Raw genomic sequence first — 57,671 nt, forward strand, 5'->3', positions numbered from 1 at the left:
CCGCTCGACCTGGAAGCTTTTCGCGAAGGCCATCTGACCCCGGTCTATTTCGGCTCGGCGCTGCGCAATTACGGCGTGCGCGACCTGATCGAGGCGCTCGGCGCCTATGGGCCGCCGCCGCGCGCGCAGGAGGCCGACAGCCGCAAGGTCGAGGCGACCGAGGACAAGATGACCTCCTTCGTCTTCAAGATCCAGGCCAATATGGACCCCAACCACCGCGATCGCATCGCCTTCGTCCGCGTCTGCTCCGGCAAGCTCGAGCGCGGCATGAAGGCCAAGCTGGTGCGCACGGGAAAGCCGATGAGCCTGTCGGCGCCGCAATTTTTCTTCGCCCGCACCCGCGTTACTGCCGACGAGGCATTCGCCGGCGATGTCGTCGGCATCCCCAACCACGGCACGCTGCGCATCGGCGACACGCTGACCGAGGGCGAGGAGATCCTGTTTCGCGGCGTGCCGAATTTCGCGCCTGAAATCCTGCGCCGCGTTCGCCTCGGCGATGCCATGAAAGCCAAGAAGCTCAAGGAAGCGCTGCACCAGATGGCCGAGGAAGGCGTCGTGCAATTGTTCTCGCCGGAGGACGGTTCACCGGCCATCGTCGGTGTCGTCGGCGCCCTGCAGCTCGATGTCCTGAAAGAGCGGCTGAACTTCGAATACACACTGCCGGTCGATTTCGAGATGTCGCGCTTTTCCGTCTGCCGCTGGATATCGGCCGACGACAGGGCAGAGCTCCAGCGCTTCATCGAGGCGCATCGCGGCGACATCGCCCGCGACCTCGACAACGATCCAGTGTTCCTCGCCCAGCACACCTTCTCGCTCAACTACGAGGCCGAGCGCTGGAAGGCGATCCGCTTCGCCGCAGTCAAGGATTACCAGGTCCGCGACAGAGCGGCCTGATGCGCCCCTTCCATTCTCCCCTTGTTGTGAGAGAAGGTGTCGCCGAAGGCGACGGATGAGGGGTGTTCCAGGAAACACCAACGTCTCATTCCGTCCAGCACCCCTCAACCGTCTCGGCGCTTCGCGCCGATCCACCTTCTCCCACAGGGGGAGAAGGAAAGATCGCGTTCGTTCACCCCTTGGCTGCCTCTTCGATCTTGGCGATGTCGATCTTGCTCATCTGCATCATCGCCTGCATCACGCGGCCGGCCTTTTCCTTGTCGGGGTCCAGCAGCAGCCTGGGCAGCTGCTCGGGAACGACCTGCCAGGAGAGGCCGAATTTGTCCTTCAGCCAGCTGCACCGGCTGGGCTCGCCACCGCCAGCGATGAGCCTGTCCCAGAAATAGTCGACCTCCTCCTGCGTCTTGCAGTCGATGGAGAGCGAGACAGCCTGGGTGAACTTGAATTGCGGCCCGCCGTTGAGCGCCTGGAATTGAACGCCGTCGAGCTCGAATGAGACCATCAGCACCTTGCCCTCATTATCGCCGCTGCCCTTGGGCCAGCGCATCACGCTCAGCACCTTCGAATTCTTGAAGATGGAGATGTAATGGTTCATGGCCTCCTCGGCCTGGTCGTCGAACCACAGGCAGGGGGTGATCTTTTGCATTCTCTTGCTCCTCGGGCTGGTTTTGGCTTTGTTTTCACTCGCAAAACGGCTGGCTGACGATTGACGCCCGGTCCCGCCGTCTGCCCAAGGACGCTCGAGCAAAACACGATCCGACAGCGCCTCTGACTTTTTTGCGATCTGGGCCGGCTGCGTCTTTGGCTGGCCGCTCGTTCCGGTCCCTGGCGCAGCGCAAAATTGTGGCCAGACCAGAGCGTGGCGTCTATAAGGCCTGCGGCTCATTCCGGTTTTCCGCGCCTGTCCGGCGCGACGCAGACAGCAAGGACAGTTCAATGCCCGCCTACCGTTCCCGCACCACCACCCATGGCCGCAACATGGCCGGCGCCCGTGGCCTTTGGCGCGCCACCGGGATGAAGGATTCGGATTTCGGCAAGCCGATCATCGCCGTGGTCAATTCCTTCACGCAGTTCGTGCCGGGCCATGTCCATCTGAAAGACCTCGGCCAGCTGGTTGCCCGCGAGATCGAAAAGGCCGGCGGCGTCGCCAAGGAATTCAACACCATAGCCGTCGATGACGGTATCGCCATGGGCCATGACGGCATGCTCTATTCGCTGCCGTCGCGCGAATTGATCGCCGACTCGGTCGAATACATGGTCAACGCGCATTGCGCCGACGCGATGGTCTGCATCTCGAATTGCGACAAAATCACGCCCGGCATGCTGATGGCGTCGCTGCGCCTCAACATCCCCACTGTCTTCGTCTCCGGCGGGCCGATGGAGGCCGGCAAGGTGGTGCTCGCCGGCAAGAGCCAGGCGCTTGATCTGGTCGACGCCATGGTGGCGGCCGCTGACGACAAGATCTCCGACGAGGACGTCAAGATCATCGAGCGATCGGCCTGTCCAACCTGCGGCTCGTGCTCGGGCATGTTCACCGCCAATTCGATGAACTGCCTGACCGAGGCGCTTGGCCTGTCGCTGCCCGGCAACGGCTCGACGCTGGCCACGCATGCCGACCGCAAGCGCCTGTTCGTCGAGGCCGGCCACCTGATCGTCGATCTTGCCCAGCGCTATTACGAGCAGGACGACGACACCGCGCTGCCGCGCAACATCGCCTCGAAGGGCGCCTTCGAGAACGCCATGACGCTCGACATCGCCATGGGCGGCTCGACCAACACCGTGCTGCACATCCTTGCCGCAGCACATGAGGGCGAGGTCGACTTCACCATGGAGGACATCGACCGGCTGTCACGGCGGGTTCCGGTGCTGTGCAAGGTGGCGCCGGCCAAGGCGGACGTTCATATGGAGGATGTCCACCGCGCTGGCGGCATCATGGCGATCCTCGGCCAGCTGGATAGCGCCGGGTTGGTCAATCGCGACCTGCCGACAGTGCACACCGCAAGCCTCGGCGAAGCGCTGGACCATTGGGATATTTCGCGCACCACCAGCAAGAATGTCCGCGATTTCTTCCTGGCGGCACCCGGCGGCGTGCCGACGCAGGTCGCCTTCAGCCAGGACCGCCGCTGGGACGATCTCGACACGAACCGCGAAACCGGCGTTATCCGCTCGGCCGAACATCCTTTCTCCAGGGATGGCGGCCTTGCCGTGCTGAAAGGCAATCTGGCGCTCGACGGCTGCATCGTAAAGACCGCGGGTGTCGATGAATCGATCCTGAAATTCACCGGCCCGGCAAGGGTGTTTGAAAGCCAGGACGCCAGTGTCAAGGCGATCCTGTCGAACGAGATCAAGGCCGGCGATGTCGTCGTCATCCGCTATGAAGGGCCACGCGGCGGCCCCGGCATGCAGGAAATGCTCTACCCGACCAGCTATTTGAAGTCGAAAGGCCTCGGCAAAGCCTGCGCGCTGATCACCGACGGTCGTTTTTCCGGCGGCACCTCCGGCCTGTCGATCGGCCATGTCTCGCCGGAAGCGGCGGAAGGCGGGCTGATCGGGCTGGTCAGGGAAGGCGACACGATCGAGATCGATATCCCCAAGCGCACCATCAGGCTTGCTGTCGACGACGCGGAGCTCGCCGCCCGCCGCGCGGCGATGGAGGCCAAGGGAACGGCTGCCTGGAAGCCCGAGGAAAAGCGCAAGCGCAAGGTGACGACGGCCTTGCGCGCCTATGCGGCGATGGCGACAAGTGCTGCAAAGGGGGCGGTGCGGTACGTGCCGGAATAGCGCCTTTTCCTTCTCCCCTTGGGGGAGAAGGTGGATCGGCGCGCAGCGCCGAGACGGTTGAGGGGTGCTGGACGGAGTGCAGGGGATGCCAAGCTGGAACACCCCTCATCCGACCGAGCTTCGCTCGGCCACCTTCTCCCACAAGGGGAGAAGGGAAGGCCGCGCCTGAAGGTTCCGCCTTGCGGCAGCACGCTGAATGGAAAGAAACGGCTTTTTTGAACGAGGTGGCGCTAGATGGATTTTGACCTTGTGGTGCGCGGCGGCACGCTGCCCGACGGCAGGATCGCCGATATCGGCATCGTCGGCGAAACGATCGCAGCGATAGAACCCGAGCTGAACGTCAGCGCCGGCACGGCGATCGATGCCCATGGCAATCTGGTCTCGCCGCCCTTCGTCGATCCGCATTTCCATATGGACGCCACGCTTTCGCTCGGCATTCCGCGCATCAATGTCTCGGGCACGTTGCTCGAAGGCATCTCGCTGTGGGGCGAGCTGAAGCCGCTTCTGACCCACGAGGCAGTGCGCGACCGCGCGCTTGCCTATTGCGACTGGGCGGTGTCGATGGGCCTGCTCGCCATCCGTACCCATGTCGATGTCTGCGATGACCGCCTGCTGGCGGTCGAAGCGCTGCTCGACGTGAAGAAGACGGTCGCGCCGTATATCGACCTGCAACTGGTCGCCTTCCCGCAGGACGGGTTTTACCGCTCGCCGACGGCGCGCGACAACATCATCCGGGCGCTCGACATGGGTGTCGATGTGGTCGGCGGCATTCCGCATTTCGAGCGCACAATGGCCGACGGCACGCGCTCCGTCACCGAGCTCTGCGAGATCGCGGCCGAGCGCGGCCTGATGGTCGACCTGCATTGCGACGAGACCGACGATCCGCTGTCGCGCCACATCGAGCAGCTTGCCTATGAGACGCAGCGGCTTGGATTGCAGGGCAGAGTGGCCGGCTCGCACCTGACATCGATGCATTCGATGGATAATTACTACGTCTCGAAGCTATTGCCGCTGATTGCCGAGGCCGGCATTTCGGCGATCCCCAACCCGCTGATCAACATCATGCTGCAGGGCCGCCACGACACCTTTCCCAAGCGCCGCGGCCTGACGCGGGTCAAGGAAATGCTGGCGCACGGGATCCGCGTCGGCTGGGGCCAGGATTGCGTGCTCGATCCCTGGTATTCGCTGGGCACGGCAGACATGCTCGATGTCGCCTTCATGGGCCTGCATGTCGCGCAGATGTCGAGCCCGGCCGAGATGGCGCGCTGTTTCGACATGGTCACCAACGTCAATGCGGCCATCATGGGTCTCGACCACCTCGGCCTGGCCGTCGGCAAGCGCGCCAGCCTGGTCGTTCTCGATGCCGGCAACCCGGTCGAGGCGCTGCGGCTGCGCCCAGAGCGTCTCTGCGTCATCGCCAAAGGCAAGGTAGTGGCCGAGCGCAGCCGGCAGGACACCCGGCTTTCGATCGCCGGAAGGCCGGGCACGGTGAACCGGCGCCACGCTTAAAGCGCGTCGCGCTCGACCGGCCTCATGCGACGCGCTTTAAGTTCCTGTTTTGATGCATGTCGTTGTCGCAAAACCGCTGCACACTTTTGCGCGACATGCATTAGTCCAGCCGATTTCCGGCGCTGGTCTTACCGAATTCTCGATTTTCGCCTCGTCATGGCCGCAGCTTGCGACTACGACGCGGGTCACCGTAGCCACGGTGAGGAACCGGTAACGGAATGGCGCAGCCCGCGACCCAGAATTCGACGATCAGGAATGTGCTGCTGGCCGGCATCCTGCTGATGCTCGCCGGCGATTTCCTGTTTGCGTTGAACGACGCGATGGGCAAGTGGCTGGTTGCCAGTTTTTCCGTCGGCCAGGTCGTGCTGATCCGCTCGATCGGCGCTTTTTTCATACTCGGGCCGATGATCGCACATCAGGGTGCGGCCAAGCTGTTTCGCATGGAGCGGCCCGAGCTGCAGCTGCTTCGCGTGGTGATGACGACGCTCGACACGGCGCTGTTCTACGCGGCGGTCGTCTATCTGCCGCTCGCCGACGTGATGAGCTTCTACATGGCCGGGCCGATCTATGTGGCGGCGCTGTCGCACTTTTTGCTCGGCGAAAGGGTCGGCTGGCGCCGCTGGGCGGCGATCCTGGTCGGGTTCTGCGGCGTGCTGATCATGCTGAAGCCGTCCTCGGCCGCGTTCTCGCTATCCTCGATGTTCGCGCTCGCCGGCAGCATTTCCTTTGCCTTCGCCATCATCCTCAATCGGCGGCTGCGCGGCACCAGCGACACGTCGCTTGTCACCTGGCAAACCATCGGCACGCTGCTGGTCGGCGCTGCCTTGACGCTCGGCACCTGGAGGACGCCGTCCTCGCTCGATTTCGGCGCCATGCTGCTGCTCGGCATCGTCTCCTGCGGCGCGCATCTGATGATCACCCGGGCGTTGAAGCTGGCGCCTGCCTCGACCTTGGCGCCGCTGCATTACAGCCTGCTGTTGTGGGCAGTGGTCTTCGGCCTCGCCTTCTTCGGCGATGTGCCTGGGCCGCGCATCCTGATCGGCTCGGCAATCGTCGTGCTGGCCGGCCTGTTCATCTTCCATCGCCAAAAGGTGGTCGACACCGTGCCACCAGAAAACGTGCCGAAGGGCGTGAATTAACCCCGGCGCACCACTTTGAGATGCCGCGAAAACTCCGGCGTCTCCATCAGTGCCTTGCAGCGTGCAAACCGGCCGTCGGCATAGGCGCGAAAGTCGTCGGCCGGATTTTTGTTGGCAAGCTGGATCAAGCCCCACAGCGTCCACAACAGGTCGCACATCGCCTTGTAAATGACGATGCGGCCGCGCTCCGCCGGTCTTGGCTCGCCGCCGAAATAGGCCAGCATCATTTCCTCCTCCTGCGCGGCGTCGAATTGTCCTTCGACGCTGAGGTCGCCGAGATCCCAGAGCGGATCGTTCATGCCGGAATATTCCCAGTCGACGATCCACATCCTGTCGCCAGTATCGAGAAAGTTTTCGCAGAGCGGGTCGCAGTGGCAGGCGACGATCGGCAGAGGATGAGCCGCAAGTGCCGAGCGCACGGTTTCCGCCTCGCGGACCACATCGTGATAGCCGGCAGGCAGGGCGACGTCCTTGGTCGACAGCACTTTCAGATAATCGTCGATCATCGCAAACAGCTCGAAGCGGAAGGGGAACACCGCGCCGGATGTGTGCAGCTTGCGAAAGGCCTTGCCGGCGCGTGCCGGGCTGCCGGGTCGGGTCTTGAACTTTTCCGGCGACATCGTCTCGGCGCCGGCGATGAAGCGGGTCACCAGCACGCCGGTCTCGGCATCGACATGCAGCACTTCCGGGCTGACGCCTGCCTTCGCCGCTTCCCGCGCCGCCACTGCCTCGTTCGCGCGGTTGATATATTCCTCGGTGCCCTTGCCGGGGATACGCAGGCAGAAATCTTTCCCCCTGAAGACGAGGTTGGTGAGGCCGCCGAGCCGTTCCAGCGGGCCGTCATAGCCGGCCAGCATCGGAATGGCCGCAAGCGCGGCGCGTGCCTGGTCGTCCGCCATGGCTTTCGCTCCTTTCCCCGTGTTATTGCGACGACGACGGTTCCACAGTTTTCGCCGTTTGGCTATGATCGCGTTGCGGATCGATACCAGGCGACGGAAAGCGATGACGGACAGCAAACAGCAGAGCGCACTCGCCGCAGCCTATGCGGCGAAGCGGCCGGAAGACGTCGCGGCGCTCTACGACAGTTGGGCAGGCACCTATGACGCCGACATGTCGGCGGCCGGCTATCGCCATCCGACCATCTGCCTTGCCTTGCTGGCCCGCCATCTGCCGCGCGGCGCCGCTCCTCTCCTAGACGCAGGCGCCGGCACCGGGCTCATCGGCGAATGGCTTGCCATCACTGGTTATCCGCAGGTCGAAGCGCTCGACATTTCGGAAGGCATGCTGGTGCAAGCTGCGCGCAAAGGCGTCTATTCGGTGCTGCACTGCCTGGCGCTGGGCGGACCGCTGCCCTTCGTCGACGATGCCTATGCCGGGATCATCTCCGCCGGCGTCTTCACGTCGGGCCATGTCGGAGCCGAGGGGCTGGACGAGCTGATCCGCATCTGCCGTCCGGGCGGGGTGATCGTGCTGACGGTGAAGAACACGCTGTGGGACACGGGTTTTGCCGCGCGGATTGCCGAGCTCGAAGCGCAAGGCACCGTCACCCGCGCCGAAGAGACGCCGCCCTACATTTCGATGCCAGGCGAGGCCGATACCGTGCCGAGCCGGGGGCTGGTGCTCATCGTGAACTGAGGCTGAAACCGGAAGGCTCTACGCCTTCACCTTTGCTCCCGTCGGATCGTAAAGCGGCTCGAGATGGATCTTAGCCGGCGTCCGTTCCATTGCGACCACGAGCTCGTAGTCGCCGGAGGCTAGGAAATCATCGCTGACGCCATCGGCATTGCGCACATAGCCGTAGCCGATGTTCTTGCCGATGGTGTAGCCATAGCCGCCGCTGGTGAGATAACCGACGGCGTCGCCGTTGCGCAGGATGGTCTCGCGCCCGAGCAGCACGACATCCGAATCGTCGACAGTGAAGCCGGCAAAGCGTTTCCTGAGCGTCGAGCCATCGAGCTTTTCAAGCGCCCGCCGGCCGAGGAAATCGGTGTTCTTCCTGAGCTTCACCGCCCAGCCGAGGCCGGCCTCCTGCGGCGTGTCGTTGGGTGTGATGTCGGCGCCCCAGGCGCGGTAGCCTTTTTCCAGCCGCAGCGATTCCAGCGCCCGATAGCCGACCGGGCGAATGTCGTGGACAGCGCCCGCCGTCATCAGCGCGTCGAAAACCTCGCCCGTCGCCGCGATCGGCGCATGCAGTTCCCAGCCGAGTTCGCCCACATAGGTGACGCGCAGTGCCCGGACGGCGTGGCCGGCAATGACGATCTCGCGAACGTGGCCGAACGGAAAGGCGGCGTTCGAGACGTCGGCATCGGTCACCGCTGACAGCACGTCACGGGCGCGCGGCCCCATCAGCGACAATGTGCCGAAATCCTCGGTGACGTCGGTCAGCGTCACGTCGAACTCCCTGCCGATATGATCGGCAATCCAGGAGAAATCATGCGTGCGGAAACCGGTACCGGTGACGATGTAGAATTTCTCCTCACCGAGCCTCGCCACGGTCAAATCGGCCTCGATGCCGCCGCGCGTGTTGAGGAGTTGCGTGTAGGTCAGCCTGCCGACCGGCTTGGCAACGTCATTGGCGCAGATCCAGTCCAGCGCCTTCAGCGCGTCGGCTCCGGTCATTTCGTATTTGGCAAACGACGACTGGTCGAAAATGCCGATCTTTTCGCGCACATGGCGATGTTCGTCACCGACGGGTGAAAACCAGTTCTGCCGGCCCATCGAATAGACGTCTTTCGGCTCGACGCCTTCCGGCGCGAACCAGTTCGGCCGCTCCCAGCCGAGTTTCGAGCCGAACACGGCGCGATGTTTTTGCAGCCGCTCGTATAAAGGTGAGACGATGCGCGGCCGGCCGCTGACATATTCCTCATGCGGGAAGCCGATCGTGTAGTGCTTGCCGTAGGCTTCCAGCGTGCGGTCACGGACCCATTGCCTGTCGCGGTGCAGATCGGAGAAGCGGCGGATGTCGACCACCCACAAATCGAGCGGCGCCTCGCCGTCGACGACCCATTGCGCCAGCACCCAGCCGGCGCCGCCGCCGGACGCGATGCCGAAGGCATTGAAGCCGGCGCCGACGAACATATTGGGGCATTCCGGCGCCACGCCGAGGATGAAATTGCCGTCCGGCGTAAAGCTCTCCGGCCCGTTGATCATCTGCTTGACGCCGACATTGGCGAGCGCCGGGACACGCTCGATCGCCTGGCTCATATGCTGCTCGAAATGATCGTAATCATCGTCGAACAGCCGGAACTCCCAATCGTCCGGCACATCGCCGCCCGGCAGACCGGTCGTCCAGGCCTGCGGGTTCGGCTCGTAGCCGCCCATCACCAGGCCGCCGACCTCCTCCTTGAAATAGGTGCGGCGATCGGGGTCGCGAATTGTCGGCGCGTCGGTCGCCAAGCCGTCGATCCTCTCGGTGATGATGTACTGGTGCTTCACCGGCTGCAGCGGCACGTTTATGCCGGCGAGCGCACCCACCTGCCGCGCCCATTGCCCGGCGCAGTTCACCACCTTGTCGCAGGCGATATCGCCCTTGCTGGTCTTTACCGCGGTGATGCGGCCGTCTCTCATTTCGAAGCCGGTGACCCGCACCTCCTCGAACAATCTTGCGCCATGCATGCGCGCGCCCTTGGCCAGCGACTGGGTGATGTCGGAAGGGCTTGCCTGACCGTCAGTCGGCAGCCAGGAGGCGCCGACGAGGTCGCCGGTTTCGAGCAGCGGCCACATTTCCTTGACCTCTGCCGGCGATAGCAGATGCATGTCCATGCCGAAGCTCTTGGCCGTCGTTGCCAGCCGCTTATACTCGGTCCAGCGGTCGGCATTGGTGGCGAGGCGCAGGCAGCCAGTCATCTTCCAGCCGGTGGCGAGGCCGGTTTCGGCTTCCAGCCCCTTGTAGAGATCGACCGAATATTTGAGCACGCGAGTGATCGATGCCGACGAGCGCAGCTGGCCGACCAGCCCGGCAGCATGCCAGGTCGAGCCCGAGGTCAGCTTGCCCTGTTCGAGCAGCACGATTTCGGCCTTGTGGTCGCGCGCCAGATGATAGGCCGTCGAACAGCCGATGATGCCACCGCCGATGACGACGATCCCGGCCTGGGCGGGCAAGGTCATGTCCGCGTCCCGTATTTTGTCCTGTAGTTTTCCAGGGCGGCTTCGAGCCGCGCCAGGTTTTCGTCAGCGTAGGCGGCGTAGTCGACACCGGGCGCGTCGAGGTAAAGCTCGGAAACCATGCCCCACATCGCCTCACGCAGCAGCGACGCGCATTGCATGGCGGCGTGCGAGCGCCGTATCGCTGGGTCCGGCTCCTTCATGAAATAGGCGGTCAGGAAGGCGAAGGACTCCTCGTCGCTCATGCCGGCATTCGACGCGGCGCCGGCAAGGTCGAACATCGCGGTGTTGAAGCCTGCATATTCGAAATCGATGAGCCACAGCCTGTGACCGTCGTCGATTATGTTAGCCGGCAGAAGATCGTTGTGGCCGAAGACGATTGGCAGCAGTTTTTGCGCGCGCTCGAGCTCGTCCGCCAGCGTCAGCAGGCGCGGCAGTTCGCCCAGCTTGCGGCTGCGGCCTTCCTCCAGCGTGCGCGCATAGTCGCGAATGACGTGAAACACCCAGAACATGAAGCCGGCGCCGGAGACATGACCGGGCATCTCCCGGTGGAAACCGCGCAGCAACGCGGCAACGCGGCCGAGATCGGCGCGCACGTCTTGCGCGACATAGGCCTTGGCGCCGAGATACTCCGTCACCATGACGCCGGGTCCGGTGTAGCGGACGGCCGGAGCGAAGCCTGCCGCGTGCGCTGCCCGCGCAGTCATCATCTCGCGCTCGCGAAAGACATGGTGGAACGGATAATCCTGGCCGATCCGCACGACGTGCTGCCCGGCCGCGTCCTTGACCAGATAATTGGCATTGCTCAACCCGCCCGGCAGCGGCGCGATGTCGATGCTGCCGGTCCAGCAAGGCAGCGCACGGATGCGGTCTTCGACAGTCACGATCTCGTCCAACATTGGGTCAATTTTCCACGCATGCCACGGCTGGCCAGCAATGACAATCGGACGGAGGAATGGCGGCAACGCGAAGATCTCGTCGGTGCAGATCTCGGGATCGGTATCCCGCACCGCACCGACGAGCCCCTTTGTGCCGGGTTCTTCGACGCCGGCATCCGCCCCCGCGGATCCTGAATTTCGGCACCCTTGCACCCGACGATCTCCCGGGCGTTCGGGCAGGCGATTTTTCGTGCGGCTCAGCCGTCGTCCTCCGTTCCGAGCCTGTCACAGCGATAATGTCGCGCCACGCTGGAGACGTTGTCAACGCGAAATTGTGGTGTTTTCTGGTTTTTTGCCCGAATTTTGCTAAATTCCTTGGAGTTAGTGGCATTTATGCCGTAGAAACGGTCAGCGGTGCAACAATCCGGCCGGATGGAACCGATGGTCCACTCGAAGCGGCATGGCGAAATCCTGCGCCTCCTCAAGGAGGAAGGCACTGTTACCATTGCCAGCCTGGCCGACCGGCTGGGCGTCTCGCTGGAGACGGTACGCCGCGACGTCAAGCCACTGACCAGCGACGGTTCCATCCTCAAGATGCACGGCGCCGTCGGCCTGCCGTCGATTGCCGGTGAAGCGCCGTTCGAGCGGCGCATGCGCGAGAACGCCGATGCCAAGCGGGCAATTGCCCGCATGGTCGCCGCCACCATCCGCGACGGCGAATCGATCATGCTCGACACCGGCACCACCACCTCATTCCTGGCCCGGGAACTGCTCGGCCACCGGCGGCTGACGGTCGTCACCAACTCCTCCGACATCGCCCGCACACTGGCCACCGTCAACGGCAACAAGGTCTATATGGCCGGCGGCGAGCTGCGCAGCGATTCCGGTGCTGCCTTCGGCGTCTCGGCCATCGAATTCGTCAGCCGCTTTTCGGTCAGCCATGCGGTGATATCGACCGGTGCGGTGGATGCCGTCACCGGCGTCATGGACTATGATTTGGAAGAGGCCGAATTCGCCCGCATGGTGCTGTCGCGCGGCCAGCGCTCGCTTGTCGTCACCGACCACAGCAAATTCGGCCGCCAGGGCCTTGTTCAGGTCTGCGGCTTCGGCGGCTTTTCCGAACTCGCGACCGACCGGCCGCCGCCGCACGACATCGCCGCCGTCCTCGCCCAGGCCGGCGCGCGGCTCAGCATTGCGGACGGCGGAAGCGAGGGCTGAGCTCTATCGGGAGATCGGCACCAGCATCCCACTTCCCAGCGCCGCCTCTGCCGTGTTTAGTCCAGCCATGGCTTTCACCATCCGCCAATTGCAGTTCTTCGTCGCCGTCGCCGAGCAAGGCACGGTGTCGGGCGCCGCCCAGAACCTGTCGATCTCGCAATCCTCGGTCACCGAAGCGATCAAGGAGTTGGAGCACGATCTCGGCGTCGAGCTGTTCGAACGTCACCCGCGCGGCTTGAACATCACCCACAAGGGTCACCAGTTCCTGCGCCATGCGAGAAAGATCCTGGCCGACGTTTCCGATGCGCGCCGCGCCTTCTTCGGCGAACAGACCGCGGCAAGCGGGCGGCTGCAACTTGGCGTTACCTCGCTGGTCGCCGGCTATGTGCTGTCCGATCTTCTTGCCCGCTATCGCCGCGCCTATCCGGGTGTCGAGGTCTCGGCGATCGAGGACAATGGCGACTATCTCGAGCACCTGTTGATTGGCGGCAAGCTCGACATTGCCGTCATGGTCACCTCGAACCTGCGCGACCGCACGGCACTGCAGTCCGAAATCCTCGAAGTCTCGGCCTACCGGCTGTGGCTGCCGCTCGGCCATCCCTTGGCAGGTGCCGACATCATCGGCATCGGCGACATCGCCTCGGAACCGCTGATCATGCTGACCGTCGACGAGATCGAGGAGAATACCGGAAAGCTGCTGACGGCGATCGGCGCCAAGCCGCACGTCGCCTTCCGCACCCGCTCGGTCGAAGCGGTGCGCAGCCTCGTCGCCACCGGCGCCGGCGTGGCGCTGCTGCCCGACCTTGTCTACCGGCCATGGTCGCTGGAAGGCGACCGCATCGAATCGCGCGATATTTCGGGGTCGTTGCCGGTCGTCCAGGTCGGCATGGTCTGGCGGCGCGGCTCCGGCCTGCCGCAGGCGGCGCGCGACTTCATCGGACTTGCCCAGTCGCAGCGCATGGTGCGCCAACGGCCCGAGAAGATCGGCCGCTAATGTATCGGAAAAACCGATATCGGCTTTCTGATAAATGAATTTGCGAAACCGGAAATTTCGCAGCACTTTTCGGTCAGGGAACAAAGCTGCCGGAGCACGGCTCTTCAGAGCCGCGCATCCAACGTTAAACGGGCGCATGACTTTTTCCGAAAGCCGAAACCGGTTTCGGCTCACGCAAAAATGGGAGATCGACGATGAATTCATTGCTGAAATCATGCACTGCCTTGACGGTCGCGCTGAGCTTCTCCGGCCAGGCCATCGCCCAGGTCAAGGAGCTCGGCAAGGGCGAAGGCGAGGTCAATATCGTCGCCTGGCCGGGCTATATCGAGCGCGGCGAAACCGACAAGGGCTATGATTGGGTCACTTCGTTCGAAAAGGAAACCGGCTGCAAGGTCAACGTCAAGACCGCCAACACTTCCGACGAGATGGTCTCGCTGATGAACGAAGGCGGCTTCGACCTGGTCACCGCCTCGGGCGATGCCTCGCTGCGCCTGGTCGCCGGCAAGCGCGTCCAGCCGATCAACACCGACCTCATACCGAGCTGGAAGACGGTCGACGACCGGCTGAAGGATGCGCCCTGGTTCACCGTCGGCGGCGTTCATTACGGCGTCCCCTATCAGTGGGGGCCGAACGTGCTGATGTACAACACCGAAGTGTTCAAGGAGGCGCCGAAGAGCTGGAACGTGGTCTTCGAGGAAATGAAGCTGCCCGACGGCAAGTCGAACAAGGGCCGCGTCCAGGCCTATGACGGTCCGATCCACATCGCCGACGCCGCCAATTACCTGATGGCTCACAAGCCGGAGCTCGGCATCAAGGATCCGTACGAACTGACCGAGGACCAGTACAAGGCCGCGCTCGACCTGCTGCGGGTCCAGCGTACGCTGGTCGGACGCTATTGGCATGACGCCGCCATCCAGGTCGACGATTTCCAGAACGAAGGCGTCGTCGCCTCCGGTTCTTGGCCCTACCAGGTCAACACGCTGATTGCGGCCAAGAAGCCGGTCGCCTCGACTATCCCCGAGGAGGGCGTTACCGGCTGGGCCGACACCACGATGATGGAGGCCGATGCTGCCCACCCGAACTGCGCCTACATGTGGATCGAGCATTCGCTGTCGCCGAAAGTGCAGGGCGACGTCTCCGCCTGGTTCGGTTCGCTGCCGGTGGTGCCCGCCGCTTGCAAGGGCAACGAACTGCTCGGCGAAGAAGGCTGCAAGACCAACGGCTACGACAATTTCGACAAGATCAAGTTCTGGAAGACGCCGGTCTCGAAATGCGCCGCCCAGAACGATCAGTGCGTGCCCTATTACCGCTGGGTGTCGGACTATATCGGCGTCATCGGCGGGCGGTGAGTTCGTCTCACCTACTAAGCTCGGCGCTGCCCCTCACCCTTACCCTCTCCCCGTGAAGAACGCGGGGTCGCCAGCGTTGGAGCGCCTCCCTTCTCGCCGTCCACTATATGGGGAGAAGGCGCCGGCAGGCGGATGAGGGGCGGCGCAACCGCCTGAAATTTAATGAGCCTGACAGATCAGGACAGCCCATGACCTCCGCCGTTTCCTTCCAAAAAGTCTCCCGCCATTTCGGCAGCGTGCGTGCCGTCGACGCGGTCGATCTCGACATCGTGCCGGGCGAGTTCTTCGCCATGCTTGGGCCTTCCGGTTCGGGCAAGACGACGTGCCTGCGCCTCATCGCCGGGTTCGAGCAGCCGACGGCGGGCTCGATCTCGATCTTCGGCGAACGCGCCGAGGGCGTGCCGCCCTATCGCCGCAACGTCAACACCGTGTTCCAGGATTATGCGCTGTTCCCGCATCTCAACGTGCTCGACAACGTCGCCTATGGGCTGATGGTCAAGGGCGTCGGCAGATCGGAGCGGCAAAAGGCGGCGGAAGAGGCGCTGGCGCTGGTGCGGCTTCCCGGCTACGGCGCGCGTCGCCCTGGCCAGCTTTCCGGCGGCCAGCGCCAGCGCGTCGCGCTCGCCCGGGCGCTGGTCAACCAGCCCAAGGTGCTGCTGCTCGACGAGCCGCTCGGCGCGCTCGACCTCAAGCTTCGCGAAAACATGCAGGAGGAGTTGAAATCGCTGCAGAAGGCGCTGGGCATCACCTTCGTGTTCGTCACCCACGACCAGGGCGAAGCGCTGTCGATGGCCGACCGCGTCGCCGTCTTCAACGACGGCAAGATCATGCAGATCGGCACGCCGGAAGACATCTACCAGCGCCCCAAAACCCGCTTCGTCGCCGATTTCGTCGGCTCGTCCAACGTGCTGCCGCCGGATTTCGTCCAGCGCTATGCCGGCCAGCATCGCTGGGGCAGCCTGCGGCCCGAATCCATCCGCATTGGCAGGGCGGCCAAGGGCGAAGGCGTAGCCGCCCGCCTTGTCTCGACCAATTATCTCGGCGCCACGACAAGACTGGCGCTCGATGCAGAGGGCTTGCGGCTGCATGCCATCGTCCCGGCGGGTGCTGCCTTGCCCCGGGAAGGCGAGGCGGTGGTGCTCACCTTCAACCGCGAGCATTTGCATTTGATGGACGAGCTGGGATGATCAAGGTTTGCGCGCGGCGCCCCCCTCTGTCCTGCCGGACATCTCCCCCTCAAGGGGGGAGATTAGCAGTTTCTCGGCCTCGCCAAATCTGCCACCTTGGAGATTGGCGAAACCGAAAGGGGCAGCCAATCTCCCCCCTTGAGGGGGAGATGTCCGGCAGGACAGAGGGGGGCGCGAAGGATCGCGGCCTGTCATATCTCCTCCTCCAGGACACGGCGGCGTCATGACGACCGCCGCGCTCAACTCCAGTCCGGCGCCCGCCATCCTGCCGGGCAGTGGCGGCGTACGCGGCGCGCTCTCCGACCTCTTCTGGCGCCGGCCGCAATTCCTGCTTCTGCTGATGCTGCTGCCGCCGGTTCTGTGGCTCGGCATCGTCTATATCGGCTCGCTTTTCGCGCTGCTTTTGCAGAGTTTCTTTTCGATTGACGAGTTCTCCGGCCTGATCAACCGCGAGTTCACGCTGAAGACTTACGGCGACCTGCTGCAGGCCGCCAATCTCGACATCATCCTGCGCACGGTGACGATGGCGGCGCTGGTGACGCTCGCGTCGGCGGTCATCGCCTTTCCCATCGCCTATTACGCGGCGCGCTATGCGCGCGGCCGTTGGAAGGCGTTGTTTTATCTCGGCGTCATGCTGCCGCTGTGGTCGAGCTACCTGGTCAAGATCTATGCCTGGAAGCTGATCCTCGCCAAGGAAGGCATCCTGACCTGGCTGCTGGCCAAATTGCATCTTCTGTGGCTGCTCGATGCCTGGCTATCGCTGCCGGTCGTCGGCGGCAACTCGCTGTCGGTCTCCTCAACCGGCACCTTCATCGTCTTCGTCTATGTCTGGCTGCCCTTCATGATCCTGCCGGTGCAGGCCGCACTCGAGCGCGTGCCGGGCAATTTGGTCGAGGCCTCGTCCGATCTGGGAGCCTCGCCCGGCCAGACCTTCCGCAACGTGCTGTTCCCGCTGGCGCTGCCCGGCATCGTCGCCGGGTCGATCTTCACCTTCTCGCTGACGCTCGGCGACTACATCATCCCGCAGATCATCGGTACCTCGCGGCTGTTCATCGGCCAGGCCGTCTATTCGCAGCAAGGCACCGCCGGCAACATCCCGCTCGCCGCCGCCTTTACCGTGGTGCCCATCGTCATCATGGGCTTCTACCTCTGGGGCGCCAAGCGCATGGGGGCTTTCGATGCGCTCTGACCGTGGCCCATCCGCGCCTCTCGGCCTGAAGCTCGCCGCCACCGGCGGCCTGCTCTTCCTGCATTTGCCGATCCTGCTGATCTTCGTCTATGCCTTCACCACCGAGGAGAAAAGCTTCGTCTGGCCGCCGCCGGGCCTGACGACGCAATGGTTCGCCGTCACCTGGAACCGGCCCGACGTCTGGCAGGCGCTGTCGCTGTCGGTGCGCGTTGCGGCGATCTCGACCGCCATCGCGCTGGTCCTCGGCACGCTCTGCGCCGCCGCCGTGTCCCGCACAAAATTCTTCGGCCGCGAGACCATCTCGCTGCTGGTGATCCTGCCGATCGCGCTGCCCGGCATCATCACCGGCATTGCGCTGCGCTCGGCCTTCGCGCTGGCCGAAATCCCGTTCTCGTTCTGGACGATCGTGCTCGGCCACGCCACTTTCTGCGTGGTCGTCGTCTACAACAATGCGGTCGCCCGTTTCCGCCGCACGTCCGGCTCGATGATCGAGGCGTCGATGGACCTCGGCGCCGACGGATTCCAGACCTTTCGGCATGTCGTGCTGCCCAACATCGCAACCGCGCTGCTGGCCGGCGGCATGCTTGCCTTTGCGCTGTCCTTCGACGAGGTCATCGTCACCACCTTCACCGCCGGCCAACAGCAGACGGTGCCGATCTGGATGCTCGAAGAATTGATCCGTCCGCGCCAGCGTCCGGTCACCAATGTCGTGGCGATGGTCGTGGTGCTGGTGACGCTGCTTCCCATCCTCGCCGCCTATTACCTGACCCGCGATGGCGACCAGATCGCCGGTTCGGGCAAATGATCTCGTTCATAAGGGAGAGACTTCCATGGACACGCAGATGCTGATCGGCTCGAAATTCGAAAAAGGCGCCGAGACCGAAGAACCGATCCTCAACCCGAAGACCGGAGCGACCATCCTCAATCTGCCCGAGGCCAGTCCGGCGCAGATCGAGGCGGCGGTGCTTGCGGCCGAAAAAGCCTTCGTCACCTGGTCCCGCACAACGCCGGCGCAGCGCGCCGGCTATCTCCTGAAGATCGCCGATCGCATCGAGGCTGCTGCACAGGATTTCGCGGCGCTCGAGGCGCTGAACTGCGGCAAGCCGATCAATGCCGTGCTCAATGACGAGATCCCGGCGATCGTCGACTGCTACCGCTTCTTTGCCGGCGCGGTGCGCTCGATGCCCGGCCAGGTCGCCGGCGAATACATTCCCGGTCACACCTCGATGGTCCGCCGCGACGCCATCGGCGTTGTCGCGTCGATCGCGCCGTGGAACTATCCGCTGATGATGATGGCCTGGAAGCTGGCGCCGGCGATTGCCGGCGGCAATACCGTCGTCTTCAAGCCGTCGGAACAGACGCCGCTGACTGCGCTCAAGCTGGCAAAAATCCTTGCCGAGATCCTGTCGGAAGGCGTCGTCAACGTCGTGCTCGGCCGCGGCGACAGCGTCGGCAACACGCTGATCAACCATCCGAAGGTCAACATGATCTCGATCACCGGCGACGTCGCCACCGGCAAGAAGGTGCTGCAGGCCGCCGCCAAATCGGTCAAGCGCACGCATCTCGAGCTCGGCGGCAAGGCGCCGGTCATCGTCTTCGATGACGCCGATCTCGGTGCGGTGGTCAACGGCCTGCGCGCCTTCGGCTATTACAATGCCGGCCAGGACTGCACCGCCGCCTGCCGCATCTATGCCGGCAAGAAGATCTACGACAAGCTCGTCGCCGACCTCTCCGCTGCGGTCTCAACCATCAAGTATGATCGCCCCGACGATACCGAGAACGAAATCGGGCCGCTGATCTCGCGCCGCCAGCGCGACCGCGTCTCGAGCTTCGTCAAGCGCGCATCCGAGCTCAAGCACATCGAGATCACCACCGGCGGCAAGCCGGGCGAGGGCTCCGGCTTCTTCTACCAGCCGACCGTCGTTGCCGGCGCGCTGCAGGAGGACGAGATCGTGCGCCGCGAAGTGTTCGGCCCGGTGGTCTCGGTCACCCGCTTTTCCGAAGTCGACGAAGCGGTGAACTGGGCCAATGATTCTGACTACGGCCTGGCGTCGTCGGTGTGGACCAAGGATGTTTCGCGCGCCATGGCGACGGCGGCCCGGCTGCAATATGGCTGCACCTGGATCAACACCCATTTCATGCTGACCAACGAGATGCCGCATGGCGGACTGAAGCAATCCGGCTACGGCAAGGACATGTCTCTCTACGCGCTGGAGGACTATACAGCCGTCCGCCACGTCATGGTTGCGCACGGGTGAGAAGCGGTCCGCGTAGCGGACGAAAAGCCAATTGCTTGGCTTTTCGAGCTTCGAACGCCCTGAGCCTGCGAAGGGCCGGGGGACGGTCGCGGGCACAAGGCGCCGGCTGAAAGCGCGGCGCGACTATTCTTCCGCCTCCTCCGGCTCGCCTGCGGCGGGCGCCACCAGCAGCACAGCGGCGCCGAGGAGCGCGGCAATAAAGGAGCCGGCGAGGATGCCGACCTTGACCGCGTCCTGCAGAGCGACGTCGCTGGCGAAGGCGAGCAGGCCGGTGAACAGGCTCATGGTGAAGCCGATGCCGCAGAGCAGCGAAATGCCGACCATATGCAGCCAGCCGGCATTGACCGGCAGATCGGCGAAGCCGAGCCGGATGGCAAGCGCGGAAGACCCGAACACGCCGACCAGCTTGCCGGCGACGAGACCGGCGGCGACGCCGAGCGTCAGCGGCTCGGCCAGCGCGCCAGCGCTGAGACCGCCGAGCGAGACGCCGGCGTTGGCGAAGCCGAAAATCGGGATGACGAAAAAGGCGACGACTTTGTGCAGGCCGTGTTCGAGCCGGTGCAGCGGCGAATGGTCGAGATCGTGGCCGCTGCCGGGCGAGATCTTCAATGGGATGGTGAGGGCCAGTGCAACGCCGGCGAGCGTCGCATGGACGCCCGATTTGAGCACCAAAACCCACAGAACGATGCCGAGCAAGACGTACGGCAGCAGCGTCAGCACGCGCATGCGGTTGAGCACCACCAGCAGCGCGATGACGGCAAAGGCGGCGCCGAGATAGGCGAGCGAGAGGCCGCTGGTATAGAACACCGCGATGATGAGCACGGCGCCGAGATCGTCGATGATGGCAAGCGCGGTGAGGAATATCTTCAGCGAGCCGGGCACGCGGCTGCCAAGCAGCGACAGCACGCCGAGCGCAAAGGCGATGTCGGTAGCGGTCGGAATCGCCCAGCCGGACAGAGCGGCTGGATTGTTGCGGTTGATGGCGACGTAGACCAGTGCCGGCACCGCCATGCCGCCGGCGGCGGCGATGCCGGGCAGCACGCGGCGCGGCCAGGTCGAGAGCTGGCCGTCGAGCATCTCGCGCTTGATCTCCAGGCCGACCAGCAGGAAGAACACTGCCATCAGGCCGTCATTGATCCAGTGCGAGACGCTGAGCGGTCCGAGATAGGCATGGAGGGCGGAGAAATAAGCCTCGCCCAGCGGCGAATTGGCGACGATCAGGGCCAGGGCCGCCGCAGCCATCAGGATGAGGCCGCCGGCCGCCTCGCTGTCGAGGAATTCGCGCAGCATGGAGACCAGCCGCTTTTCGTCCTGCATGTCGCCTCCGTCATATCAGCGGCAAGGTCCGACACCGCCAAGCGATGATGCGCAAACAGCGCTGGCCGGGCAAGCCTGTAATGGGAGCCCTTTAGCGCGGCGCGCGCTTGGCGAGGATGCGTTGCAGCGTGCGGCGATGCATGTTCAGGCGGCGTGCGGTTTCCGAGACGTTGCGGTCGCACATTTCGTAGACGCGCTGGATGTGTTCCCAGCGCACGCGATCGGCTGACATTGGATTTTCGGGCGGCGCTGCGCGTTCGCCCGCCGTGCGGGTCAGGGCTGCAAAGATATCGTCGGCATCGGCCGGCTTCGATAGATAATCGATGGCGCCGAGCTTCACCGCCGTCACCGCAGTGGCGATGTTGCCGTAGCCGGTGAGGATGATGGCGCGGGCATCGTCGCGCTTCTCGCGGATCGCGGCGACGACGTCGAGGCCGTTGCCGTCGGCCAGCCGCATGTCGACCACCGCATAGGCGGGCGGATTGGCGCGCGCCTTGGCAACCGCCTCCTCGACGCTCTCCGCCGTCTCGACCACGAAACCCCTGGTTTCCATGGCGCGGGCAAGCCGCGTCAGGAACGGCTTGTCGTCGTCCACGATCAGCAGCGAGGTGTCCTCGCCTTCGACCATTGCGCCAATCGTTTCGTCAGTACTCATCGTGCTGAAAATCCTGCTGCCTGATTTTTACGCAAATATAGTTTCGCAAGGCTATTGTCCAATTTAGGCCGTGTCGAACATGGTGGCCGAAGCCTGCTCGGGATTGAGGAAGACGCTGCGCGGCCACGATATCTGCACGATAGCGCCCTCGCCGGGCTCGCTCGAATTGCGGAAATCGAGCGTCGCGCCGGAGCGTTCGAGCAAGGTCTTGGCGATGAACAAGCCGAGGCCGAGGCCGCCGCCGGCTTCGGTGCCCTGGCGCGTCGACATATAGGGTTCGCCGATGCGGTCGATGATCTCCGGGGGAAAGCCCGGCCCGTCGTCGATGATCGAGAAGCTGACGGCGGCCTCATTCCATTTCCAGCGCACTGTCACACTTTTGCGGGCGAAGTCGACGGCGTTCTCGACCAGATTGCCGAGGCCGTAAATGACGCCGGGATTGCGCCGGCCCACCGGTTCCGGGCCGATGCGCTCGCCCGGCCGAAGCTTGATCGAAATGCCGAAATCGCGGTGCGGCGCCGTCACTTCCTCGACCAGCGAGGTCAGCGGCAGACGCGAGAGGTGCACCTCGCTCTCGGAGGAAAGGCTGGTCAGGCGCTTCAGGATTTCGCGGCAGCGCTCGCTCTGCGAACGCAGCAGCTTCACGTCCTCGCCGTATTTCGGATCTTCGCCAAGCGCCTTCTCCATCTCCTTGGCGACAAGCGTGATGGTGGCGAGCGGCGTGCCGAGCTCGTGCGCGGCGGCCGCCGCGAGGCCGTCGAGGGCCGAGAGATGCTGCTCTCGCTGCAACACCAATTCCGTGGCGGCAAGCGCGTTGGCAAGCAACCGCGCCTCCTCGGCCACCCGGAAGGCATAGATCGCGGTAAAGGCGATGGAGCAGAACACCGCCATCCACATGCCGGCGACATAGACGAACGGCATCGCCAATGGCGCGCCCTCATGCCAGGGCAGCGGCAGGTGGTAAAAGACCAGCAGCGTCGCCGCCACGATCACCAGCGCGCCGAGCAGGGCCGTCAGCCGCAGCGGCAGCGACGTCGCCGAGACGACGACGGGCACGGTCATCAGCAGCGAAAACGGATTGGTAAGGCCGCCGGTCATGTAGAGCAGGCCGGCAAGCTGCAGGCTGTCGAAGGTCAGGATGGCGAAGGCCGAGAACGGGGTAAGCCGATGCGCCGCCGGATAGCGGAAGGTCAGCAAAAGGTTCATCCAGGCCGAACAAGCGATCAGCGCAAAACACATGCTGACCGGCAGCGGAAATTTCAGCCCGTAAGCGACGACAAGCACGGTCAGGCTCTGGCCGACGATGGCAAGCCAGCGCAACCTGATCAGCGTGTTGAGGCGCAGCCGCTGGCTTTGCTGGAAGTCGGGTGCGTGCAGGATGTTTATCATGGCCAATGATTATAGAGGGGAAACAGCCGGAGGTCTTTTCCGAAAACTGCCGAAGCTTGCCTTCCGTTCGGGATGACAGCCTCGAAGCATCAGGTACCGCGCGGCTTGGCGCGGCTGGTGGCGGCGGCGAGAAGCGGGTTCTCCGGCCAGACATGCCTGGGATAGCGGCCGCGCATCTCTGCCCGCACATCGGCCCAGGAGCCGCGCCAGAAGCCGGGCAGGTCGCGCGTCGTCTGAATCGGCCGATGCGCCGGCGATAGCAATTCGAGCGTCAGCGGCACAGTGCCGTTGGCGATCGCGGGGTGCCGGTCGAGACCGAACAGCTCCTGCACGCGAACCGCCAGCACCGGCCATTCGCCGTCATAGCGGATCGGCAGCCGGCTGCCCGACGGCGCGTCGAAGTGGGTCGGCGCCAATGTGTCGATCTTGCGCTGCAATTCGTGCGGCACCAGCGTCATCAGGCCTTGCGAAAGCACGCTGGGATCAATCGCCGCAAAGGATGCGGCACCGGAAAGGAACGGCAGCAGCCAGTCGTCGAGGCGCTCGGCGAGCGCGGCATCGGAGACATCGGGCCATGGTGCGCCAAGGCCGCGATGCAGCCAGCCGAGCCGCTGCCGCAACATCTCCGCCTCCCTGTTCCACGGCAACAGGGACAGGCCGTGTTCGCGCAAGGCGCCGAGAATGGCGCTGTCTGCGTCGGCACCGGTCGGCGCCGGCAGCATGCGTTCAGACAACATGATGGCGCCGAGGCGAACCGTTTCGCGCACCCGCACCGCGCGCCTGTCGCGGTCGAAGCTCGCCTCGCGGCGGGTCTCGATCCTTTCCGCCAGCGCGGCACGGATGTCGGCCTCGTCGATGGCTGCCGCCGCGGTGATGCGGGCGTTGTGCGCCTTGCCCTGTAGGTCGGCGACGACAAGCCAGGTCTCGCCGGCCAGCGGATCGGAGGCGTCGAGCATGGCGCCCGAGCCGTTGGCCAGCACGAAGCGACCACGCTCGCCGCGCGCCTTGGCGACCCGATCCGGCCAGGCATGGATGAGGAGAGCGCCGGCATTACCCTCTCCCTTGAGGGGAGGGTCGGCGAGTGAGCCTTGCGCAGCAAGGCGAGGGAGACGGGGTAGGGTCGGCGATGGCGTGCCCGACCCGCCCCCACCCCGCTCCGCCTCGCGGATCGACCCTCCCCTCAAGGGGTAGGGTGAAGCCTGCTTTGCCAATCTCTCGGCCAGCTGCCGGGCAGCGGTGGCACGCGGCGATCTTTCGGCGTGAAAGCGCATCAGCCGCCGTTCGAGATCGGCGCCATCGCCGCCAAGGCCACGCTCAGTGAGCAGCACGGCGAGTATCGCCGCCTCGAGTGCCTGTCCGGTCCTTGCCGCCTCGGCGACCATATGGGCGAGCCGAACCGGTAGCGCCAGCCTGCGCATCGCGGCACCGGCTTCCGTCAGGCGGCCTGCCGCATCGACAGCATCGAGCGCGCGCAGCAGCGCCCTAGCCTCGGTGAGCGCCGGAGCCGGCGGGGAGTCGAGGAAGGACAGGCTGGTCGGATCGGCGACGCCGAACGCGGCGCAATCGAGCAACAGGCCGGAAAGATCGGCCTCGAGGATTTCCGGCGGCGTGAAGGGCGGCAGGGCCGCCGTCTGCTCGGCCCGCCATAACCGGATGGCGACGCCCGGCTGCGTGCGCCCGGCACGGCCGGCGCGCTGGTCGGCGGAAGCGCGGGAAGCACGTACCGTCTCCAGCCGCGTCAGGCCGCTCGCCGGCTCATAGCGCGGCAGCCGCGACAGGCCGGAATCGATGACGACGCGCACGCCGTCGATGGTGATGGAGGTTTCGGCGATCGACGTCGCCAGCACGACCTTGCGGCGGCCGGGCGGCGCCGGCTTGATCGCCGCGTCCTGCGCCTTGTTGTCGAGCATGCCGTAGAGCGGCACGATGTCGGTGTCGGCGCCGACCTTGCCCGCCAGCCGCTCGGTGGTGCGCTCGATCTCGCGCTGGCCGGGCAGGAAAGCGAGCACGCTGCCCTGCTCCCCGGCAAGCGCCGAGCGGATCACCCTGGCCATGGCATCCTCGATGGTGACGCCGGCCGGCCGCTCGTCATAGCGGACATCGACCGGAAAGGCGCGGCCTGCGCTCTCGATCACCGGCGCGCCGGACAGCAGTCTTGCGACACGCGCGCCGTCGAGCGTCGCCGACATCACCAGCAATCTGAGTTCGGGCCTCAGCGCACTTTGCACGTCGAGCGCCAGCGCCAGCCCGAAATCGCCGTCGAGCGAGCGTTCGTGGAACTCGTCGAACAACACCGCCGCGACACCGGGCAGTTCGGGATCGTCGAGGATCATGCGGGACAGCACGCCTTCGGTGACGACGAGAATCCTGGTCTTTGCGGAAGTGCGGTTTTCCATGCGCATGGCATAGCCGACGGTTTCGCCGGGCTCTTGGCCGAGCAATTCGGCCATGCGGCGGGCGGCAGCGCGGGCGGCTAGGCGGCGCGGCTCGAGCAGAATGATCTTTCCGGCGCCGAGCCATTCAGCGTCGAGCAGCGCCAATGGAACCAGCGTCGTCTTGCCGGCGCCGGGCGGCGCCACCAGCACGGCGCTATTGCCACGGCCGAGCGCTTCATTGAGCGCCGGCAAGACAGCGGAGACCGGCAGTTCCGGCAAGGGTTTTGTGGTCATTGTCCCAAGGATGTGCAGCCAGTTGGCGCCGATCGCATATCAGCGGTGGCGGTCGCGGCGCAACCTCGGCGCCGACTCAAAGCCTGATCCGCGAAAACGGGTTCCAGCGCACCGTGCCGAGCCGCACCTCCTCGCGCACCATCGTCAGCAGGCCGGAACCGCCGACCACAGCGAGCCCGACCAGCGATAGAAAATCAGGATATTCCCTGAAGAACAGCGCGCCTAGAACCACCGCCCAGACGATCTGCGAGTAATGCGTCGGCGCGATGCGGTTGGCCGGTGCGTATTTGACCGCCAGCAGATGCAGCAGCTGGCCGCCGGCGGTGAAGGCGCCGGCCAGTACCAGCCAGGCCCATTGCCTGCCATCCGGCAGCGAGAACGACGTAGCCGCCGCACCGACGCCGTTGAAGAGCAGGCCGTAGCCGATCAGCACGCCGAGCATCGTCGTGCGCTTTTCCTGCGCGGCGAGCGAACGCATCAGGATGACATTGGTGGCGGCCAGGAAGGCGATGATGAACGCCGCCAGATGGCCAAGCTGCAACTCGCGAAAACCAGGCCTGACGACCAGCATGACCCCGGCAAAGCCGGCGACGACCGCCAGCCACCGCCATGGGCCGACCTTCTCCTTGAGGACCAGCGTGGCCAGGATGGTGACGAACAGTGGCGCCAGGAAGATCAGCGCATAGACTTCTGCCAGCGGGATGGTGGTGAAGGCATAGACGCTGAGCACGCCCGAGGCTATGCCGGCCCAGGCGCGGGCCTGTACCGCCCACGGCCGGCTCGTGCGCCAGAAATCGCGCCAGCGCTCGCCTGCCGGCCTGGCAAAGAGCAGAAAGCAGCCGGCAAACAATGTCGAGAAGAAGCCGATCTCGAAGACGTTGAACTGCCCGCCCAGGCTTTTGACAACGGCGTCGCTGCACGAATAGCTTGCATAGGCGATGAGAGCGAGCAGAATTCCGTTGGGCACGTTTTTCCGTTTCCGGGAGAGATGAGAGTGAAGATACTGGCGCTTGGCGCGCATCCGGACGACATCGAGATCTTCGTGTTCGGTACGATGGCGGCCTATGCCGCGCAAGGCGCAGAACTCTTTTTTGCCATAGCCACCGATGGCGCCAGGGGCGGCTATGGCGATCCGGCCGCACTTATCCGCACGCGCCGCAAGGAGGCGATGGCGGCGGCCGGCTTGCTTGGCGTGACGCCGCGCTTTCTCGATTTTCCCGATGGCGCACTGGTCGCCGATGCCGCGCTGATCGGGGCGCTGAAAGCACTGATCGGCGAGATAGGGCCGGATCTGGCGATCACCCATGCGCCGAACGATTATCACGGCGACCATCGCGCGCTGTCGGACGGCGTGCGCATAGCCGCCTCATTCTCGGTGCCGGTGCTGCACGCCGACACGTTCGGCGGCACCGGGTTTTCGCCAACGCACTATGTCGATATCTCCAGGCATTTCGATCTCAAGGTGGACGCCATCCGGGCGCACCAGTCGCAGGATCCCGAGCGTTTCGTCGACGCGGCGCGCACGCAGAACGCCTTTCGCGCCGGCCAGTGCAACGGCCCAGCCGGATCGTTCGCCGAGGCCTTCCGCTTCGAGCCGGTCTTCCCCTTCGCCGACATCCGCGCGCTGCTGCCGCCGGCCCCAGTGATCCGTCCGGTGGCGGTCAGCAACAAGACGGTGACCTAGGCAGGTCGCCGCAACTTCTCACGTTGCTTTCCTATCCAGCATGCTGCGATGCAGCAACGAATTCTCTTGCCTTGTTTAGTAAAAATTGCATCACTAAACAAATTACTAAACATCCGGTGCGCCGCCGCGTCGTTGTGTTTAGGCCCCGGAGGAGGGGTTTAGCGGGCTCTTGAAACCGTCATCCGGACGCGTTTCGCAAATGGGAGGAAGGCATGAAATCGACCTTGAAACTGACGTTGGGACTGGCCTCGACACTCTTTGCGTCGACAGCCGTTTCGAACGTTGCGCAGGCAGAAGATCTGACGCTTTGCTGGGCGGCCTGGGACCCGGCCAACGCGCTTGTGGAATTGTCCAAGGACTTCACCAAGGAATCCGGCATCGGCATGAAGTTCGAATTCGTGCCGTGGACCAACTATGCCGACCGCTTTCTCAACGAGCTGAATTCGCACGGCAAGCTGTGCGACCTCATCATCGGTGACAGCCAGTGGATCGGCGGTGCCGCCGAGAACGGCCACTACGTCAAGCTGAACGACTTCTTCGACAAGGAGAAGATCAGCATGGATGATTTCGTGCCGGCGACCGTCGTCGGCTATTCGGAATGGCCGAAGAACTCGCCGAATTACTGGGCGCTGCCGGCCATGGGCGACGTCGTCGGCTGGACTTACCGCAAGGACTGGTTCTCTAAGCCGGAGCTGCAGAAGGAATTCAAGGAAAAGTATGGCTGGGATCTCGGACCGCCGACGACCTTCGACCAGCTGAAGCAGATCGCCGAATTCTTCCAGAAGCGCGAGATCGACGGCAAGACCGTCTATGGCGCGTCGATCTACACCGAGCGCGGCTCGGAAGGCATCACCATGGGTGCCATGGACGTACTCTACAGCTTCGGCTTCCAGTACGAAAACCCGAAAAAGCCCTACGAAATGGAAGGCTTCGTCAACTCCGATAAATCGGTGAAGGGCCTGGAGTTCTACAAGGCGCTCTATGATTGCTGCACCCCTCCCGGCGCCTCGAACAGCTACATGGGCGAAGGCGTCGATGCCTTCAAATCCGGCCAGGTGGCGATGCATATGAACTTCGCCTTCACCTGGCCAGGCCTGCAGAAGGACGAGAATATCGGCGGCGACAAGATCGGCTATTTCGTCAATCCCAAAGGTCCGGACGGCGACCAGTTCGCCCAGCTCGGCGGCCAGGGCATCTCGGTGGTCTCCTATTCCGACAAGCAGGAAGCCGCGCTCAAATACATCAAATGGTTCGCCAACAAGGACGTGCAGTCCAAATGGTGGTCGCTCGGCGGCTATTCCTGCCTCAACGCGGTCGTCAAGGACCCGGGCTTCCCGGCCAGCCAGCCCTATGCGCAGACCTTCCTCGACTCGATGGCAATCGTGAAGGACTTCTGGGCGGAGCCGAGCTACGCGCCGCTGCTGCAGGCATCGCAGAAGCGTTTCCACGACTATGTCGTTGCCGGGCAAGGCTCGGCCAAGGATGCGCTCGACGGCCTCGTCAAGGACTGGACCGAGGTCTTCCAGGACGACGGCAAGATGTAAACGGCTCCTCCCGAGCCCATGACCGAACCGTCCCGTGCCACCCTTGGCACGGGACACAGTTCAGATAAATTCCATTGTCGAGACGATCCAAGTGACCGAAGCAGGACTGACCATGCTCAATCGGACGGCGGACAGCGTTGCCCGGGCTACGCCTGAGCCGTTGGCCCGCAAGGTCCGGGGCATCAGCGACAAGGGCCTCGCCTGGCTGTTCATCTCGCCGACGATCCTGTTGCTTCTAGCCATCAACATCTTTCCGCTGTTCTGGGCAATCTATCTGTCCTTCACCAATTTTCGCGCCAATCGGCCCAACGAGGTTGTGAAAAACCTTGGGCTGGCGAACTACAAGCGCATCCTGGCTGACCAGGACATCTGGATCGCCATGCAGACGACGGCGCATTTCGTGTTCTGGACCATCCTGCTGCAAACGCTGATCGGCTTTACGCTGGCCTGGCTGATCGACCGCAAGTTCCGCGGCCACGCCTTCTGGACGACCATCATCCTGGTGCCGATGATGCTGTCGCCGGCGGTGGTCGGCAATTTCTGGCGCTTCCTCTACGAGCCGCAGATCGGGCTGTTCGCCTACGCCGTTTCGTTCGTCACCGGCATACCAGCAACCGAAATCAGCATGCTCTCCAACGTGTCACTGGCGCCATGGTCGATCATCATCGTCGACACCTGGATGTGGACGCCTTACGTGATGCTCATCTGCCTCGCCGGCCTGCGCTCGATCCCCGAATACATCTACGAAGCGGCCGAGGTCGACCGCGCCTCCAACTGGCGGCAGTTCTGGTCGATCACACTGCCGATGGCGCTACCCTTCATCATGCTGGCGGTGCTGTTTCGCGGCATCGAGAACTTCAAGATGTTCGACATGGTCAATTTGCTCACCGGCGGCGGGCCGGGATCGACCACCGAAGTGGCCTCGATCACGTTGAAGCGGCAGGCCTTCGAAAGCTGGCGGACGGGCTATTCCTCGGCCTTTGCCATCATCCTGTTCGTCGCGGTGTTCGGGCTGGCCAACATCTACGTCAAGGCGCTCAACAAGGTGAAGCAGAGATGAGCCTGACGTCAGCCCATTCCGTTGTCGCGCCGTCGGCCACGTCGAAGCGCGTCGCCGGCACGATCATCGTCGCCTACGCGCTGATCTCGATCGTGCCGCTGCTGTGGATCTTCGCCACCAGCTTCAAGACGCCGCCCGATTCCATCGCTTACCCACCGAAGATCCTGTTTCAGCCGAGCGTTGAGGGCTACTGCAACCTGTTCACGACGCGCACAAGGCAGACGCCGGAATACATCAACTCGCTTGGGCCGGCGACGGGCCTGTGCGACGAGACGGTGCGCAAGCGCAACATGGTGATCGCCGGCCCGTCGAACTTCATGCCGCGCTTCGTCAATTCGCTGATCATCGCGTTCGGCTCGACGTTTTGCGCGGTGTTCCTCGGCACGCTGTCGGCCTATGGTTTTTCGCGCTTCAAGGTGCCGCTCGCCGACGACCTTCTGTTCTTCATCCTGTCGACGCGGATGATGCCGCCGATCGCCGTCGCGATTCCCATCTACCTGATGTACCGGGAGCTTGGCCTGTCGGACACGGCGCTCGGCATGATCCTGCTTTATACGGCGGTCAACGTGTCCTTGGCGGTGTGGCTGCTGAAAGGCTTTATCGACGAGATCCCGCGCGAATATGAAGAAGCGGCGATGATCGACGGCTATACGCGGCTGCAGGCGTTCTGGCGCACCGTACTGCCGCAGGCGACTACCGGCATTGCCGCAACAGCCATCTTCTGCCTGATCTTTGCCTGGAACGAATATGCCTTCGCCGCGCTGCTGACTTCGGGCACGGCGCAGACCGCGCCGCCCTTCATCCCAACCATCATCGGCGAAGGCGGCCAGGACTGGCCGGCGGTCGCTGCCGGCACGACGATCTTCCTGGTGCCGATCCTGGTCTTCACCATCCTGCTTCGCAAGCAGTTGCTGCGCGGCATCACCTTTGGCGCGGTGCGCAAATGAACCTGACAGCAAAACGCAAATCGCGCTGGCCCGTTTGGGCTAGGCGCGGGCTGATGGAAAACGTCGCCACCGCGATCATCGCGATCGGCTTCCTGATGCTGTTCCAGCCCTTCGCACTGGTGCTCTACACCTATTCCTTCATCACCATGCTTGCGGGCACGGCGATGTTCATCGTCGTCTCGAAATTTCCGGAGTAGACGATGGCCGAGATCAGGGTCGAACATCTGAGGAAGGCATTCGGCGATTTCGTCGCTGTGCAGGATTCCAACTTCGTCGTCGAGGACGGCGAATTCTTCGTCATGCTAGGGCCGTCGGGCTGCGGCAAGACGACGACGTTGCGCATGATCGCCGGGCTCGAACTGCCGACCGGCGGCAAGATCCTGCTTGGCGGCGAGGACGTCACCATGCGGCGTGCCCGCGAGCGCGACATTGCCTTCGTCTTCCAGCTGTTCGCGCTCTATCCGCACATGAATGTGCGGAAGAACATCGGCTTTCCACTGCTGGCGCAAGGCATGCCAGGCGCTGAAATCCGGACCAGGGTGGAAGAGACGGCGAAGCTTTTGCGGATCGACCATCTGCTCAACAAATCGGTCTCCGGGCTAGCCGGCGGCGATCGCCAGCGCGTGGCGCTCGGCCGCGCCATCGTACGGCGGCCAAAGTGTTTTCTGATGGACGAGCCGCTGGGGACCCTTGATACAGAATTCCGCGATTTGATGGTCCATGAGCTGCGCGAACTGCACAACCGCATCCACGCCACCACCGTCTATGTCACGCATGACCAGATGGAAGCGATGTCGATGGCCGACAAGATCGCGGTGATGAACCATGGCGTCATCGAGCAGTTCGGCACGCCGCGTGAGATCTACGATCGGCCGGCAACGATGTTCGTCGCCGACTTCATCGGCTCGCCGCCGATGAATTTCCTCGGCTTCGGCGGCGGGCTTTCAAAGGGCGCCAGGGAAATTGTTGTGCAAGGCGCGAAGGTGGCGGTGCCGGAGGTGCGCGAGGATGTCGCGCCGGCCGAGATGGCGCTTGGCATCCGACCGGAGCACATCCGTTTCGATGACGCTTCGAAGCTGCGCGGCGCCATTTATGGCACCGAATATCTCGGCACCACGCAGATCGTGGCGGTGGAGACGGCAGACGGCATCATCAAGGCCAGGGTGCCGGCCGAAATCCGGCTCAATCCGGGCGATCATGTCGGCCTGGCGCTGAGCAGCGCGCGGCTGTCGCTGTTCGCAAAAGGATCCGGCCGTGCGGTGCGCACCGAAATCCATGACTCAGCCTCCCAGGGGAGGGCGCATCATGGCTGACGTTCACATCAACGGCGTGACCAAGGTTTTTGGCGAGCATGTCGCCGTCGACAATCTCGACCTGCATATCGCCGACGGCGAATTCGTCGTGCTGCTCGGGCCGACCGGCGCCGGCAAGACGACGACGCTCAGGCTGATCGCCGGGCTGGAGCGGCCGGAAGCGGGCTCGATCCATATTGGCGGCCACGACACGACGACGCTGTCGCCGGCCGAGCGCGACACCGCTTTCGTCTTCCAGCAATATTCGCTCTATCCGCATCTGTCGGTCTACGACAACCTCGCCTTTCCGCTGCGCTCGCCGGCGCGGAAAATGCCGGAGGACCAGATCCGCCGCCGCGTCGAGGACGTGGCCAAGATGGTGCGCATCCACCACAAGCTGAATAATCGCTCGACCAAACTGTCGGGCGGCGAGATGCAGCGCGTCGCCATCGGCCGCGCTCTGGTGCGCAAACCGTCGATCTACCTGATGGACGAGCCGCTGTCGTCGCTCGACGCCAAGCTGCGTGCCGATCTCAGGCTCGAGCTGAAGCGCATCCAGGCCGAACTCGGCGCCACAATGCTCTACGTCACACACGACCAGATCGAAGCGATGACCATGGCCGACCGCATCGGCATCCTCGCCGACGGCGTGCTGGTGCAGATTGGTTCCCCGCGCACGATCTATTCTGAGCCGGCAAACCTTCACGTCGCCGCAAGGCTCGGCCAACCGGCAATTAATTTGTTGCCGGTCGGCCTGCTTCCGGATGGCGGCGCGCCGGCGGGGACCAGGACGATCGGAGCGCGCACCGAACATCTTTCGATCGAGAAGGCGGCGAACGGCCATGCCGACGGCGTCGTCGATTGGGTCGAGCATCTCGGCGACCAGAACCATCTGCACGTGACGGTGGGGACCAGGAAGCTGGTGACGCTGACCGACCCCGACGCCGATCTGGCGCAGGGCGACAAGATCATGATCCGCTATCGCTCGCCGCTGTATTTCGGCGCCGATGGGCGACGGCTGATGTGAGTGCTGCGCGAGTGTTTTCCTGGCACCTTTCAACCGGCAATTTCGGGCACCGGACTGGACCAATTCGATGAAGCATTTTTTCAATCGCAGGGATACGATCGTAACTGAGGCCCTGGACGGCTTTCTCGGCACGACCGGCGCCGGCGATCTCGCTCGCCTCGACGGCTATCCCGAGATCAAGGTCATTCTCCGCGCGGACTGGGATAAGACCAAGGTCAGCATCATCTCCGGCGGCGGGGCCGGGCACGAACCCGCGCATGCCGGTTTCGTCGGCGTGGGCATGCTGACGGCGGCGGTTTCGGGCGAGATCTTTGCTTCGCCGAGCGTGGAAGCAGTATTGGCCGCCATCCGCGCGGTGACCGGTCCCGCCGGGTGCCTGCTGATCGTCAAGAACTATACCGGCGATCGCCTCAACTTCGGCTTGGCCGCCGAGAAGGCGCGCGCGGAAGGCTTTCGCGTCGAGATGGCGATCGTCGCCGACGACATTGCCCTGCCGGACATTGCCCAGCCGCGCGGCGTTGCCGGCACCTTGTTCGTGCACAAGATCGCAGGCTATCTGTCGGAAGCCGGCAACGATCTGGCGACGATTGCCGCTGCGGCGCGCGCCGCGGTGGCGGATATCGTTTCACTCGGCATATCGCTGTCGTCCTGCTCGATCCCCGGCCAGAGCCATGACGAAAGATTTGGCGCCGACGACGCTGAACTCGGCCTCGGCATCCATGGCGAACCGGGCGTTGAGCGGATTGCGGTACAAAGTGCCGAAAGACTGGTTGCGATCATGTCGGAGCGCCTTGCCGCGCGGCTCGATCCCGCCAGCGACTACGCCTTGCTGATCAACAATCTCGGTTCGGTGCCACCGCTGGAAATGTTGCTTGTCGCCAATGCGGTATTGGCATCACCGCTGGCACGAAAGGTGACGCTGACGATCGGGCCTGGGCAGCTTATGACGGCGCTCAACATGAACGGCTTTTCTCTGTCGCTGATCCGGCTCGATGCGCCGCGCGAAGCGGCGTTGCGGGCGCCGGTAGGTCCTCACGCCTGGCTGCCGGCAAGAGCGGTTGGCCCAATGAGCATCGTGCCGATGGCAAAAGCCGCCAGCCTTGGCAACGCGTCGAAAGCCAGCCAGGACGCGCGCACCGAGCGGCTGGTGGTCGCGGTCTGCGAACGGCTGATCTCGCTTGAAGGCGCGTTGAACAGACTGGACGCCAAGGCTGGAGACGGCGACACCGGATCGACTGTGGCGGCCGGTGCGCGCAGCGTGCTAGGCCGCATTGCGACACTGCCGCTCGCCGACCCTGCCGCAACGCTCGCCGCCGTCGGCGACATCCTGAGCGCCAGTATGGGCGGCTCTAGCGGCGTGCTGCTGTCGATCTTCTTCACCGCCGCCGCGCAGGCGCTGCAGTCTGGCGAAACGCTTCCCAAGGCGCTTCTCGCCGGCCTGGATCGGGTGTCCTTCTATGGTGGAGCGAGGATCGGCGATCGCACGATGATCGATGCCCTGGAACCCGCCTTGAGGGCGCTGGATAGGGGGAGTCTGGAAGATGCGGCGGTCGCGGCGCGAAGCGGAGCCGAGGCCACCGCTGCAATGCGCAAGGCCAAGGCCGGGCGGTCCGCCTATATTGGCAGCCAGCTCGACGGCGTGGTCGATCCGGGCGCCTTTGCCGTCGCCGAGGTCTTCACTGCCCTCGCTGCGTTGCTCGAACCCGCTTGACTGGGGAAAAGAATGCTTCAATTGCCGGATATGCAATTTTCTCGTACTGCCGGCAGCGCAGGGGCCAGGAGCATGGGTGACATGGCGGCAGCGGATCTCTCCAAGCTGATCGAGGCGACGGCAAACACCATCGCCGCCCATGCCGAAGAGCTGACCAGGCTCGACCAGGCGATCGGCGACGGCGACCATGGGCTCAACATGAAACGCGGCTTCGAGGCAGTGCGGGCCGAGGCCGGCGCGTTCGCGGCAAAGCCGTTGCCGGAGGCGCTGAAGGCGATCGGCACCAAGCTGGTGATGACCGTCGGCGGAGCCTCCGGTCCCTTGTTCGGCACGCTGTTCATGGCGCTCGGCAAGGAGATTCCCGCCGCGCCGGATCGCGCCGATCTGGCGGCGGCCTTCGGCAAGGCGATCGAAGCAGTGGCCGCCCGAGGCAAGTCGCAGGCCGGGCAAAAAACCATGCTCGATGTGCTGCAGCCGGTGCATGAGGCCCTGCTGGAGGGAAAGACGGCAGCGGACATCGTCGAGATCGCCGACAATGCGGCCGACGCGACCGTGCCGATGAAGGCGCTGCGTGGGCGCGCCTCCTTCCTTGGCGACCGTTCGATCGGTCATATGGATGCCGGCGCACGCTCGACCGCCCTTCTGGTGCGGGCCGTAGCCGAAGCAATCGAGAGGCGCGCATGAGCAATGTCGGCATCGTCATCGTATCGCATTCGCCGCTGGTCGCCGAAGGCACCGCCGACATGGTGCGGCAGATGGTCGGCAACGAAGTGCCGCTTGCATGGTGCGGCGGAAACGGCCATGGCGGGCTGGGAACCAATGTCGAGGCGATCATGGGCGCCATCGACAAGGCCTGGTCGGAGGCGGGTGTCGCGATCCTCGTCGATCTCGGCGGTGCCGAGACCAATAGCGAGATGGCGGTCGAGATGATCGGCGAACCACGCGCCCAGAAGATCATCGTCTGCAATGCGCCGATCGTCGAAGGCGCGGTGATGGCGGCGACCGAGGCTTCCGGCGGCGCCTCGCTCAAGGAAGTGGTGGCGACGGCGCACGAACTGTCGCCGTCGTGAATGAACGGGAATTTTGACAAGCATGTCCGCAGCAGCCGAAGCCAGCGTCCTGATCACCCATGAGGTGGGACTGCATGCGCGTCCTTCGGTGAAGTTCACCAAGCTTGCCAAGACGTTTTCGGCCGACGTCGAGATTGCACTCGCCGCCAACGGGCCGTGGCTCGACGCCAAGAGCATCGTCAAGGTAATGGCTGCGAAAGCGCCGAAAGGTACTGTCCTGCATATCAGAGCCAGAGGGGACGGCGCCGGTGAGGCGGTCGGCGCGCTGGTCGAGCTGGTGCGGCGCGATTTCGACGAAGGCAAGGACCATGCCCGAACCGCTTAGGCTGCAGGGCATTTCGGCATCGGCCGGCTATGCCGAGGGGCCGCTGTTCGATCTGGACCAGGCTGCTGTGCGTTATGTCCGCAAGGCGACTGCCGCGGACGAGAAGGCGGCGCTTGAAGCCGCCATCTCCATTGCCGCAGGCCGGCTCGCGACATTGATCGAAACCAGCGACAGCGAGGCGGCCGGGATCCTCGAATTCCAGCTCGCCATGCTGGAGGACAACGCGCTGACCGGTCCGGCCTTTGCGCACATCGTCGAGGGCATGGCTGCTGATGTGGCTTGGCGAACAGCGCTCGACGCCGAGATCGCCGGCTACGAAACATCCGACCAGGACTATTTCCGGGCGCGCGCGGCCGACATGCGCGATACACGCGACCAGGTGCTACGCGCGCTGACCGGGGGCGGCGACATTGCCGCACCGGCGGGTGCGATCTTCTACGGCGAGGATATCGCACCGACGCGCTTCCTCGAGACCGACTGGAGTGCCGGCGGCGGCATAGCACTTACGGCCGGAAGTGCTGCAAGTCATGTCGCAATGCTGGCACGCTCACGCGGCGTGCCAATGGTGGTGGGGCTTGGGCTCGTGGCGCGTGGGGTGGCCGGGCCCGGTGCTTCGCCGGCTCACCTTGCCGGAATGGCTCTGCTCGATGCCGAACATGGCGGCATCGTGTTGGCGCCTTCGAAAGCGGAGATCGATGCATTCCGACGATCGTCGTTGGCTTTCGCAGCGCATCGCGGCAAAGCGGCAGCCTATCTGACAAGGCCGGCAGCAACGAAGACCGGCATAGCGGTCCGCGTGCAGGTGAATATTGCCGATCCGTCCGATGTCGACACCATCGATGTCGCGACCTGCGACGGTGTCGGGCTGATGCGGACCGAATTCCTGTTCGGCAAGACATTGCCGGACGAGGAGACGCAATATCGCGCCTACCGCAAAGTGCTGGAATGGGCAGGCGACAGGCCGGTGACGATCCGTACCGTCGATGCGGGCGGCGATAAGCCTGTGCCGGGCCTGACCGTCGAGGAAGGTAATCCATTCCTTGGCCTGCGCGGGATCAGGCTGTCGCTGGTGCGCCCAGAGGTCTTTCGCGTGCAGATCCGCGCCTTGCTACGCGCCGCCATGCACGGCAATCTGAAGGTGATGTTCCCGATGATCGCCGTTCCGGAAGAGTATGAACACGCCACCGCGCTGTTCGCGGAAGAGCAGGCTGACCTTTTGGCGCGCGGCATCGCGCAAAAAATGCCGCCGCTTGGCATCATGGTCGAGGTGCCATCGGTGGCGATTGCGCCGGAGGCATTCGCCAAGGCCGCCTTCTTCTCGATCGGTTCGAATGATTTGACCCAATACCTGATGGCCGCCGCTCGCGACAATGCGTCGGTCGCACATCTGAATTCCGTCAGGCACCCGGCCGTGCTCCGGCTGATCGCGTCGGTTGCCGCCTTCGGCCGTGAGCACAATATCCCGGTTAGCCTGTGTGGCGATGCCGGCGGCGACCCCGCCTCGATCCTGGCGCTGCTCGAAACCGGCCTGCGTGACCTCTCCGTCGCTCCCGCCCAACTCGCGATGGCCAAGGCGGCCATCGCGGACGTTTGGATCTAGGCCCCGGCATGGCAGACAAGGCGTCGCAATCCGGTCCCGAAGAGGCGATCCGCGCCTACAAGACGATCCTGTCGCACGTGATCGACCAGCGCCCGTCCGGCATGCGCCAGCGCCTCGCTGATGCGCTGGGCAAGCATCGCAGCTTCGTTACGCAGATTTCCAGCCCGGCCTATTCGACGCCGATCCCTTCGAAGCATTTGCCGGCTATCTTCTCCGTCTGCCATTTCAGCCCGGCCGAACGCGATCATTTCCTTGAGGCCTACCATCGGGCGCATCCGGGAAAGATGTCGCTGGCCGCAGGCATGCGCAGGACACGGCATGTCTCGCTGATCGTTCCCGATTTCGGCGACGACAAGCAGAACGCGGCGCTCGACCGGGCGGTCAACGATTTCATCCAGAAGATCACCAGCATCGCCGGCAAGGGCAGCTGACGCTGGGCTATTTCGGGAGGACAGCCATGAAGAAATTTCTGAATTCGGTCGATACGGTGCTGACCGAGAGCCTCGACGGCTTCGTTGCCGCGCATGCCGATATCCTGGCGCTCGGCGAGGAGCACAAATTTGTCCGTCGCAAGGTGCTCAAGCCGGGCAAGGTGGCGCTGATCTCCGGCGGCGGCTCGGGTCACGAGCCGCTGCATGGCGGGTTCGTCGGGCACGGCATGCTGGATGCCGCCTGCCCCGGCCAGGTATTCACCTCGCCGACGCCTGACCAGATGCTGGCGGCAGCTGAAGCCGTCAATACGGGCGCCGGCTGCCTGTTCATCGTCAAGAACTACGAGGGCGACGTGATGAATTTCGACATGGCCGCTGAAATGACGGAAGGCGTGATGCAAATTGTGACCAATGACGACGTCGCGGTCGAAAACTCGTCCTACACCACCGGCCGGCGCGGCGTCGCCGGTACGCTGGTGGTCGAGAAGATCGTCGGCGCGGCGGCCGAACAAGGCATGCCACTGGAGCCGTTGAAGGCGCTGGGCGAGCGCATCAACGGCGCGACGCGCTCGATGGGCGTGGCGCTGACCAGTTGCACCGTGCCGGCGGCGGGCAAGCCGACCTTCGACATCGGCGACGGCGAGATGGAGTTCGGGGTCGGCATCCACGGCGAGCCTGGGAGGCGGCGTGACACATTGAAGAGCGCTGATGCCATCACCGAGGAGATCTGTACCGCAATTCTGGGTGACCTGGGCGACGGTGCCAGAGGCCAGGCGCTACTCTTCGTCAATGGCTTTGGCGGCACACCGTTGATGGAGCTTTATCTGATGTATAACAGCGCCCGCAAAATCTTCGAGAAGCATGGCGTGACGGTGGCCCGGTCGCTGGTCGGGTCCTATGTGACCTCGCTCGACATGGCCGGCTGTTCGATCACGCTGAGCATGCTCGACGACGAGGCGGCTGTTTGGTGGGATGCCCCGGTACATACGGCCGCGCTGCGCTGGGGCATGTAGCGGCGGAGAATGCCTCAGAAATAGTCGGTGATGAAACCGACATCGGCAACGCCGCACATCACCAGACAGTTGCCCTCCTCACCCAGCGTAAGATAAAGAATCTGCGGGTTTGGGGAGTTCGAGCATGCGTTACAATTGGGATCGGGCGCCGACGGGTTTCGAGCGTCATGGAAAGGTGCTGGCAGCCGCCTTGCTGATCGTCGGCGGGGTCGGCCTTATGCTCGCTGCGCTGCCGCTTTAGGGACAACAACTCGGGTAGCTTCTGAGCGCGTTGCCTCAGTGTGCCCGCCCCGTCACGGCGATGAAACGGCGGTCGCGCCCTTCAAATCCCTGGTTGAAGCGCTGCACGAGCACCGCAAGCACGCCCGGTTTTCCATCCGGGGTGAATGCGTAAGATTCCGACAGGCTGTAGGACGTCGGGCAATTCCTCGAACCGGGCACGGCCTTGTCCTCATGGAGCAGCTTGATCGGCTTGCCGTCCTGACCCTGCAGCGTCAGGCGAAAGCCGAGCGCCTTGCCGGTCGTTTCGCCTTGCTGCGTCCCGTCGAAACTCGATGAACAATCCGCCGTGCTGTCGGCAAGAATCTGCTCGAGCTGGATGGTCGAGATGCCAAGCTCGTCATAGGCCGGCGAAAGCCATTTTTGCGAAACCTGCTCGAGGCGCGCAATGTCATTGTAGGCGACCATGTCGTCGGGAAAGGTGAACCTGTCCAAGGCAGTCCGCTCGCCGCGCGGCGCGATGGCATATTTGGCCAGCAAGGGCGCCGCCAGTTCGGCGGCCTGTGCCCTCGCCTGCGCAAGCGTCAGTGTCGCATCCTCCGTCTCGTCGACGATGACGATCGGCTTGCCGCCGACGAACTCATCGGTGCGCGTGTCGATGATGTCGATCTCCGACCAGCCCGAATCCGAAGCACCGGCATCGAGCGTGCCGTACTGTTCGAAGGCGAAGTAGTTGCCGTCTGGCGAAAAGCCGATGATGCGCCGTGCCGCCGCATCGCCGGCCTGAGCAGCTGAAGCGAACACCAACGCCAGCGTCGCAACCGCGGCAAACCCAAGCTCATATCGCAATTTCATCGCGCCCTGCCCCTAATGCCGAAAATTCAGCCGATACCGGCCCCCAGACCACCATGACCCGTACTTGCGGCCAAGTTAGAACGACGGCAAACGAAACGCACAAATACATGGTTACACAAACCAGCATACGCTATTTCAAGGACAGCAAACATTCCTGGGGAGGAAGCCGGATGGCGTCACGCTACCACGAGATTTATGACGGCTGGAAACGCGACCCGGAAAAATTCTGGGCCGATGCGGCGAGTGCAATCGACTGGTTCTCGCCCTTCGAGACCGTGTTCGACGCCAATGCCGGCGTCTATGGCCGATGGTTCAACGGCGCCTCGTGCAACACCTGCTTCAATGCCGTCGATCGTCATGTGGCGGGCGGCCGTGCCGACCAGATCGCGCTGATCCATGACAGCGCGATTTCCGGCACAATCACGAAATTCACCTATGCCGAGCTGAAGCGCGAGGTGGTCGCGCTGACCTCGGTGCTCAAAAACCGCGGCATTAAAAAGGGCGATCGCGTCATCATCTACATGCCGATGGTACCGGAAGCAGCCTTCGCCATGCTTGCCTGCGCGCGGATCGGCGCCGTGCATTCGGTGGTCTTCGGCGGCTTTGCCTCGCATGAGCTCGCCACCCGCATCGACGACGCCAAGCCGAAGCTGATCATCTCGGCGTCCTGCGGCCTGGAGCCAGGGCGCGTCGTTGCCTATAAGCCGCTGCTCGACAAGGCGATCGAGATGTCGCGGCACAAGCCGGAAAGCTGCCTTATCCTGCAGCGCGACCAACTGTGCTGCGAACTCAGGGAAAACTACGACATCGACTATGCTGATGCTGTGGCGCGCGAGCGCGCCGCCGGCGCCAATGTCGACTGTGTTCCGGTGCTTGCCACCGATCCGCTCTACATCATCTACACCTCCGGCACGACCGGCCAGCCGAAGGGAATCGTGCGCGACAATGGCGGCCATATGGTCGCGCTGAAATGGTCGATGGAAAACGAGTTCGGCGTCAAGCCGGGCGAAGTGTTCTGGGCGGCTTCCGATGTCGGCTGGGTGGTCGGCCATTCCTACATCGTCTACGGCCCGTTGCTGCATGGCTGCACAACCATCCTGTTCGAGGGCAAGCCGGTCGGCACGCCCGATGCCGGCACGTATTGGCGTGTGATCGCCGAGCATGGCGTCGTCGCGCTGTTCACCGCACCAACCGCCTTTCGCGCCATCAAGGGACAGGATCCGAAAGGCGAATTCGTCCCGAAATACGACCTGTCCAAATTCCGCACGCTGTTCCTCGCTGGCGAGCGCGCCGATCCGGAAACCATCAAATGGGCGGAGCAGAAATTGAACGTGCCGGTGATCGACCATTGGTGGCAAACCGAGACCGGCTCGCCGATGACCATCAACCCCGCCGGACTGGGCCTGCTGCCGGTCAAATACGGCTCGCCCGGCGTGCCGATGCCCGGTTATGACATCCGCGTGCTCGACGATGCCGGGCATGAAGTCAAGCGTGGTACGCTTGGCAATGTCGTGGTGAGATTGCCGTTGCCCCCCGGCTGCCTGCCGACGCTGTGGAATGCCGACGAGCGGTTTCGCCAAGCCTATCTCGACGAGTTCCCCGGCTTCTACAAAACCGCGGACGCCGGCATGATGGACGAGGACGGCTATCTCTATGTCATGGCTCGCACCGACGACATCATCAATGTCGCCGGCCACCGGCTATCGACCGGCGCCATGGAGGAGGTTCTGGCCGCGCATCCCGACGTCGCCGAATGCGCCGTCGTCGGTATTGCCGATGCTATGAAAGGCCAGGTTCCACTCGGCTTCGTCGTGCTGAATGCCGGCGTCGACCGCGACGCCGGCATCATCGAAAACGAGGTTGTCTCGCTGGTGCGCGAACGAATCGGCCCGGTCGCTGCCTTCAAGACGGTGGTGACGATCAAGCGCCTGCCGAAGACGCGCTCCGGCAAGATCCTGCGCGGCACCATGCAGAAAATCGCCGACAAGGAGGAATGGGCCATGCCGGCAACGATCGACGACCCGGCCATCCTCGACGAGATCACCGCCGCACTGAACCGCCGCGGCATCGGCCTGTAAGGACGCCGAAGCCGAGTTGCGTCCGAAGCTCCGGTATGGAACGACCGGCGCCGGACATGGTATCCACGCACTGCGTCGTCATGTTGCTTCGGAATCGAGGCGCACCCACAGCCATGCGAGATGCCATACGTGACCCTGTTCCAGCGATCGAGAAAGTCCCAGGCCGCGGCGCGACGGCGGCTGGAAATCGATATGCGGGACACGGTCGTCTATGCGATCGGCGACGTGCATGGCTGCTACAAGGAACTCCGCGCCCTGGAGCAGAAGATCCTGCTCGATTCGGCGCCCTTCGAAGGACGAAAGCTGATCATCATGCTCGGCGACTACGTCGATCGTGGGCCTCAGTCGGCGCGTGTGCTCGATCATCTGCTGGCGCCGCCGCTCCAAGGTTTCCAGCGCATTTGCCTTGCCGGCAACCACGAAGTCGTGATGCTGAACTATCTCGACGGGATCATTTCGAGAGAGTCGTGGCTGGCGATAGGTGGCCTGCAGACGCTGTTTTCTTACGGCATCGACCCGTCGCGCATGGCCGATCTCTATGGGTCGAGCGAGGAGGTCGACCGGCGCATTCGGGAGATCATTCCCGCCGGCCATATCAGCTTCATGCGCGCGCTGCCGGTCATGATCTGTTCGGCGAAATTCGTGTTCGTTCATGCCGGCATCAGGCCCGGCATCGACCTCGCCGCGCAGGACGAGGACGACCTGCTCAACATCCGCTCGGAGTTCTTTGACGCCGCGCATCTTCTCGACCGCTATGTCGTGCACGGACATACGCCGGTCGACATTCCGAAGCTCGAGGGGCGCCGGCTTGGCATAGACACAGGCGCCTTCCAAACCGGCCGGCTGACCGCCCTCAGGATCGTCGACAACCGCGCCAGGCTGATATTTTCCTGAGCGCGATATCGTCGCTCAGGCGGCTGCCTTGGTGCGCGCTTCCGATTTTTCCAGATAGTAACTCGAATATTTGTCGAAGAATTTTTCCGAGCCGCCGATCGAGCCATACTTGGCCAGTTTCTTCAGTTCGACCTTGTTCAGCACCGCGCCAATGATCTTCTTGGCGATGTAGGGCTCCGAGCTGAGCACGGATTGCACCATCGCACGCGGCGTGCGTCCCCACTCGGTGACCAGCACGAAGCCGTCGACAAGCGGAGCGAAGGCCTTGGCGTCGACGACAGGCCCGAGTGGCGGCAGATCGACGATGATGTATTCGAAGGTCTCCTTGGCGTTATCGATGAAGCGCCGCATGCCGGCCGAAGACAGAAGCTCGCTGGTATGCGAAAACTGGCCACGCAGGACGGCCGGGATGATAGCCAGCTTGGTCTGCCGGTCGATCTTGCCGACCGATTGCCAGGTCTGCCCGCTCACCACCGCTTCCATCAGGCCCTGCTCGGCCTCCATACCGAGGCTGCGGCTGAGGCCGGGATTGCGCAGGTCGCCATCGATCAGCAGCGTTTTCGATCCGTTGACGGCAAGCAGCCCGGCAAGATTGGCGGCCACCGTCGACTTGCCTTCGCCGGGAAGCACCGAGACCACGCCGATGACCCGGCTGCCCTGGCCCTCCATCACGACGTCGAAGGCAATCTTTGCGTTGCGCAGCGTCTCGGAGAACATCGATGCCGGTGCATCGACGGTTACCCGCATCCGCGCACGTTTTTCGGCCGCCGACAATGTTTTGGAGGGCTGGGATTTGGAGGACTTGGCGGTCTTGGATTCAACGACTTTGACATCAGGCTGACCGCCATTGCGTTGGTCATCCTTGCCAGCCTTGCCGATGACCGGGAGATAGCCGAGGAATTTGAGGCCGACACGGTCGCGGACATCCTCGCCGGTCCTGAAGAAGCGTTCCCTGAATTCATTCAGGCCACCAACCCCTGCCCCCATCATTATGCCAAGCGCCAGCGAAAGCCCCAGCACGATGGCCGTTCGCGGGGTTGCGGCCGACTGCGGCATCGTCGCGTCCGAGATGACCCGGATCTTGCCGACCGGGAAGGATTGCTGCTGGGCGGCCTCCTCATAGCGGTTCAGGAACGTCTGGTAGAGCGTCGACAGCGCCGTCGCCTTCTGGTCCAGCTCACGCAGCTTGACCTGCGACTGGTTGTCGATGGAGCTCTTGCCAGCCGCCAAGGCGACATTTGCGCGGAGCGCGGTTTCGCGCGCCAGAGCGACCTCGTATTCGTTGCGGTAACTTTCGGTCAGTTGCTTCAGCTCGCCGAAAATCTGCGCCGATATGTCGGCCTTTTCCTTGGCGAGCGCGACGGCCTGCGGATGTTGCGGGCCGAAATTGGCTTCGACGTCCTGCTGCCGCTTGGCGACGGTGAGATAGCGGTTCTTCAGCGTCGTGATGACGGAGCTGCTCGGCTGGTCATTCGATATCGCAGCCTCCTTGAACGCATTGTCCGAGCCGCTTTCGACGATCGACTTGTACTGCTGATAGCGGGCGCCGGCACGTGCGGTATCGGCCTGCGCGACGATCAGCTGGGTGTTGAGATCGGACAATTGCTTGTCGCTGATCAACTGGCCGTCATTGACAGCCAGTCCATGTTCGGCCCTGAACTTTTCGACCGCCAATGCGGCCGCCTGGGAGCTCTCGCGGAGCTCGGTCAGCCGGCCTTGCAGCCAGACCGCCGCCCGTTCGGTCGCGTCGAAGCTGGCATCGAGCTGATCGGCGAGATAGGCATCGGCATAGGCCTTGGTGATGGCGGTCGCAAGCGCCGGATCCGTCGCCTGGAAGGAGATGCTGATGACAAAGCTTCGGCCGATCCGCTCGGCGTCGAGTTGGTTCTGCAGCTTGAAGATTGCGTAGTCGCGGGGCGATGACGATGCGGTGATCGCGTCACGCGTCGCAGCGTCAAGCTGAGTGACATCGGTTGTGCTAGCGGCGCGCTTGGGGCGGACCGACTGGATGATACTGCGTACAAAGCCTGACACTTTCGACATGGCCGACGTCGGAGGGTTCATGAAAGCGTCGTTCTGATCGAGCTTCAGCTTGTCGACGACCACCCCCGCCAGCCTGGCCGACTGCAAAATTTCGATCTGGCTTAGAACGGCGGAGTCGGTCTGCATACTGACCGACGCCGCCGAAATGTCGTCGACGACCTTGTTCAATCCTTCGTCGATCAGCACGCTGCTCGTCGCCACATAGGTAGGAGGCGTCGTCTGCAAATAGAGCACGCCGAGAAAGAGACCGATGACGGCGCAGGCGGCAACCACTTTCGCCTGCCGCGCGGCCATGCCAAGCAGGCGCTCGATGTCGATGAAGTCTTCGGCGTTTGCCGCATTTGAAGCCGGCAATGGCGTCCTCTTGTCGACAGGAAAATTGGCATAGTTCATCTTCGGTCCAATTCTAGTTTGCAGGCGCTACCGCCTCGAAGGTCGGGACATAGGGTGCAAACCTTGCGCCGGACAGTGCGCGTTACGCGCGGCGCAACGGCCTGTCCTGCGTCATCAGCCGCACCCACAATGCCTCGAAAAAATGGACATTATGCGGCTTCTTCCCGACGCTGATGCGACCGGACGAATTCCTGCAGCATCTCGAAGATCGGGCCCTTCATGTCCTCCCGCGCCAGCGCGAAAGCGACATTGGCCTGGATGAAGCCCTCCTTCGAACCGCAGTCGAACATGCGGCCGTCGAAAGGCTGGGCGAAGAAAGCCTGGGTCTGTGCGAGACGCACCATTGCGTCGGTCAGCTGGATCTCGTTGCCGGCGCCGCGTTGCTGGCTGGCCAACAGCGAGAATATCTCGGGCTGCAGGATGTAGCGGCCGTTGATGTAGAAGTTCGACGGCGCATTGGCAGGAGCCGGCTTTTCGACCATGGCCGTCACCTCGAAGCCCGTGCCGACATCAGCGCCGCGCCCGACAATGCCGTATTTGCTGGTCTCGGTCGGATCGCAACGCTCGACAGCGATAACGTTTGCGCCAGTCTGCGCATAAAGATCGGCGACCTCGGCGAGACACCCGCGCCCGCCGAAGGACACCATGTCCGGCAAAAGTAATGCGAAGGGCTCGTCACCGATGACTTCGCGCGCGCACCAGACGGCATGGCCGAGGCCTTGCGGCGACTGCTGGCGGATGAAGCTCGTCGCGCCGGCGACGGGAAGCAGGCTTTCAAGCGATTCGAGTTGCGCCTTCTTGCCGCTCTGCTCCAGGGTTCCGATCAGTTCAGGATGCAGGTCGAAATAATCCTCGATCACCGCCTTGTTGCGGCCGGTGACGAAGACGATGTGCTCGATGCCGGCCTCGAACGCCTCGTCAACCGCATATTGCACGACAGGCCTGTCGACCACAGGCAGCATTTCCTTCGGCATGGACTTGGTCGCCGGCAGGAACCGCGTTCCAAGCCCCGCCACCGGTATGACTGCCTTCCTGACTTTTTTCATTGCATGTTCCTTCTGAGGAGATCGATTTCAACCTGTCGCAGGCGGCGAAAACTGTCTTCATCCATTCGCCTGCAGCCCTTCACCTCCCCGCCACCACGGCAAACTGTGCCGCTACCCTTCGCAGCCGGACGGCGATCGGCATGCCCATATGCCGAACCGCCGCCGGATCGCTGAGCGCCGTCCATATCGCCTTGAGCGGCGACCGCGCCTTGATGTGCTGAACCAGCGACAGGAATGATGCCGCCCGCCGTAGGCTGCGTGAGCGCCTGGCGAAGGCCGCCTCGGCCGCAGCATCCATGGAATGGGTCGCGGCGAAGGTGGCATCGGCCCTGCGCATCGCCTCGACGTGATGAAGTTCGAGCACCCGGGAGATGGAACCGGTGCGAATGTGGTAGATATAGCCCGTCGTCGGCTCGACCACGCATTTGCCGCCTTTGGCCAGAGCACTGGCCAGGAGGATATAGTCTTCGCCAATGATCAGGCTTTCATCGTAACGAAGCCCGTTCTCGTTCAGGAACCGGCGCTGGAAGATCGGCTTGAGATAGCCGAGATTGAACCTCGATTCGAAGAGGACATTGCCGCCGATGAAATCCGCCAGCGAGATTTCACCGAGCCCTTCCAGATAGTCGGCCGGGAACATCGTCTCTTCGGCAACGCCATCCTCGCGAACGACCTGCAGATTATCGACCGCGATCTCGGCGCCCGCTTTCTCCGCGCGTTCGATCATGGTGCAGATTCGCCCGGGATAGACCGCGTCGTCCGAATCTAGGACCGCGACCCACCTGCCGCGAGCAAGCTCAAGGCCGGCATTCCTGGCGCCACCGGGGCCACTGTTTTGCTCAAGCGCGACAACGCGTACGATGTCTTCGGGATAGGATCTCGCCAGGTCGAGCGTCCGGTCGCGCGACTTGTCGTCGACGATGATGACCTCGACGCTGACATTGCGCTGGGCGACGGCGCTGGCAATCGCCCGATCGATGGTCGCCTCGGCATTGTAGGCGGCAATCACGAAGCTCACGTCAGGCTGCACGCTTGCCCCCTTGCTGCGGCGAAGACAGGCCGTATTGGCGGATTTCACGAACCCCGACGAGGCCGCTGACGACGCCGACATGCATAATGCCGCGAAGCAGGCTGCGGTTCCGGCGGACGGGGTCGATGGCGACCGGAATTGCCGACAGGAAACTGTAGGCGGCCTTTGCCGCGGCAAGACCGACCTGCTTGAGACGGGCAAGGCCGTGTGCGTTGCGCCCCAGAAGATGACCGTGCGTCTGCCCGACGCGGAACCGGCGGCGGCCTAGCCAGTCGAATGCCGCCCTGGCAGGTGGCACCGCTTCGTCGACCCAAGCCTCCGGCGAAAAGGCGATGCGACCGCCGGCCTTGACCATCTGGTCGAAGAATTCCGTATCTTCGCCGCCGGTCTGGCCACGTGCCAGGCTGAAGCGCCGGCCGCGCAGGCTCTCAGCGCCCATCCTGAGCAGGACGTTGCAGGTGTAGCCGGTGCGGATCTCGCCGCTCACCCAGACCGGCGAGGTCGAGTGGAAATCGCCTTTGCGCATCCAGGCGGGCGCATCCGGCAAGTAACGGGCTTGCACCGGCCCAAGCACCGTCGCTGCACCAGTTGCTTCCGCCGTCGCAACCAGTTCGGCAAGCCAGCCAGCGGTAGCCGTCTCGTCGTCGTCGATAAAGGCGACGAAATCCGCCGCACTGGCATCGAGGCAAGCGTTGCGCGCGATCGAGATGTTGCGGGCCGGGGCGTGCCGGTAGGTCACCGGCAGCTTCAACTCCCCCGCCAGCTTGGCGACCAGCGTTTCAGCCGTCGGCGTATCGTCGTTGTCCGCGATGATGACACCGATGTCGAATCCCGTGGGCATATCCACGGCCGCTATGGAGCGAAGCGTGTCGGCAAGCTCCGGCCGGCGAAATGTGCAGACGCAGATATCGATGCTTCGATTTTTCCTGACCGGGTCCATCACGCTACCCCGCGCTGCGGTCGCGGTGCGAGCAGTTGCAGCCAGAAACCGACCGACCAGCCGAAATGCATGACCATTGCCGAGACCCCGGCAAGCGCAATGTCGGCTTTGCGCTGGCTGACGGCGGTCCAAAAGCCGTAGCCGAGGCAGACCGACGCCCACAGCAAAAGCGGCACGGCCGCCAGCCAGTGGACGAAGGAAAAGGCGGCGAGAAGAACCACCGGGAACACCAGAAGCGGCACCATCTGCCGGATTTTCGGGATCATGCGATGCTTGAGAACGTTCTTCGCGCGGCCACGGCCATAGCCGAGATACTGAAAATAGAGGCCCTTCAGCGAGGAGCGCGGGTAGTAGACCATTTGCGTCTTGCCGGTCATCCAGATGCGGTAACCGGCCTGGCGGAGCCGATAGTCGAGTTCGGCATCCTCATTGTGGCTGAACGTCTCGTCATAGCCGCCGACCGCGATGAAAGCCGATATCCGCATCAGGGCATGGTGGCCATGATCGACCCATTCCCCCGCCGAAAGATGCCGGTGCTTGGAGCCGCCGGTGCCGAGCCTGGAGTTCTGCGCCGCTGCCGCTGCTTTCTGCACCATGCCGCTGCCACTGGTCAGCATCGAGACGACGACCGAATCTGCACCGGTGGCCTGCGCTTCTTCGACCAGCCGGTCGCAATAATCCGCGGGATAGCCGCCATGCGCGTCGATGCGAATGAGATAGTCAACGCCGTCCCCGAATCTGGCAACGGCGAGATTGATCGCCGCGCTCTGCAAGCGCTTTTCATTGTGCAGCAGGACCATCCGCTTATCTTTTGCGGCGATGTCCGCGACGATAGTCCTGGTGCCGTCCGTGCTGCCGCCATCGGCAACGATGATCACGGCGCCCAGCCTCTCGGCCGCAGGGCGGAGCTCTCGAAGCAACGCGCCGATATGGGCCGCTTCGTTCAGGCACGGAACCACGATCATGCAGGATGGAATTTCGGTTTGCGTCATCGGCAGTCCTTCTATGCCAATGCTTCGGCAGCATATGGACCGGGAGCCGCAGTCAGCCCGCGGAGCTTTTCGACGAGCGCCCGGCAATCGGCGCGGTCGTAGCTCCAGGTGCGCGGATTGCGGGCGAGAACACGCGCCTTCAATGTCTCGAACCGATGCTGCTCCATCGTGCCGACGGCGGCTTCGAGCGCCTCGGGCGTGGCTTCTGGCAAAAGAACCCCAATGCCTTGCCGGTCGAGGAATCGGCCGGTTTCGGTGGCTCCCATCGAAATCGGCACGGCTCCGAAGCGGCAGCCCTCATAAAGCCGGTTGGGCAATAGCCATTCGGAGTTCAGGCCCTGCTCAAAAAAGTCGATGGCCCAGGAAAAGTGAACCTCGCGGTAGATCGCCGCCATATCCTCGGGATTGCGGTAGGGACCGCCAAACGAGAGCCAGGGCTCCGATTCGACGAAACCGTGGAAATCGGGAAATTCGGACAGCGCCGGCCGGCCCCTGAGGACGATTTCAAAGCGGCCGTCGAGGCGGCGCGAGAAGTCGGCCAGAAGCTCCAGGGAACGGCGGCAGCGGAGCGCCCCGAACCAGCCGATCCGCCAAGGCGGCGCAACGGGGTTCTCCGGCGCCGCCCGGTCATCCAGCGAGGGCGCGGCCGGCTCGAAATACTTGTTTTCGAGCAGTTCGACCGGGGCGGCAATCTGTCCGAACGGCTTGAAATAGTTGGCGATGAAGGCCGGAGAGCTGGTCACCAGAAGCTTCACATCCCTGGCCAGGAAGCGTTCTGCGCCGCGCATCGCCCAGCCCAGCGGATCGTCGCGAAGCAGCAGGCGATGAATGTCCAGGCACTCGTAGACGATCGGCACCGTTGCCTGGAAGGCCGACCTCGCGCGGCGGGCAAGCGCCAGCATTTCCAGATTGCGCGCGATAATGAGGTCGGGCCGTGGCATCGAGCCCAGCTTCGAGCCGGTCGAGACGACCGCCTTCATGATCGCGGCCAGACGTTGGGCGAATCGGCCATCACGAGTCGGGCCGAGATCGATCGGCTGCAAGCCCTCGACATCAGCAACTGCGCTTGCCGTACGACGAAAGCCGGCCAGCGTAACCTGGGCGCCGCCTGCCTTGAGCATTATGATCCGCCGGCGCACTGCCGGGTCGGAGACGTCGTGTACCAAGTACAAGACATGCAGCATGAAAACTCGACCGCTGTTGGCCCGCCCGCTACGATGCTAGTACAGCTCTTGCTGCATCGCAACATTTTTGGTTGCAGCGTAGCAAAGATCCACATTTTTTGTTGCACTGCAAAATCGATGGGTTAATCTCGCTCTGCTTGGGCCGCATGGACCGCGCGTTGGCCTGCCATCGGGCTGCGCGCCAATAATCACGACGCGAGGACCATCCTTGGCGTGCAGCATTTTCGGCCAACCCGCCTGCAATCCGCCCCCTTCGCACCCGTCGATGGAAGCACGGGACTACTCACGAAATGAGGTCATTCCATGAAGATCGCGGTTGAAAACACCGTCTGCCTGAATACCGGGGATGCAGCGATCCTCCTGGCGATCCGCCATGTTTTCAAGACGATCGTGCAAGAAGATATCCAGTTCTACGTCTTCGACAGCCAGCCGGAGGTGGCGGCGAGGCTCTACACGAAGAAGGACTATCCGGATCTCGCATTCCACAAGCTGCTGTCGGAATCGCTGTTCCGCTACAAATACGGCAGCGGACTGAAGAACCTGTTCAAGCCGCTCTACAATCGGCTCGTGCTCACTGCCCTGCGGCGGTTCGGCACCGGCGTTCTCGGGCGTTTTTTCAGCCCAAGCAATCGCCGTGGTCTCGACATCTACAGAGACGCCGACCTCGTGGTCACGACAGGCGGAACCTATCTCGTCGAGACCTACAATCTGGAGCGGCGGCTCAATCAATTCCGGATTGATGCGATTCTGGGCAAGGACCCCGTCTTCTTCACGCAATCGCTCGGCCCGTTCAACAAAAGTTACAATCGCCAGGAGTTGAGCCCGATCTTCGACCGGAGCCCGCTCATCCTGCTGCGCGACGAACGTTCGAGAGGCCACATTGTGGACATGGTGAAAGACCCCGGCAAATGCCACGTCGTGGCCGACGCCGTCTTTACCCTGGCCGACACCGACAGGATCGGAAAAATTCTGGCCTCCGGCCAGTCGACAACCGTCACCGGCCGCGTCGCCATTTCCGTCCGTCACTGGAACTATGTCAGCGACGGCGAGGGTGGCATGCGCCGCTACATCGACTCGATCCGCGAGATCGCGACCATCCTGGTCAGGGACCACGCCAAGGAGGTCACCTTCGTCTCCACCTGCCAGGGCGTGCCGGAATACGCCCATGATGATTCCAAGACGGCGCGGACGATTGTTGCCGAACTCGATCCGGAGATCGCCAAGCATGTCAGCGTGGACGCTTCGTTCCACACGCCGGAGCAACTGATGGCACTGGTGAAGGGCTTCGACTTCGTCGTCGCAACGCGCATGCACATGATGATCATGTCGCTCTGCGTCGGCACGCCGGTGCTGCCGATTGCCTATGAATTCAAGACCAAGGAACTTGCCAAGCGGATCGGCGTCGCCGACCTGCTGCTCGACATCGACACGGTGACGCCCGAGGAAGCGAGCGAGAAGCTCGGCAGACTTACCGCCAATCTCGACCTCTATCGCAGGACGAGCCTTCAGGCAGTACTTGAGGAGCATACGTCGGCGATGTCGGCGGGTGCGCTGTTGAGGCCGGTGATTGCCGGCCTAGCGGGCGTTGCGCATGGCGCTGGAAAGCGTGCTGAACAGGGCGCTGCGCGACTGGCGAAGGGCAAGCATGAGGACCAGTCCGATCGAATAATTGAGGGCAACCGCCAGGACCACCGCGAGCAGGTCTGACTGGCCGGTCAGCGATGCCGGCAACTCGCGGTAGACGGACCAGGCAAGCAGCGACGAGGCTATGAAAAGCCCCTGCATGACCAGGAAGTCGGCTGCGGTCACAGGGCCGACCCGGTGGACAAGAACGGCAAGTACCGGGACGCGCAGCACATAGCCGCTGATCGCGTAGGCCGCCGCGACACCGACGGCGCCCCAGTGCAATCCGATGATGAAGGCGGCGACCGTCGTCAGCGACGAGTAGATGCCCCAGTGGAACATGGTCTTGGTCTTGCCCTGGCAGATGAAGATCCATCCGGTGGTGCTCGAGACGGACTGGATCAGGCTGGCAATGCCCAGCCAGGCGAAGATCGGCGCCACCGCCGTCCAGCGCTCGCCGAAGAGAAGCCCGACGACCTGGTCCGACGTCAACGTCAGCGCCGCGATGCCGGGCATGGTGATGGCCGCCAGCATCCAGTTGGTTCGCACATAGATATCGCGAAACCGTGCCTTGTCCTCATGGATGCGGCTCAGCAGCGGCACCATCACGCGTGTCAGCGGCTGGTTGATGTTCTGCAGCGGAAACAGCAGGAGCTTGTAGGCGCGGTCATAGTAGCCGAGTTCGATCGCGCCCGAATATTTTCCGATCAGGATGTTGTCGAGATTGCGCGAGAAGAAGTTGGCCAGATTGAAGCCGGTCAGATTGGCGCCGAACGATAATATGTCGGTATCGACCTTCAGGTCCGGCCGTGACGGCGTCCAGCGCGCCACCTGCCATGCCGCGGCGAGCGCGACAACAGCCGAAACCGCCGGGCCGATGACCAGCGACCAATAGCCCAGCCCCGCATAGGCGGCCACTGCGGTAGTCGCAAGTCCGGCAGCGGCGGTAATCACATCGTTCAATGCGAGCTGGCCAAAGCGCAAATGGCGGTTCATCAGCGCCAGCGGCACCGCGGCGAGACTGCCAAGAAGCAGCGGCAAGGCAGAGCCGATGGTGATCCCGACCATGCGTTGATCGCCATAGAAGGCAGCGATGGCGGGCGCGAGGCATGCAACCACCACGGCACTGCCCAGCCCCACCAGCGCACTGATCCAGAATACCTGGTTGAGCTGCTCGGTGCTGATGTCCTTGCGCTGGACCACGGCCTGCTGCAGGCCAAGGTTTTGAAGCAGTCCGACAAAGGCCACGATCGGCCCGACGGAAGCCACCAAGCCGAAATCCTCGGGCACGAGCAGACGCGCAAGCACGATGACCGAGAGAAACTGGATCGCCATCCTGAAGCCTTGCGCGCCGATCGTCACCACGCCGCCGCGCAGGGCGACGCGACCGAACTGGGGGGGCGGGTTGGCATTCATGCCGGGTGCCTGGCTTCGGCCAGCTGGGCAACGATCTGCGCAAAACGTTCGTTGAGCACGTCCGCGTTGAAATCCTGCTCGATCTTGCGGCGCGCCGCACGTGCGATGCGTTCGCATTTGTCCGGGTTCTCGGCCACCCAGACAAGCTTGCGGGCCAACGCCGCAACGTCTCGCTCCGGTGCGAGGAAACCTGTCTCCTGATCCTCGATCAGCTCGGGGATGCCCGAGTGATAGGTGCTGACCACGATCAGTCCGGCGGCCATGGCCTCCATCAGCGCCACCGGAATACCCTCTAGATCGCCGTCTCGCGCGGCAACGCTGGGCAGCAGGAATACGTGGGCATCTCGCAGGCGCTGCTTGACCTCGGCGTGCGGACGCGGCCCGAGGAAAGTCACCCGGTCGGCAATGCCGAGATTTGCGGCGAGCTTCTTCAACTCTTCCAGCAATTCGCCACCGCCAATTACCGAATAGACCCAGTCACGCCGCGGCAGGCTGGCCAGCGCCCGAAGGGCGAATTCGATGCCCTTCTTTTCGGTCAGCCGGCAGACCGAGATGAAGGACAGTGTGTCCCGTTCCCAGGAACGCCAATGGTAGCCGATCTCACCGGGCCGCACGCCCATATGGTGAACCATGACCTGCGCGGGGGGTGCGCCGACGCCCATCAGGGCGTCGCGGAAAAACCCGTTCACCGGGAGCTGGAGAACGCCCTTTTCGAAGACCACCTTGTAGCGCGTGAGCGTGTTGTCATGCAGCGGTTCGCCGACATCGCGGCCGTGGAATATGGTCACCAGCGGAGCGGAAATCCGGCCTCGTTTCATGGCGCGGGCGACGCGCATGCCGTTATTGCCGAAATGCGCGACGATCACATCGGCGTTCTGCAATTTGCGCGCAAAGGCAATGTCGACGGCGGTCGAGAGTTTATCCCAGAACCTGCCCGACCATCTCCTGAGCGTCGGACGAAAGCGCCCCAGCCCACCCCACCAGCAGACGACCTTGCCAGGGAGAGCCTGCCAGCGGCCGTCGATGTTGCTGTCCTTGCCGAAGGACGTCTCGTTGCAGACGACGCCGACTTGCATGCCGCGCTCGAGGCACCCTTCTATCTGGTCGAGGACGAAGGTCTCCGACAAAGAGGGGAACTTATCAACTACGAAGCAAATCTTCATCGAATGGACGATCTTTCGAGGCCGGTCGGCGATCTGCTCGCGCGGATGAGGGCTGATGCCCGTCGCCGCCATGCGAGGCGCTTCAAGCGTCTGGTGTGGTGCGTGTCGTTGTCCCAAAGCAGCTCCCACCCCGGTCAGGCGCGAGAGCCGGCTTTTAGGCGACATGCATGGCTTTGGACGAAATGCATCAGGCGGCACGCTCCAGCGCGCCTTGCCTGGCGCGGTCGAGAACGCCGAGAAAAGTCGCGAACTGGCTGTCGGGGTTCATTTGCGGCCGCTCCGAAAACAGCTGCGCCGCCGCCGACAGACGGTCGTACTCGGCCTTGTCGCTCCATAGCCGCCTGACCGCGGCGACCCAGTCGTCGAGCGGTGCGTCGTAGTCGAGCACCACGCCGCCGGCGCCAATCGCTTCCGGCAGGCCGCCGCGGCGGGACCCGACGACCGGAATACCGCTGCAATGGGCCTCGGACGCCACCCGTCCCCACGCCTCTTCCCATTTGCTGGGCGCCAGCAGAATCTTGGTGCGGCCATAGACGGTCTTCATGTCGCTGGTGCGGCTTTCCAGCCTGACGTTGCGCAGCGGCGCGATGATCTGTTCGATCTGCGCCCGGTGGTCGTCGTCGAGCTTCCAGCTTTCGACGAACAGGAACGGGATTTCGGGGCATTGGCCGGCGATGCGCACGGCGAGTTCGAACCCTTTTTCATTGTAAGGATTGATCAGCGTGACGAATTCGCCGGTGGTCGGCGTGCTATAGAGCCCGGGATTGATGGTCGGTGGAATCACGGTCGAATCGATGCCGAACTTTTCCTTATAGGTGCGCGCTGTGAATTCGGAATTGGCGATATAAAGCGCCGAATGCAATTCGCGCAGGTCGCCGGCCAATTCGTGGAATTCGACGTTCCGCAGGTAGACCACTAGTGGCACGCCGAGCGCCTGCAGCGCCTTTCCGATCGGCACCGATTTGTGGCACTGCACGACGGCGACATCGGGATCGAGCCGTTCGACCGCGAAGCGGGCCGCCTCCCAGGGAAACCATGCCCGCACGACCGGATAGCCGGGATAGCTGTCGATGACCGCACGCTGGCGAAGCAGCTTCATCTTGGCGCGCGCCTTGAAACCGAACATGCCGTCACCGAACAGCGCCGCCAGAACCGAGGCGTCATGACCGTGCTCGCGCAGCTGCTCGACCAGATGGTGCGTGCTCGACTGAACGCCACCGCTGAACTGCGGGGTGTAGCCGTTGCCGCCTGCAAACAGAACTTTCATGGACCTGGCTCCTTGCTGGACCGCCCTAGCGTCACGCCGCCATTCTGCCGATGCTGTGGTATTCGATGCCGTGGCGGGCGATGACCTTCGGGTCGTAGAGATTGCGTCCGTCGAAGATGACGGGCGTGGTCAGCGCGTTCTTCAGGGCATCGAAGGACGGTGCGCTGAAGCTCTTCCACTCGGTCACGATCAAGAGCGCGTCGGCGCCTCGCAGCGCGGCCTCCTTGGTGCCGCACAGTTGCAGGTCGTCCCGCAGCCCGTAGATCGCCTGGCATTCCTGCATCGCCTCCGGATCATAGGCCTGGACATTGGCACCGGCGGCCCAGAGCGCTTCCATCAGCGTGCGGGCCGGGGCCTCGCGCATGTCGTCGGTATTGGGTTTGAAGGCCAAGCCCCACAGAGCAAATGTCTTGCCCTTGAGATTGCCCTTGAAATAGCGGTCCACCTTCTCGAACAGGACCGACTTCTGCTGGTTGTTGCGCTCCTCGACGGCACGCAGCAGCTTGGCGTCGAACTTGACGGCCTCGGCGGTCTTGATCAGGGCACGCACATCCTTCGGGAAGCACGAGCCGCCATACCCGAGGCCCGGATAGATGAAGTGGTAGCCGATCCGCGGGTCGCTGCCGATGCCCTTGCGGACCTCCTCGATGTCGGCGCCCAGTTGCTCGGCCAGGTTGGCCATTTCATTCATGAAGCTGATCTTGGTCGCCAGCATGCAATTGGCCGCGTATTTGGTGAACTCGGCACTGCGCACATCCATCACGATCATCTTTTCGTGGTTGCGGTTGAACGGCGCGTAGAGCTCGCGCATCACCGCCTCGGTCTCCTCGTTGCTGGTGCCGACGATGATGCGGTCGGGCTTCATGCAGTCGCTCACAGCGGACCCTTCCTTGAGGAATTCCGGATTGGAGGCGACGTCGAAAGCCAGATCCTCGCGCCCGCGCGCCTTCAGCGTTGCGGCGATCCTGGCCTTTATCCTTTCGCAGGTGCCGACGGGCACGGTCGACTTGCCGACGACGATCTTGGGCTCCTCCATCTCACGACCGATGGCCTCGGCGACGGCCAGCACATATTTGAGGTCGGCCGAACCATCCTCGCCCGGCGGCGTGCCGACGGCGATCATCTGGATCTGGCCATGCCTGATCGCCGCGGCGGCGTCGGTGGTGAACTTGATGCGGCCGGCGGCATGGTTCTCCTTGACCATGTTTTCGAGCCCCGGCTCGAAGATCGGGACATGACCCTGGTTGAGCCGCTCGACCTTTTTTGCATCGATGTCGACACAGACCACCTGATG

48 protein-coding genes and 1 pseudogene (2 of these 49 cut by a window edge) are annotated in these 57,671 nt (G+C 63.6%); 29 read left to right on the forward strand and 20 right to left on the reverse strand.

Annotation, left to right across the window (positions count from 1 at the left end):
• Nucleotides 1–894: the 3' portion of a peptide chain release factor 3 gene (locus NKI19_RS21415; protein ID WP_502899320.1), read on the forward strand. 714 nt of this gene lie to the left of the window's left edge; the window shows 894 of its 1,608 coding nt (coding positions 715–1,608); its start codon lies beyond the left edge, outside the window; its stop codon occupies nucleotides 892–894.
• Nucleotides 895–1,066: 172 nt separating this feature from the next.
• Here the strand turns inward: NKI19_RS21415 and NKI19_RS21420 are convergent, their stop codons facing one another.
• A complete protein-coding gene (locus NKI19_RS21420) occupies nucleotides 1,067–1,540 on the reverse strand; it encodes a VOC family protein (protein ID WP_352488012.1) in 474 nt (157 codons plus the stop codon).
• A gap of 290 nt (nucleotides 1,541–1,830) precedes the next feature.
• Between NKI19_RS21420 and ilvD the strand changes: the two genes are divergently transcribed.
• The 3 genes from ilvD to NKI19_RS21435 all read left to right on the forward strand — a co-directional run bounded on the left by ilvD (nucleotide 1,831) and on the right by NKI19_RS21435 (nucleotide 6,323).
• Entirely contained in the window at nucleotides 1,831–3,675 is a 1,845-nt protein-coding gene (gene ilvD, locus NKI19_RS21425) for a dihydroxy-acid dehydratase (RefSeq protein WP_352488011.1), read from the forward strand.
• Between the two features lie 234 nt (nucleotides 3,676–3,909).
• Complete coding sequence (locus NKI19_RS21430) at nucleotides 3,910–5,184, forward strand: amidohydrolase family protein (protein ID WP_352488010.1); 1,275 nt, start codon at nucleotides 3,910–3,912, stop codon at nucleotides 5,182–5,184.
• Nucleotides 5,185–5,402: 218 nt separating this feature from the next.
• A complete protein-coding gene (locus NKI19_RS21435; RefSeq protein ID WP_352488009.1) occupies nucleotides 5,403–6,323 on the forward strand; it encodes a DMT family transporter in 921 nt (306 codons plus the stop codon).
• Here NKI19_RS21435 and NKI19_RS21440 read toward each other — a convergent pair.
• On the reverse strand, nucleotides 6,320–7,222 hold the full coding sequence (locus NKI19_RS21440) for a phosphotransferase (protein WP_352488007.1): 903 nt from the start codon (nucleotides 7,220–7,222) through the stop codon (nucleotides 6,320–6,322). The two genes, NKI19_RS21435 and NKI19_RS21440, sit on opposite strands and share 4 nt — an antisense overlap.
• A gap of 103 nt (nucleotides 7,223–7,325) precedes the next feature.
• Here NKI19_RS21440 and NKI19_RS21445 point away from each other — a divergent pair, with 103 nt between their 5' ends.
• Entirely contained in the window at nucleotides 7,326–7,958 is a 633-nt protein-coding gene (locus NKI19_RS21445; RefSeq protein WP_352488006.1) for a class I SAM-dependent DNA methyltransferase, read from the forward strand.
• Between the two features lie 18 nt (nucleotides 7,959–7,976).
• Here the strand turns inward: NKI19_RS21445 and NKI19_RS21450 are convergent, their stop codons facing one another.
• Entirely contained in the window at nucleotides 7,977–10,430 is a 2,454-nt protein-coding gene (locus NKI19_RS21450) for a GcvT family protein (protein WP_352488005.1), read from the reverse strand.
• Nucleotides 10,427–11,311 carry a phosphotransferase gene (locus NKI19_RS21455; protein WP_352488557.1) on the reverse strand — a complete coding sequence of 295 codons (885 nt, stop codon included), beginning with the start codon at nucleotides 11,309–11,311 and terminating at the stop codon, nucleotides 10,427–10,429. The genes NKI19_RS21450 and NKI19_RS21455 overlap by 4 nt, the downstream gene beginning before the upstream one ends.
• Nucleotides 11,312–11,746: 435 nt before the next feature.
• Between NKI19_RS21455 and NKI19_RS21460 the strand changes: the two genes are divergently transcribed.
• The 7 genes from NKI19_RS21460 (at nucleotide 11,747) to NKI19_RS21490 (ending at nucleotide 19,500) form a co-directional block, all read left to right on the forward strand.
• Entirely contained in the window at nucleotides 11,747–12,523 is a 777-nt protein-coding gene (locus tag NKI19_RS21460) for a DeoR/GlpR family DNA-binding transcription regulator (protein WP_352488004.1), read from the forward strand.
• 67 nt (nucleotides 12,524–12,590) lie between these two features.
• A complete protein-coding gene (locus tag NKI19_RS21465; RefSeq protein WP_352488002.1) occupies nucleotides 12,591–13,517 on the forward strand; it encodes a LysR family transcriptional regulator in 927 nt (308 codons plus the stop codon).
• A 194-nt stretch (nucleotides 13,518–13,711) separates the two neighbouring features.
• Nucleotides 13,712–14,866: an ABC transporter substrate-binding protein gene (locus NKI19_RS21470; protein WP_352488000.1), complete on the forward strand. Its 1,155-nt coding sequence runs from the start codon at nucleotides 13,712–13,714 to the stop codon at nucleotides 14,864–14,866.
• 188 nt (nucleotides 14,867–15,054) lie between these two features.
• A complete protein-coding gene (locus tag NKI19_RS21475) occupies nucleotides 15,055–16,053 on the forward strand; it encodes an ABC transporter ATP-binding protein (protein WP_352487998.1) in 999 nt (332 codons plus the stop codon).
• Nucleotides 16,054–16,276: 223 nt separating this feature from the next.
• Nucleotides 16,277–17,242 (forward strand): ABC transporter permease, encoded by a 966-nt coding sequence (locus NKI19_RS21480; protein WP_352487996.1) that lies wholly within the window; start codon nucleotides 16,277–16,279, stop codon nucleotides 17,240–17,242.
• Entirely contained in the window at nucleotides 17,232–18,047 is an 816-nt protein-coding gene (locus tag NKI19_RS21485; protein WP_352464332.1) for an ABC transporter permease, read from the forward strand. The genes NKI19_RS21480 and NKI19_RS21485 overlap by 11 nt, the downstream gene beginning before the upstream one ends.
• Before the next feature lie 25 nt (nucleotides 18,048–18,072).
• Complete coding sequence (locus NKI19_RS21490; RefSeq protein ID WP_352565219.1) at nucleotides 18,073–19,500, forward strand: gamma-aminobutyraldehyde dehydrogenase; 1,428 nt, start codon at nucleotides 18,073–18,075, stop codon at nucleotides 19,498–19,500.
• A gap of 123 nt (nucleotides 19,501–19,623) precedes the next feature.
• Here the strand turns inward: NKI19_RS21490 and nhaA are convergent, their stop codons facing one another.
• The 5 genes from nhaA to NKI19_RS21515 form a co-directional block, all read right to left on the reverse strand.
• The gene (nhaA, locus tag NKI19_RS21495) at nucleotides 19,624–20,817 is read right to left on the reverse strand and encodes a Na+/H+ antiporter NhaA (protein ID WP_352487992.1); all 1,194 of its coding nucleotides are present in this window, start codon (nucleotides 20,815–20,817) and stop codon (nucleotides 19,624–19,626) included.
• A gap of 91 nt (nucleotides 20,818–20,908) precedes the next feature.
• Nucleotides 20,909–21,472, reverse strand: coding sequence for an ActR/PrrA/RegA family redox response regulator transcription factor (locus NKI19_RS21500; RefSeq protein WP_023676342.1), 564 nt, complete (start codon nucleotides 21,470–21,472; stop codon nucleotides 20,909–20,911).
• 63 nt (nucleotides 21,473–21,535) lie between these two features.
• Entirely contained in the window at nucleotides 21,536–22,861 is a 1,326-nt protein-coding gene (locus NKI19_RS21505) for an ActS/PrrB/RegB family redox-sensitive histidine kinase (RefSeq protein WP_352487990.1), read from the reverse strand.
• A gap of 89 nt (nucleotides 22,862–22,950) precedes the next feature.
• Nucleotides 22,951–25,530 carry an ATP-dependent helicase HrpB gene (gene hrpB, locus NKI19_RS21510; RefSeq protein ID WP_352565221.1) on the reverse strand — a complete coding sequence of 860 codons (2,580 nt, stop codon included), beginning with the start codon at nucleotides 25,528–25,530 and terminating at the stop codon, nucleotides 22,951–22,953.
• A 76-nt stretch (nucleotides 25,531–25,606) separates the two neighbouring features.
• Nucleotides 25,607–26,497: a DMT family transporter gene (locus tag NKI19_RS21515; RefSeq protein WP_352487988.1), complete on the reverse strand. Its 891-nt coding sequence runs from the start codon at nucleotides 26,495–26,497 to the stop codon at nucleotides 25,607–25,609.
• A 27-nt stretch (nucleotides 26,498–26,524) separates the two neighbouring features.
• Between NKI19_RS21515 and NKI19_RS21520 the strand changes: the two genes are divergently transcribed.
• The 14 genes from NKI19_RS21520 to dhaK all read left to right on the forward strand — a co-directional run bounded on the left by NKI19_RS21520 (nucleotide 26,525) and on the right by dhaK (nucleotide 39,234).
• A complete protein-coding gene (locus NKI19_RS21520; RefSeq protein ID WP_352487986.1) occupies nucleotides 26,525–27,214 on the forward strand; it encodes a PIG-L deacetylase family protein in 690 nt (229 codons plus the stop codon).
• A gap of 212 nt (nucleotides 27,215–27,426) precedes the next feature.
• On the forward strand, nucleotides 27,427–28,758 hold the full coding sequence (locus NKI19_RS21525) for an ABC transporter substrate-binding protein (RefSeq protein ID WP_352487985.1): 1,332 nt from the start codon (nucleotides 27,427–27,429) through the stop codon (nucleotides 28,756–28,758).
• 112 nt (nucleotides 28,759–28,870) lie between these two features.
• Nucleotides 28,871–29,818, forward strand: a complete 948-nt coding sequence (locus NKI19_RS21530; RefSeq protein WP_031211681.1) for a carbohydrate ABC transporter permease — start codon at nucleotides 28,871–28,873, stop codon at nucleotides 29,816–29,818.
• The gene (locus NKI19_RS21535; protein WP_023717959.1) at nucleotides 29,815–30,765 is read left to right on the forward strand and encodes a carbohydrate ABC transporter permease; all 951 of its coding nucleotides are present in this window, start codon (nucleotides 29,815–29,817) and stop codon (nucleotides 30,763–30,765) included. Before NKI19_RS21530 ends, NKI19_RS21535 begins: the two co-directional genes overlap by 4 nt.
• Nucleotides 30,762–30,962 (forward strand): hypothetical protein, encoded by a 201-nt coding sequence (locus NKI19_RS21540; protein ID WP_352487984.1) that lies wholly within the window; start codon nucleotides 30,762–30,764, stop codon nucleotides 30,960–30,962. The genes NKI19_RS21535 and NKI19_RS21540 overlap by 4 nt, the downstream gene beginning before the upstream one ends.
• A gap of 3 nt (nucleotides 30,963–30,965) precedes the next feature.
• Nucleotides 30,966–32,078, forward strand: coding sequence for an ABC transporter ATP-binding protein (locus NKI19_RS21545; protein WP_352487983.1), 1,113 nt, complete (start codon nucleotides 30,966–30,968; stop codon nucleotides 32,076–32,078).
• Complete coding sequence (locus NKI19_RS21550; RefSeq protein WP_352487982.1) at nucleotides 32,071–33,084, forward strand: ABC transporter ATP-binding protein; 1,014 nt, start codon at nucleotides 32,071–32,073, stop codon at nucleotides 33,082–33,084. The genes NKI19_RS21545 and NKI19_RS21550 overlap by 8 nt, the downstream gene beginning before the upstream one ends.
• Nucleotides 33,085–33,151: 67 nt before the next feature.
• A complete protein-coding gene (locus NKI19_RS21555; RefSeq protein ID WP_352487981.1) occupies nucleotides 33,152–34,795 on the forward strand; it encodes a dihydroxyacetone kinase subunit DhaK in 1,644 nt (547 codons plus the stop codon).
• 81 nt (nucleotides 34,796–34,876) lie between these two features.
• Nucleotides 34,877–35,479 (forward strand): dihydroxyacetone kinase subunit DhaL, encoded by a 603-nt coding sequence (dhaL, locus tag NKI19_RS21560; RefSeq protein ID WP_352487980.1) that lies wholly within the window; start codon nucleotides 34,877–34,879, stop codon nucleotides 35,477–35,479.
• Nucleotides 35,476–35,865 carry a dihydroxyacetone kinase phosphoryl donor subunit DhaM gene (gene dhaM, locus NKI19_RS21565; RefSeq protein ID WP_292659370.1) on the forward strand — a complete coding sequence of 130 codons (390 nt, stop codon included), beginning with the start codon at nucleotides 35,476–35,478 and terminating at the stop codon, nucleotides 35,863–35,865. The genes dhaL and dhaM overlap by 4 nt, the downstream gene beginning before the upstream one ends.
• Before the next feature lie 22 nt (nucleotides 35,866–35,887).
• Complete coding sequence (locus NKI19_RS21570) at nucleotides 35,888–36,190, forward strand: HPr family phosphocarrier protein (RefSeq protein WP_292659371.1); 303 nt, start codon at nucleotides 35,888–35,890, stop codon at nucleotides 36,188–36,190.
• Entirely contained in the window at nucleotides 36,174–37,790 is a 1,617-nt protein-coding gene (gene ptsP / locus NKI19_RS21575; RefSeq protein WP_352487979.1) for a phosphoenolpyruvate--protein phosphotransferase, read from the forward strand. The genes NKI19_RS21570 and ptsP overlap by 17 nt, the downstream gene beginning before the upstream one ends.
• 8 nt (nucleotides 37,791–37,798) lie before the next feature.
• The gene (locus NKI19_RS21580; protein WP_352487978.1) at nucleotides 37,799–38,221 is read left to right on the forward strand and encodes a hypothetical protein; all 423 of its coding nucleotides are present in this window, start codon (nucleotides 37,799–37,801) and stop codon (nucleotides 38,219–38,221) included.
• A gap of 26 nt (nucleotides 38,222–38,247) precedes the next feature.
• On the forward strand, nucleotides 38,248–39,234 hold the full coding sequence (gene dhaK, locus NKI19_RS21585; protein WP_352487977.1) for a dihydroxyacetone kinase subunit DhaK: 987 nt from the start codon (nucleotides 38,248–38,250) through the stop codon (nucleotides 39,232–39,234).
• A 276-nt stretch (nucleotides 39,235–39,510) separates the two neighbouring features.
• On the opposite strand, the gene NKI19_RS21590 is transcribed toward dhaK, so the two are convergent.
• Nucleotides 39,511–40,308 (reverse strand): DUF2259 domain-containing protein, encoded by a 798-nt coding sequence (locus tag NKI19_RS21590; protein ID WP_352487976.1) that lies wholly within the window; start codon nucleotides 40,306–40,308, stop codon nucleotides 39,511–39,513.
• A gap of 170 nt (nucleotides 40,309–40,478) precedes the next feature.
• Here NKI19_RS21590 and NKI19_RS21595 point away from each other — a divergent pair, with 170 nt between their 5' ends.
• Nucleotides 40,479–42,386 carry a propionyl-CoA synthetase gene (locus tag NKI19_RS21595; protein WP_352565222.1) on the forward strand — a complete coding sequence of 636 codons (1,908 nt, stop codon included), beginning with the start codon at nucleotides 40,479–40,481 and terminating at the stop codon, nucleotides 42,384–42,386.
• A gap of 192 nt (nucleotides 42,387–42,578) precedes the next feature.
• A complete protein-coding gene (locus tag NKI19_RS21600; protein WP_352487974.1) occupies nucleotides 42,579–43,280 on the forward strand; it encodes a metallophosphoesterase family protein in 702 nt (233 codons plus the stop codon).
• A 15-nt stretch (nucleotides 43,281–43,295) separates the two neighbouring features.
• Here the strand turns inward: NKI19_RS21600 and NKI19_RS21605 are convergent, their stop codons facing one another.
• The 6 genes from NKI19_RS21605 to NKI19_RS21630 all read right to left on the reverse strand — a co-directional run bounded on the left by NKI19_RS21605 (nucleotide 43,296) and on the right by NKI19_RS21630 (nucleotide 50,908).
• Nucleotides 43,296–45,716, reverse strand: coding sequence for a polysaccharide biosynthesis tyrosine autokinase (locus NKI19_RS21605; RefSeq protein WP_352487973.1), 2,421 nt, complete (start codon nucleotides 45,714–45,716; stop codon nucleotides 43,296–43,298).
• 149 nt (nucleotides 45,717–45,865) lie between these two features.
• On the reverse strand, nucleotides 45,866–46,762 hold the full coding sequence (locus tag NKI19_RS21610; RefSeq protein WP_023676320.1) for a UTP--glucose-1-phosphate uridylyltransferase: 897 nt from the start codon (nucleotides 46,760–46,762) through the stop codon (nucleotides 45,866–45,868).
• 79 nt (nucleotides 46,763–46,841) lie between these two features.
• On the reverse strand, nucleotides 46,842–47,792 hold the full coding sequence (locus NKI19_RS21615) for a glycosyltransferase family 2 protein (protein ID WP_352565224.1): 951 nt from the start codon (nucleotides 47,790–47,792) through the stop codon (nucleotides 46,842–46,844).
• Nucleotides 47,782–48,732, reverse strand: coding sequence for a glycosyltransferase family 2 protein (locus tag NKI19_RS21620; RefSeq protein WP_352487971.1), 951 nt, complete (start codon nucleotides 48,730–48,732; stop codon nucleotides 47,782–47,784). The genes NKI19_RS21615 and NKI19_RS21620 overlap by 11 nt, the downstream gene beginning before the upstream one ends.
• Nucleotides 48,732–49,724, reverse strand: coding sequence for a glycosyltransferase family 2 protein (locus NKI19_RS21625; RefSeq protein WP_352487970.1), 993 nt, complete (start codon nucleotides 49,722–49,724; stop codon nucleotides 48,732–48,734). Before NKI19_RS21625 ends, NKI19_RS21620 begins: the two co-directional genes overlap by 1 nt.
• Before the next feature lie 11 nt (nucleotides 49,725–49,735).
• A complete protein-coding gene (locus tag NKI19_RS21630; RefSeq protein ID WP_352487969.1) occupies nucleotides 49,736–50,908 on the reverse strand; it encodes a glycosyltransferase family protein in 1,173 nt (390 codons plus the stop codon).
• Nucleotides 50,909–51,211: 303 nt separating this feature from the next.
• On the opposite strand from NKI19_RS21630, the pseudogene NKI19_RS21635 reads away from it, so the two are divergent.
• A pseudogene (locus tag NKI19_RS21635) lies at nucleotides 51,212–52,261 on the forward strand (polysaccharide pyruvyl transferase family protein); the annotation flags it as partial.
• 222 nt (nucleotides 52,262–52,483) lie between these two features.
• On the opposite strand, the gene NKI19_RS21640 reads toward NKI19_RS21635, so the two are convergent.
• The 4 genes from NKI19_RS21640 to NKI19_RS21655 form a co-directional block, all read right to left on the reverse strand.
• Complete coding sequence (locus tag NKI19_RS21640) at nucleotides 52,484–53,947, reverse strand: lipopolysaccharide biosynthesis protein (RefSeq protein WP_352565226.1); 1,464 nt, start codon at nucleotides 53,945–53,947, stop codon at nucleotides 52,484–52,486.
• Nucleotides 53,944–55,182, reverse strand: a complete 1,239-nt coding sequence (locus tag NKI19_RS21645; RefSeq protein ID WP_352487967.1) for a glycosyltransferase — start codon at nucleotides 55,180–55,182, stop codon at nucleotides 53,944–53,946. Before NKI19_RS21645 ends, NKI19_RS21640 begins: the two co-directional genes overlap by 4 nt.
• Nucleotides 55,183–55,297: 115 nt before the next feature.
• A complete protein-coding gene (locus NKI19_RS21650) occupies nucleotides 55,298–56,377 on the reverse strand; it encodes a glycosyltransferase (protein ID WP_352487965.1) in 1,080 nt (359 codons plus the stop codon).
• A 31-nt stretch (nucleotides 56,378–56,408) separates the two neighbouring features.
• Nucleotides 56,409–57,671 carry the 3' portion of a UDP-glucose dehydrogenase family protein gene (locus NKI19_RS21655; RefSeq protein WP_352487963.1) on the reverse strand. It continues 69 nt past the right edge of the window, so only the last 1,263 of its 1,332 coding nucleotides appear in the window; the start codon falls outside the window, past its right edge; it ends in the stop codon at nucleotides 56,409–56,411.

Origin of the sequence: Mesorhizobium sp. M0751 (genome assembly GCF_040320265.1) — a bacterium.
Lineage (GTDB): Bacteria > Pseudomonadota > Alphaproteobacteria > Rhizobiales > Rhizobiaceae > Mesorhizobium.

Excerpts from the sequence above, each read along its gene's own strand:
- NKI19_RS21420 (WP_352488012.1), bottom strand. The coding sequence starts at position 1,540 with ATGCAAAAGATCACCCCCTGCCTGTGGTTCGACGACCAGGCCGAGGAG.
- ilvD (WP_352488011.1), top strand. The coding sequence starts at position 1,831 with ATGCCCGCCTACCGTTCCCGCACCACCACCCATGGCCGCAACATGGCC.
- NKI19_RS21430 (WP_352488010.1), top strand. The coding sequence starts at position 3,910 with ATGGATTTTGACCTTGTGGTGCGCGGCGGCACGCTGCCCGACGGCAGG.
- NKI19_RS21435 (WP_352488009.1), top strand. The coding sequence starts at position 5,403 with ATGGCGCAGCCCGCGACCCAGAATTCGACGATCAGGAATGTGCTGCTG.
- NKI19_RS21440 (WP_352488007.1), bottom strand. The coding sequence starts at position 7,222 with ATGGCGGACGACCAGGCACGCGCCGCGCTTGCGGCCATTCCGATGCTG.
- NKI19_RS21445 (WP_352488006.1), top strand. The coding sequence starts at position 7,326 with ATGACGGACAGCAAACAGCAGAGCGCACTCGCCGCAGCCTATGCGGCG.
- NKI19_RS21450 (WP_352488005.1), bottom strand. The coding sequence starts at position 10,430 with ATGACCTTGCCCGCCCAGGCCGGGATCGTCGTCATCGGCGGTGGCATC.
- NKI19_RS21460 (WP_352488004.1), top strand. The coding sequence starts at position 11,747 with ATGGTCCACTCGAAGCGGCATGGCGAAATCCTGCGCCTCCTCAAGGAG.
- NKI19_RS21465 (WP_352488002.1), top strand. The coding sequence starts at position 12,591 with ATGGCTTTCACCATCCGCCAATTGCAGTTCTTCGTCGCCGTCGCCGAG.
- NKI19_RS21470 (WP_352488000.1), top strand. The coding sequence starts at position 13,712 with ATGAATTCATTGCTGAAATCATGCACTGCCTTGACGGTCGCGCTGAGC.
- NKI19_RS21475 (WP_352487998.1), top strand. The coding sequence starts at position 15,055 with ATGACCTCCGCCGTTTCCTTCCAAAAAGTCTCCCGCCATTTCGGCAGC.
- NKI19_RS21480 (WP_352487996.1), top strand. The coding sequence starts at position 16,277 with ATGACGACCGCCGCGCTCAACTCCAGTCCGGCGCCCGCCATCCTGCCG.
- NKI19_RS21485 (WP_352464332.1), top strand. The coding sequence starts at position 17,232 with ATGCGCTCTGACCGTGGCCCATCCGCGCCTCTCGGCCTGAAGCTCGCC.
- NKI19_RS21490 (WP_352565219.1), top strand. The coding sequence starts at position 18,073 with ATGGACACGCAGATGCTGATCGGCTCGAAATTCGAAAAAGGCGCCGAG.
- nhaA (WP_352487992.1), bottom strand. The coding sequence starts at position 20,817 with ATGCAGGACGAAAAGCGGCTGGTCTCCATGCTGCGCGAATTCCTCGAC.
- NKI19_RS21500 (WP_023676342.1), bottom strand. The coding sequence starts at position 21,472 with ATGAGTACTGACGAAACGATTGGCGCAATGGTCGAAGGCGAGGACACC.
- NKI19_RS21505 (WP_352487990.1), bottom strand. The coding sequence starts at position 22,861 with ATGATAAACATCCTGCACGCACCCGACTTCCAGCAAAGCCAGCGGCTG.
- hrpB (WP_352565221.1), bottom strand. The coding sequence starts at position 25,530 with ATGACCACAAAACCCTTGCCGGAACTGCCGGTCTCCGCTGTCTTGCCG.
- NKI19_RS21525 (WP_352487985.1), top strand. The coding sequence starts at position 27,427 with ATGAAATCGACCTTGAAACTGACGTTGGGACTGGCCTCGACACTCTTT.
- NKI19_RS21530 (WP_031211681.1), top strand. The coding sequence starts at position 28,871 with ATGCTCAATCGGACGGCGGACAGCGTTGCCCGGGCTACGCCTGAGCCG.
- NKI19_RS21535 (WP_023717959.1), top strand. The coding sequence starts at position 29,815 with ATGAGCCTGACGTCAGCCCATTCCGTTGTCGCGCCGTCGGCCACGTCG.
- NKI19_RS21540 (WP_352487984.1), top strand. The coding sequence starts at position 30,762 with ATGAACCTGACAGCAAAACGCAAATCGCGCTGGCCCGTTTGGGCTAGG.
- NKI19_RS21545 (WP_352487983.1), top strand. The coding sequence starts at position 30,966 with ATGGCCGAGATCAGGGTCGAACATCTGAGGAAGGCATTCGGCGATTTC.
- NKI19_RS21550 (WP_352487982.1), top strand. The coding sequence starts at position 32,071 with ATGGCTGACGTTCACATCAACGGCGTGACCAAGGTTTTTGGCGAGCAT.
- NKI19_RS21555 (WP_352487981.1), top strand. The coding sequence starts at position 33,152 with ATGAAGCATTTTTTCAATCGCAGGGATACGATCGTAACTGAGGCCCTG.
- dhaL (WP_352487980.1), top strand. The coding sequence starts at position 34,877 with ATGGCGGCAGCGGATCTCTCCAAGCTGATCGAGGCGACGGCAAACACC.
- dhaM (WP_292659370.1), top strand. The coding sequence starts at position 35,476 with ATGAGCAATGTCGGCATCGTCATCGTATCGCATTCGCCGCTGGTCGCC.
- NKI19_RS21570 (WP_292659371.1), top strand. The coding sequence starts at position 35,888 with ATGTCCGCAGCAGCCGAAGCCAGCGTCCTGATCACCCATGAGGTGGGA.
- ptsP (WP_352487979.1), top strand. The coding sequence starts at position 36,174 with ATGCCCGAACCGCTTAGGCTGCAGGGCATTTCGGCATCGGCCGGCTAT.
- NKI19_RS21580 (WP_352487978.1), top strand. The coding sequence starts at position 37,799 with ATGGCAGACAAGGCGTCGCAATCCGGTCCCGAAGAGGCGATCCGCGCC.
- dhaK (WP_352487977.1), top strand. The coding sequence starts at position 38,248 with ATGAAGAAATTTCTGAATTCGGTCGATACGGTGCTGACCGAGAGCCTC.
- NKI19_RS21590 (WP_352487976.1), bottom strand. The coding sequence starts at position 40,308 with ATGAAATTGCGATATGAGCTTGGGTTTGCCGCGGTTGCGACGCTGGCG.
- NKI19_RS21595 (WP_352565222.1), top strand. The coding sequence starts at position 40,479 with ATGGCGTCACGCTACCACGAGATTTATGACGGCTGGAAACGCGACCCG.
- NKI19_RS21600 (WP_352487974.1), top strand. The coding sequence starts at position 42,579 with ATGCGGGACACGGTCGTCTATGCGATCGGCGACGTGCATGGCTGCTAC.
- NKI19_RS21605 (WP_352487973.1), bottom strand. The coding sequence starts at position 45,716 with ATGAACTATGCCAATTTTCCTGTCGACAAGAGGACGCCATTGCCGGCT.
- NKI19_RS21610 (WP_023676320.1), bottom strand. The coding sequence starts at position 46,762 with ATGAAAAAAGTCAGGAAGGCAGTCATACCGGTGGCGGGGCTTGGAACG.
- NKI19_RS21620 (WP_352487971.1), bottom strand. The coding sequence starts at position 48,732 with ATGGACCCGGTCAGGAAAAATCGAAGCATCGATATCTGCGTCTGCACA.
- NKI19_RS21625 (WP_352487970.1), bottom strand. The coding sequence starts at position 49,724 with ATGACGCAAACCGAAATTCCATCCTGCATGATCGTGGTTCCGTGCCTG.
- NKI19_RS21630 (WP_352487969.1), bottom strand. The coding sequence starts at position 50,908 with ATGCTGCATGTCTTGTACTTGGTACACGACGTCTCCGACCCGGCAGTG.
- NKI19_RS21640 (WP_352565226.1), bottom strand. The coding sequence starts at position 53,947 with ATGAATGCCAACCCGCCCCCCCAGTTCGGTCGCGTCGCCCTGCGCGGC.
- NKI19_RS21645 (WP_352487967.1), bottom strand. The coding sequence starts at position 55,182 with ATGGCGGCGACGGGCATCAGCCCTCATCCGCGCGAGCAGATCGCCGAC.
- NKI19_RS21650 (WP_352487965.1), bottom strand. The coding sequence starts at position 56,377 with ATGAAAGTTCTGTTTGCAGGCGGCAACGGCTACACCCCGCAGTTCAGC.